This is a genomic window from Streptomyces sp. KR80, assembly GCF_052245555.1.
GTDB lineage: Bacteria > Actinomycetota > Actinomycetes > Streptomycetales > Streptomycetaceae > Streptomyces.
The window spans coordinates 1-57,121 of record NZ_JBQQCD010000027.1; the positions used below are offsets into that span (position 1 = coordinate 1).

Below are 57,121 nucleotides of genomic sequence, written 5' to 3' on the forward strand. Positions count from 1 at the left end.
CGCCGCCAGCGTTCGTCCTGAGCCAGGATCAAACTCTCCGTGAATGCTTTCCGGGTCACCCCGGCAACACCACGAGAGCGGAACAGCCGGAGGAATAATCCCGACCGTTCACAGCATCCTCGCTGTGCATTTCAAAGGAACCTCATCTCCCGAAAGAGACGGGGTATCAACATATCTGGCGTTGACTTTTGGCACGCTGTTGAGTTCTCAAGGAACGGACGCTTCCTTCAGACCCGCCACCGGGCCCTCCAGGCGCTTCCCTTCGGTGATTCCAACCGTACCAGATCAGATTTCCGTTCCGTGCCCGGTACGGATTTCCTTTTCCGGCCCCCTGGCTGGAGAGGGGTGTCACCGCGCGGCGCGGCAGGTGCTTTCCCCTGCCCGCCCTTCCGGCGTGGCCACCACGGTAGCCGATTCCCCCGCCGGCTCATAATCGAGCCTTTCGGACCGAATTTCGGCACGCCGAAATCGTCCCCGCAAGGAGATCGTGCAAAGTAGTTTGCCGCCGGTGCGGCTCGAGTGGCTGCCCACAGAGTCGGCTGACTCCGCGACAACCTGGAGAACACTACACGACCCCCGCGCCCCCCTTCAAACCACGGTGGCCGGTCCCCAACCGCGCTACAGTCGACTGCATGACGAAGCATGCGCGCACGCAGCAGTGGTGGGCCGCCTGACGGCGGCCGGCACCAGCGCATGCAAGGGACACGGCCGCCGCCTCCGGCGGCCGTTCGCGTGTCTGCATTCCGCATCTCGCTCCGGCCGGTGGACGCGGCGGCTCCGAGACTGCGGGAGACGAGACGAGATGGCGCGAACAGGGACCCGAATCTTCAGCGGGGTCAAGCCCACCGGGCATCTGACGCTGGGCAACTACCTGGGTGCCATGCGGCGCTGGGTCGACGAGGATCAGCATCGAGCCGATGCGCTGTTCTGCGTCGTCGATCTACATGCGCTCACCGTGGACCACGACCCCGCCCGCGTACGACGGCTCACCCGGCAGGCCGCAACACTGCTGCTCGCTGCGGGTCTCTCCCAGGATCGCTGCACCGTCTTCGTCCAAAGCCATGTGGACGAGCACACGCGGCTCGCCTATCTCCTCGAGTGCACAGCCACGGACGCCGAGATGCGGCGGATGATCCAGTACAAGGAGAAGGCCGTACGGGAGCGGGCGGGCAGCCGCAGCGTCCGGCTGTCGCTGCTCACCTACCCGGCCCTGATGGCGGCGGACATCCTGGCGTACGGGACGGACGAGGTTCCGGTGGGCGACGACCAGGCGCAGCACGTCGAGTTGACCCGCACCCTGGCCAGACGGTTCAACGACCGCTACGGGCTGGTCTTCACGGTGCCCGACGCCACCCACCCACCCGTCGGCGCGCGCGTCATGAACCTGCAGGACCCGAGGTCGAAGATGGGGAAGTCGCACGCGGAGTCGTCAGGCATCGTGTATCTGCTCGACGAGCCCGATGTGATGCGGCGGAAGATCATGCGGGCAGTGACGGACAGCGGGAGCGAGGTCGCGTACGACCGCACAGCACAGCCCGGGGTGGCCAACCTGCTGGAGATCCTGGCGGCGTGCTCGGGCGAGCGCCCCGAAGATCTGGCCGAGGGCTTCGGGTCGTACGGCGCGCTGAAGAAGCAGACCGCCGATGCGGTCGTCGAGCTGCTGCGGCCGGTACGTGACCGGCACGCCGAGATCAGCGCGGACCCGGGATATGTGGAAGAGGTGCTGCGGTCCGGGGCCGAGCGCGCGCGGGCCCTGGCGCGCCCGACGGTGGATGCGGCCTATCGCGCGATCGGGCTCCTGCCTCCGTCCTGACACGACGCCCCGACGCCGCTGCCGCTGCCATTGCCCTGACGGGCCGCGGAGGCGGAGAAGGCCGCTCGATAGTCGCGCGGGCTGGTGGCCAGCCGTGCGCTGAAGTGCTGACGCATGGTGACTTCGCTGCCGAAGCTCGCGCGGCGGGCGACCTCGGGCATGGCGAGGTCGGTGCGCTCGAGCAGCTTCTGCGCCGCGGCCAGCCTCTGTTCGAGGAGCCACCGGAGCGGGGTGGTGCCGGTGGTGGACACGGAATGACGGGCGAAGGAGCGCGGGGACATGCCCGCCCAGCGGGCGAGCAGCGCGACGGTGAGCGGCTCGTGCAGGTGGACGAGGGCCCGTTCACGAACCTCTGCCAGCGCATCGGCAGCGATATCGGCATCGGTTTCCGAGCCGGGCGTGGGGCGCTCGATGAACTGCGCCTGACCGCCGGCGCGAAAGGGAGCCGTCACCATGGAGCGGGCGACGGTCGCCGCCGCTTCGGCACCGTGGGCCATACGAACACGATGGAGACCAGGTCGATGCCGGCCGCGACACCGGCGGAGGTCCAGATGCCACCGTCCTCGACGAAGAGGGCATCGGGTTCGACGGTGATACGGGGATACAGCTCGCGCAGGAGTCCGGTGAGGTTCCAGCGAGTGATGGCACGGCGGCCGTCGAGCAGGCCCGCCTGGGCGAGGGTGAACGCCCCGCCGCACAGGGCCGCGATGATGGTTCCTGCGTCGTGGGCGCGGCGGAGCGCGGTGAGGACCGTCTCGGGCGTGGGCGCGGGATGGTCCTCCGGACCGGGGACGACGGCGCGAACCCGTCACCGCGAACCCGGTGGCGCGAGTTCGGCAGCGCGAACCCGGCGGCGCGGGGTCACAGCCGTGGCGGTGCCTGGCGGCGGGGTCAGCCCGTGCCGGAGGCCAGTTCGCGGCTGCGGTCGCGGGCAGCCTCAATCGCGGCGAGGAGCGCGGCCCGTACGCCGTGGCGCTCCAGCTCGCGAATGGCGTTGATGGTCGTACCGGCGGGGGACGTCACGGCTTCCCGGAGCTTGACCGGGTGCTCTCCGCTGTCGCGGAGCATGACGGCGGCGCCGATGGCGGCCTGGACGATCAGATCGTGGGCCTTGTCGCGGGGGAGACCGAGCAGGATGCCGGCGTCGGTCATGGCCTCCACGAGGAAGTAGAAGTACGCGGGGCCGGAACCGGAGAGCGCCGTGGCCGCGTCCTGCTGTGCTTCGGGAACCCGGAGGGTCTTGCCGACGCCGCCGAAGATCTCCTCGGCGTGGGCGAGGTGCTCGGCCGTGGCGTGGCTGCCCGCCGAGATGACGGACATGGCCTCGTCGACGAGGGCGGGGGTATTCGTCATGACGCGAACGACCGGGGTACCGGCCGCGAGCCGCTGCTCGAGGTAGGCGGTGGGGATGCCTGCCGCGCCGCTGATGACCAGACGGTCGGAGGGGACGTGGGGTGCGAGCTCGTCGAGCAGCGCGCCCATGTCCTGAGGTTTCACCGTGAGGATGAGGGTGTCGGCGGTCTTGGCGGCCTCGGCGTTGGAGACCGCCTCGATGCCGTAGCGGCCGCGGATCTCGTCAGCGCGCTCGCGGCGGCGAGCGGTGAAGAGGAGGTCCGCCGGCGACCAGCCGCCGCGGATCATGCCGCTGAGAAGGGCTTCGCCGATCTTGCCGGTGCCGAGAACGGCGACCTTTTGCGTCATGGTGTCGCTCACCTCGTCGGGGTGGGGGCGGGTGTGCGCAGAAGCGCACGTGGTGCGGGTCCATCCTGGCACCCGCGCGATGCGCCTGCCCGGCCCGCCCGCGGCTGGGCGTTCCCCCGGCCCGTACACCATGGGAGCCCGAGACCCCGGGTGCGTGGGCGGGCCTCGCGCACGGCCGGGCCGAGTGCGCGGCGGTTATGCCGTGCGGCGGCGGAGGGTGGCGGCGCCCAGTGCGAGGACCAGTAGGGCGCAGCCCGCGACGATCAGTGCGTCGCGGACGAAATCCGATGTCATCGAGGCGTTGCGGAGCACCTCGTTCATGCCGTCGACGGCGTACGACATGGGCAGCACGTTCGACACCGTCTCCAGCACCGGCTGCATGGTGTCGCGGGGGGCGAACAGTCCGCACAGCAGGATCTGCGGGAAAATCACCGCCGGCATGAACTGGACGGCCTGGAACTCGGAGGCCGCGAAGGCCGAGACGAAGAGGCCGAGGGCCGTGCCCAGAAGGGCGTCCAGAAGCGCGACGAGCAGCAGCAGCCATGGGGAGCCCGCGATGTCGAGGTCGAGGGCCCAGACCGCGAGACCGGTGGCCAGAGACGCCTGGACGACGGCCAGGAGACCGAAGGCGAGCGCGTATCCCAGGATCAGGTCGCCCTTGCCGAGCGGCATGGAGAGCAGCCGCTCCAGCGTGCCGGAGGTGCGCTCGCGCAGGGTGGCGATCGAGGTGACCAGAAACATCGTCACCATCGGGAAGATGCCGAGCAGTGAGGCGCCGATGCCGTCGAAAGACTGCGGGCTGGCGTCGAAGACGAAGTAGAGCAGTACGAGCAGCACACAGGGGACGATCAGCAACAAGGCGATGGTGCGGGGGTCGTGGCCGAGCTGACGGAGTACGCGGCGGGCGGTGGCGAGCGTGCGGGCGGCGTTCATCGGGCAGCTTCTTCCTTATGCTTTTCGGTGTCGACGAGGTGGAGGAAGGCGTCCTCGACGGTGACGGAGTGCGTACGGTCGCGGAGCGCGGCCGGGGTGCCCCAGGCGAGGAACCGGCCCGCCCGCATCAGCAGCAGCTGCTCGCACCGCTCCGCCTCGTCCATGACGTGGGACGAGATGAGAAGGGTCGTGCCGCGCTCGTCGGCGAGGCGGTGGAAGAGGTTCCACAGATCGCGCCGGAGCACGGGATCCAGGCCGACTGTCGGCTCGTCCAGCACCAGGAGTTCGGGGGTGCCGAGCAGCGCCACGGCGAGGGAGACCCGGGAGCGCTGACCGTCGGAGAGCTTGCCGGTGAGCGCGTCGGCATGGTCGGAGAGGTCGACTTCGTCGAGGGCACGATCGACCTGTGCCCGACGGTCCGCGCGACCGAGGCGCGGGTCGAGGACCGCGGCGTAGTAGTCGAGGTTCTGGCGCGCGGTGAGGTCGGCGTAGATGGAAGGGGCCTGGGTGACGTAACCGACCCGGGATCGCAGTGCGGCGGTGCCTGCCGGCCGGCCGAGCACGTCGAGGGTGCCGGTGACCTTGGCCTGGGTGCCGGCGATGGCACGCATCAGGGTGGTCTTTCCGCAGCCGCTCGGGCCGAGCAGGCCGGTGACCTGGCCGCGGGGGATCTCGAAGTCCAGGCTGTGGAGCACGGTGCGGCCGCCGCGGACGACGCTGAGACCGCGGGCGCGGACGGCGGGGTCGGCAGGCTCCCCTGATTTATTCATCATGCGTTGAATAATGCTCACGGCAACCGGCGACGTCAAGACCGGGACGGTCGCCTCGCCGGCGGGGCTGCTGCCGCGGAGCGCACGGCTACGGCGCGAATCCCACCCGCCCGGCGTCGAACCCGGCCGACGGGCACGGGGCGAGACATCGCCGGCGCGGACGGCGTGGGGTCCACGGCGACGATGTGGCAGCAGCAGGGGGGCCTGTCCGTTTCCACGCCGACGTCGATCGGCTCGACACCGGCGACCGGCCGCCGCTCCGCCCGGCTCCTCGACAGTCGCTAGCAGCTGGGGGCAGCCAGTTGGGTGGGCGCGTGCTGGGTGGTGATGGCGTCGGGGGACAGCGGGCCGACGACGTAGCAGCGTGCGGTGTTCCGCGCCGCTTCCGGGCAGGTCGCGGCAGCGGCGATGGACTCATGCGGTCATACCGCGGGGGCTGCGGAAGGCGTCAGGGCGTGTTCTGGGCTGACGTCGGGGCCAGGGCGCTCGCCCAGGCGGTCAGCGGCGCTTGCGCTTCTTGGCACCCGTGGCCGCCCGGCCCGGCGCCCGGCCGTCGGGCCCAGTGCGGGAGGACGGGTTGCCTGTGCGAGTCGCACGGCGGCGTTCGTACAGCTCACGCTCGCGCTCGTACTCGCTGCGGAGCAGCTTCTCGCCCGGGGCCTCCATCAGGCTGCGGAAGAACCAGGCGAGGAGCACGCCGATGAACCCGATCATGCGGATGCTCTGCAGGGACCGCTCGGCCGACTCGTCCCGGGCCGGTTCCGGGCGTCGGGTGAACCCCTGCCACGCGCGGCGGAAGGCGATGGCGCTGCACGCCGCGAACATCACGATCACCAGCATGCTCACGAAGCCGCTGACGGCGGCGATGCTCAGGCCCTGGAACGCGAACCGCAACAGGAAGGCGCCCGCCGCGGCGGCCAGCAGGGAGCCCGCGGCGACGCCGACGCGACGCAGCGCGTAGCCCCCGTCGTGCCGCACCCAGGTCGTACCGAAGAACCGGATCGGTTCAGGGCGGGGCCCGGCGGGCTGTTGCGCGTCAGTCATGCCGTCGATTATGACCCGGGCGCGCCGAATGGGATCCGGCCCGCCCGGGCGTACGGCCCCACGAGCAGCGGCGCACCACGTAACCGCTTCGAGCCCGTCGGCCAGACCCGACGCCCGGCGGCCGCGATCCGCAGCCGCCGTACACCACCGCGACAGCGGCCCCGCCGGCGAGGCGACCCGCTCAGGAGCAGCGGGGCGCCACGTAGCCGTCGCTGCCCGTCTTCACATAGGTGTCGGAGACGTACTCCCCCGGGCCGATCTTGTCCCAGATGCTCGACCTGCCGTACGGGCCGCGCACCGACTCCCCGGGTGTCTGGCAGTGGATCGTCACGCGCGAGCCCTCGGGCAGCACCCGGACCCGGCGGCTGTCGGTGCGCGGCGCGCTGCGTACGTTCAGGCGGTAGCCCGGCGCGATCGGATACGTGGCCAGGTCGGGTGCGGCGACCGTCAGGACGGTGTCGAGGACGGACTCGGTCCCCGCCCCCGTCTCCGCCGCGTCCGCCGCTCCTGTCGACTCTGTCGCCTTCGGTCTCGCGGCAAGCTCATCCATGGCCATCCGGCCCCTCCCCCGTTGAGCTATCGATATGCCAGCAGACATATCGGATGACATGCGCAGGCTAGCAAGCCGCCAATGTCTCGTACGTGCCATCGACTAGGCTCATCTGAGCCGCCAACTGCGGCCGAATACACGGGGGTGGGGCATGCCGCCGCTGCGCAGTCCCGGGACGGGCCCGGAAGCGGAGGATCCGGAGTACGCCGGCCGGTACCGGCTCGAGGCACGCCTCGGCTCCGGCGGCATGGGTGTCGTTCACCTCGCCCGCTCCGCGTCCGGCCTGCGGCTCGCGGTGAAGGTCGTGCACGCGGACTTCGCCGCGGACGACGAGTTCCGGGCCCGGTTCCGGCAGGAGGTGACGGCGGCCCGGCGGGTGAGCGGAGCCTTCACCGCACCGGTCGTGGACGCCGACCTCGACGCCGCACAGCCCTGGATGGCCACCCTCTATATTCCCGGTCCTACGCTCGCCGAGCATGTGAAGGGCAACGGTCCACTGGCCCCGGACGAGGTGAAGCGGCTCGCGGCTGGGCTGGCGGAGGCACTGCGGGACATCCATCGGGCCGGGGTCGTGCACCGGGATCTGAAGCCGGGCAACGTGCTGCTGGCGGAAGACGGGCCGAAGGTCATCGACTTCGGGATCTCGCGACCGTCGGACAGCGATCTGCGGACCGAGACGGGAAAGCTGATCGGCACACCGCCGTTCATGGCCCCGGAGCAGTTCCAGCGACCGCGCTCGGTAGGTCCGGCGGCGGACGTGTTCGCGCTGGGGTCGGTGCTGGTGCACGCGGCGACGGGCAGCGGGCCGTTCGACTCGGAGAGCCCGTACCTGGTGGCCTATCAAGTCGTCCATGACGAGGCGGACCTGACGGGCGTGCCGGGAGATCTGGTTCCGTTGATCCGTGCCTGCCTGGCGAAGGACCCTGCGGACCGGCCCACGCCGGACGCGCTGATGGAACTGCTGCGCGGCGAGGGACCGGCGGCGCCCCTGGACGCCCGTGTGCCCCGGCCCCGGCGGCCCAGCACGATCGAGAGCGGCCCCTCCTCCGCCGCCGTCGAGGAAGTCGCCTGGGCGAACACCGTATGGGAGCCGGGAGTTGGCCCTGATCGAGCGGAGCGGCAGCCGCGGCCTGCGGAGACGGCCGGGGACTCCCAGGGCCGGGAATACGAGGGCCGCGGCGCCGAAGTCTGGGGCTCCGAGACCTGGGACTCCAAGGCCGGTGCTTCCGGGGCCGAGGGGCCGTCGTCGCCCGCAGCGCCGGATGGTGACCGCCCGTCGGCCGCCCGTCCGCGCAGGAAGCGCGTGCGGTGGCCGGCCGTGGCAGCGGTCGTCGCAGCCGTGGCTCTCGGCGCGGGGGTCGCCGTCGCCGTACAGGACTCCGACCGGCCGTCCCCCGCCGGTCACGTCGAACGGAAGAGCCGCGCCACCGCCTTCCACCCCTGGGCGACCGCCCTCGCCGACATCGGCGGTCCCTCGTCGCGGTCGTCGAAGTCGCCGCGGCCGTCACGGTCCAGGACACCCTTCTGCACGTACACGGCCGACGCCCTGCACTGCGCCGCGGTCGGGGTGAAGGCCGCCCGGCTCGACCCCGACACGGGCAAGGGGATCTGGTCGCGCCGTGGCGCGGTGGCACCCGCCGACGGGACCGTGCCCGCCGCGCCCGTGCCCTGCGGCGGACTGCTCCATATCGTCTCCCCCGACGGCACCCGGCTGGAGGCGCTGGACCCGGCGACCGGCAGGACACGCTGGAGCAAGGACGTCTCCGCGTACGCGGGCGGGCTCTACCACGCCGGCGACACGGTGCTGCTGGTGTCGGACGACGGTGGGGTCCGTGCCCTGGAGGGAGCGACGGGCGAGGAGCTCTGGCGTCGGCCACTCGCCGGGCACGCGCGGCCGGTGTTCCCGCCGTACGGGGACTCCCGTACCGCGTACGCCGTGTCCCTGTCCACGGACGGGTCGCACACGCTGGTGACCGCCATCGACCCGGCGACCGGAGACCTGCGCTGGAAACACCGGCTGAGTGGCAATCTCACCCCGCTGGGCCGGGCCGGCGACGGATCGCTCCTGCTGAGCTCCATGGACCTCGAGCAGCGCACCGACGCGATCGTGCGCTACGACCCGGACCGGCGCCGGGAGCGCCGGATCCCGTTGGTCTTCCCGCTCACCTCGGCGACCGCGGCGGTACATGGCGACACGGTCCATCTCCTCGCCTACGGCGGCACGTTGCTGGCCGTCGACACTCGGCGGACCTCCGCGCGCGCCGCCGAGCTGTGGCGGATGGAGACCTCCGTGAGCAACACCTCGCCGGTGACCGTCGCGGGCGACCGGCTCTACTTCACGGGCGCAGACGGCCGCCTGCTCGCCGTCGACCGGCACCAGGGCACGCTCCTCGGCCAGACGCGGCCCCGGATGAGCGCGGCGAACCGCGGCTTCGTGGCCGAGGTGCCCGCGCCGCTGGTCGCAGACGGAAAGGTCTTCGCGGGCGTACCGGACGGCACCGTATTGGCTGTGGGGGTCGGTAGTCCGTCGCGTTGGTGACACCGTCGCCGGCTCGAACGACATCGCCCCACCCGCAACGGCTTGGCGACGGGAACCCAGCTGGTCGGCTTCAGCTCGTGGCGATTCCGCCAGGAGCGTGCAGCGGTTCCTGCGGCGGGGGAGTGCGGGCAGAGTCGGCGGCATGAGACTTCTGATGTTGGGTGGTACGGAGTTCGTGGGGCGTGCCGTCACAGAGGAGGCGCTGGCCCGCGACTGGCAGGTGACGGTGTTCCATCGCGGACGCCATGAGCCGCCGCCGGGTGTCGTCGACCTGCGGGGCGACCGTAACGCCGCGGATGGCCTGGCGGCTCTGGGCGAGGGGGAGTGGGATGTCGTCGTCGACACCTGGTCCGACGCCCCGTCGGCCGTGCGGGACACCGCTCGTCTGCTCGCCGACCGGGCCGAACGCTACGTCTATGTCTCCAGCCGGTCCGTCTACGCCTACCCGATGCCGGCCGGGCTGTCCGAGGACGGCCCACTGGTGGACGCCTCACCCGATGACGGCGACGTCGCGTACGCGCGGGCCAAGCGCGGCGGCGAACTGGCCGCGTCGGCGGCCTTCGGCGAACGGGCGCTGCTGGTGCGGGCGGGACTGATCCTCGGCCCGTACGAGAATGTCGGACGGCTGCCGTGGTGGCTGTCGCGCATCGCCCGCGGCGGGCCGGTGCCGACCCCGGGGCCGCGCGACCTAGGCTTGCAGTACATCGATGCCCGCGACCTGGCCATCTGGATCCTGGACGCCGCCGAACGCGGCCTCGGCGGCCCGTTCAATCTGGTGAGTCCACCCGGGCACACCACGATGGGCGAGCTGCTCGAGACCTGCGTACGGGTCACCGGTGCCGACGTCGATGCCGATGCCGAGCTGCGCTGGACCGATCCCGAACCGATTCTCGCCGCCGGTGTCGAGCCGTGGAGCGACCTGCCGATCTGGGTGCCGCCGGGCGAGCTCTACGACGCCCTGCACCAGGGGGATGTGTCCAAAGCTGTTGCAGCCGGCCTGCGCTGTCGCCCCGTCGCGGAGACGGTGGCCGACACCTGGGCCTGGCTCCAGACCCTGGGCGGCCAGGCACCCCAGCGACCCGACCGCCTACGGGTCGGACTGGATCCGGAGACGGAGGCGAAGCTGTTGCGCAGCTGACGGGTCCCCGGTCCGGTGGTCCTCCCGGGACGTCCCCCAGCTACCGCTGGGAGGTGCCCCCAGTCCGTCAGCTCCGGAGACCGGGGCCGCCGTGCCGCAGAACGATCCCACCGGCAGCGGCCAGAACCCGGGCCGTCAACCTTCCGGCCCGGAGGGCCCGTTCGGTCCGCGCGGGTCGGCAACGGCCCTGCTCGGGGTCGTACTCGGTCATGACGACCTCGGCGTGATCGGCATCCGGTTCTGCCATGGTCACCGGCCAGCCCTGGTGTTCAAGTGCGGCGCAGAACTCACGCGAGTGCCGGATGTCCACAGCGGTGTCGGCGGTCCCATGAACCAGCCGGACCGGGACGGGATAAACGGTCCCTGTGGCCAGGTCGTCCAAGGGGCCGGACCCCGTCCACCGCGGCCCGGACTCGTAAGCGGCCGCAATGCCGACGACCGCCATCGGGGTCCACCCGCCGACGGCTTCGGGCCGCATCACCCACCTCATCGCGACCCGGCCGCCCAACGACCAGCCGGCGAGCACGATCTTGTCGGCATCCGCGCCGAACGCTGTCGCGTTCTTGCGGACGAACTCCACCGATTCCAGCAGGTGCTCGTGCCCACCGTCGTGAGCGTCCGGGCGCCAGTCCGGGACGAAAACGCTCGCGCCGAGGCCTGCCACCGTTCGGGCGAGCGGCTCGAGGACGTCCCGTTCGTCCGGACCACTGCCGTGCCAGAGCAGCACCGCGGGCGCTGCCGCCTGTACCTCCGCGGCCCGATACACGTCCATCAGCTTGCCGCCGCCCCCATAGACGATCCCGCGGTCCCCACCACGGTCTGCGGTCACAGCTCAGCTCCCCCTCGCGTCCACGCCCTCATCGGCCGGAGTCGGCTCCCCCCGTGGCCCGACACCTCGCCACGTTACTCAAACACCACAGCGCCCCCCGCCGGTCCGGCGACCGCCGGTCCCGGGGGCTGCGTCGCGGGAGTCAGCCGAGCTTGGTGACGTCCCGGATCGCGCCCTTGTCCGCGCTCAGGGCCATCGCCGCGTAGGCGCGCAGGGCCTGGGAGACCTTGCGGTCGCGGTTCGCCGGGCGGTAACCGCCCAGCTTCTCCAGCAGGGCGGTACGGCGGGTGGCCAGTTCGTCGTCGGAGACCTGGAGTTCGATCACCCGGCCGGGAATGTCGATCCGGATCAGGTCGCCGTCCTCGACAAGGGCGATCGTGCCGCCGGATGCCGCCTCCGGCGAGGCGTGGCCGATGGAGAGGCCCGATGTGCCGCCGGAGAAGCGGCCGTCGGTGATCAGGGCGCACTTGGCGCCCAGGCCGCGGCCCTTCAGGAAGGCGGTCGGGTACAGCATCTCCTGCATGCCCGGACCGCCCTTGGGGCCCTCGTAGCGGACGACGACCACGTCGCCTTCCTTGACCCGCTTGCTCAGGATCGCCTCGACCGCGTCCTCTTGGGACTCGACCACGACCGCCGGGCCTTCGAAGGTCCAGATCGACTCGTCGACGCCCGCGGTCTTCACGACGCAGCCGTCCTCGGCGAGGTTGCCGTAGAGCACGGCCAGGCCTCCGTCCGCCGAGTACGCGTGGGCGGTGTCGCGGATGCAGCCGCCCGCGGCGTCCGTGTCGAGCGACTGCCAGCGCTCGGACTGGGAGAACGCGGTGGCGGAGCGACGGCACCCCGGGGCGGCGTGGAAGAGCTCCACGGCCTCCGGGGACGGCGAGCCGCCGCGGATGTCCCAGGTCTTCAGCCACTCGGCGAGGGAGTTCGCGTGCACGGCGTGGACGTCCTCGTGCAGGTGCCCGGCGCGCTGCAGTTCGCCGAGGATGGCGGGGATTCCGCCGGCCCGGTGGACGTCCTCCATGTGGTAGTTGCCGTTGGGGGCGACCTTGCAGACACAGGGGACGCGGCGCGAGACGGCGTCGATGTCCGCCATGCCGAAGTCCAGTTCGGCCTCCTGGGCGGCGGCCAGCAGGTGCAGGACGGTGTTGGTGGAGCCGCCCATGGCGACGTCCAGGGCCATCGCGTTCTCGAAGGCGGGGCGGGTGGCGATGGAGCGCGGCAGGACGGAGGTGTCGTTCTGCTCGTAGTAGCGCTTGGTGATCTCGACGACCGTACGGCCCGCCGCCTCGTACAGCTCCTTGCGGGCGGTGTGGGTGGCGAGGACCGAGCCATTGCCCGGGAGGCCCAGGCCCAGCGCCTCGACCAGGCAGTTCATGGAGTTCGCGGTGAACATGCCGGAACAGGAGCCGCAGGTCGGGCAGGCCGCCTCCTCGATGCGCTCCAGGTCCTCGTCGGAGACGGTGTCCGAGACCGCCTCGGACATGGCGTGGACGAGGTCGAGGTTGGAACGGACGGTGCCGTCGACGAGGACCGTCTTCCCGGCCTCCATCGGGCCGCCGGAGACGAAGACCACGGGGATGTTCAGGCGGAGGGCGGCCATCAGCATGCCCGGCGTGATCTTGTCGCAGTTGGAGATGCAGATCAGCGCGTCGGCGCAGTGCGCCTCCGTCATGTACTCGACGGAGTCCGCGATCAGGTCGCGGGACGGCAGGGAGTAGAGCATCCCGCCGTGGCCCATGGCGATGCCGTCGTCGACCGCGATGGTGTTGAACTCGCGCGGGATGCCGCCCGCGGCCTTGATCGCCTCGGAGACGATCCGGCCGACCGGCTGGAGATGGGTGTGGCCCGGCACGAACTCGGTGAAGCTGTTGGCCACCGCGATGATGGGCTTGCCGAAGTCCTCGCGCTCTACGCCCGCCGCACGGAGGAGCGCGCGAGCGCCCGCCATGTTGCGGCCATGGGTGACGGTGCGGGACCTCAGCTCGGGCACGGTGGTCCACTCCCTCGTGTGCGTACGTTCCGATGTGATCCCTCGAGCGTACGCCCACGCTCCAAGATCTGGACAGCAGGTCCGGATGACGGGACGCCTGGATCAGTGTTCGGTCAGGTACCGCTGAAGGGTGGGCGCGACCATCGCGATGATCTCCTCCACATCCACCGTGGCCAGCGGCTCCACCTTGATCCCGTACCGGAGGATCGCCACACCGACCATCTGGGACGCCGCGAGCTCGGCCCGAAACTTCGGTTCGGGGACCTCCAGCTCCCCCGCGACCCGCTCCAGCAGCCGGCGCAGCACGACGCCCCGCAGCACGGCGGCGGCCGCCTCGTACGTCAGCGCGGAGCGGATCACCGCGAGGAGCGGCGCCCGGGTGGCGGGGTTCTCCCAGACCCCGAAGAAGTGCCGGGCCAGCCGCTCGCCGACCCCCTCCGGTCCCTGGGCCAGGACATCCGGCACGGCCAGCGCCGGCTCGAAGGACACCTCGATGGCTGCCTCGAAGACCTGTTCCTTCGTGCCGAAGTAGTGGTGGACCAGGGCCGGGTCCACGGATGCGGCCTTCGCGATGCCCCGGATCGAGGTCTTGTCGTAGCCACGGGCGGCGAATTCCGCGCGGGCGGCGGAGAGGATCCGGTCACGCGCTCCGGGGCCGGGCCCCGCGTCCGTGCGGGCCGGACGGCCCCGCTTGCGCGGAGGGAGGGTGGTCACGGCCGTCCCGCCCTGGTCGGCGAGGCGAGATAGAGCCGGGTGAAGGCCAGCGCCTCCGCGAGGTCCGCTTCCCGCTCGGCGGCGGACATGGCCCGCCGGGTGTTGACCTCCACGACCACATGACCCGTGAAGCCGGTGGTCGCCAGCCGCTCCAGCAGTTCGGCGCAGGGCTGATCGCCGCGCCCCGGGACCAGGTGCTCGTCCTTGCCGGAGCCGCTGCCGTCCGCGAGATGGACGTGGGCGAGCCGGTCGCCCATGCTGTCGACCATGGCCAGCGGGTCCGTACGGGCCGTCGCCGTGTGCGAGAGATCGACGGTGAAGTGCCGGTAGTCGCCCTTGGTGACGTCCCAGTCCGGCGCGTAGGCCAGCATCTCGCGATCGCGATAGCGCCACGGATACATGTTCTCGACCGCGAACCGTACGTCGGTCTCATCGGCCATCCGCCAGATCCCGGAGACGAAGTCCCGGGCGTAGTTGCGCTGCCACCTGAAGGGCGGGTGGACCACCACGGTGGACGCGCCCAGCTTCTCCGCCGCGGCCTTCGCCCGCTGGAGCTTCGTCCACGGGTCGGTGGACCACACCCGCTGGGTGACCAGCAGGCACGGCGCGTGCACGGCCAGGACCGGCACCTGGTGGTAGTCGGAGAGCCGCCGCAGCGCCGTGATGTCCTGGCTCACCGGGTCGGTCCAGACCATGACCTCGACGCCGTCGTACCCCAGCCGTCCGGCGATCTCGAAGGCCGCCGCCGTCGACTCGGGATACACGGAGGCAGTGGACAGCGCGACCTTCGCGTCCGGGATGCGCACGACAGGATCAGCCACGGGAGACAGCGTACGGCGTGCCGTGTTCGGCAAAAGAGGGGTCCCACCCCCGGGCGACCGGGGGCGAGCCCGCGCACCGGACCGGGGATCCACCCGTCAGGACGCCGGGAGATGGTCCAGTCGGCGCAGAATCACGCCCTCCCGCAGGGCCCATGGGCAGATCTCCACCTCGTCCACTCCGAACAGGTCCATAGCGGCCTCGGCGACCAGCGCTCCGGCGAGCAGCTGCCCGGCCCTCCCCTCGGACACTCCCGGCAGCTCGGCCCGGGCCGCGGCCGGCATCCCCGCGAGCCGGGGCACCCACTCCTCCAGCGCCTTCCGGGTCAGCACCCGCTGGACGTACAGGCCCTCCGCCGACCGGGCCGCGCCGGCGATCCTGGCCAGCTGCCGGAAGGTCTTCGACGTCGCGACCACGTGGTCCGGCGGGCCGAAGCGGGCGAATTCGCCCACGATCCGTGCGATCTCGGTCCGTACGTGGCGGCGCAGCGCCTTCACGTCCGCCGCGTCGGGCGGGTCGCCCGGCAGCCAGCGGCTGGTCAGCCGTCCCGCACCCAGGGGCAGCGAGACGGCCTTGTCCGGCTCCTCGTCGAGCCCGTACGCGATCTCCAGCGAGCCGCCGCCGATGTCGAGGACGAGCAGCCGCCCGGCGGACCAGCCGAACCAGCGACGGGCGGCGAGAAACGTGAGCCGGGCCTCCTCGTCGCCGGCCAGCACGGCGAGGTCGACCCCGGTCTCCTCGGCGACGCGGGCCAGCACGGCATCGGCGTTGGAGGCCTCGCGCACCGCGGAGGTCGCGAACGGCAGCACCTCCTCGACGCCCTTGTCCTCCGCCGCGTCGAGCGCGTCGAGGATGGTGGCGACCAGCTTCTCCACACCATGGGGCCCTATGGCGTCGTCCCCTTCGAGGAGTTCGGCCAGCCGGAGCTCCGCCTTGTGGGAGTGGGCGGGGAGCGGACGCGCGCCGGGGTGCGCGTCCACGACCAGCAGATGAACCGTATTCGAACCCACGTCGAGGACACCGAGTCTCATGGGGTGAACGCTACTGCGGCGGGTGATGGGTCACGTACGGGCCCGGGCCCGCATACGCTGGAGGCGTGGCGAAGACGAAAAAGGCCAAGCAGGACAAAGCTCAACAGGACCTCCCCCAGCCCCTGCCCGACGAGGTGGGGCTGGACTTCGCTCGTGCCTGGGTCGAGTTTCCCGACCCCGCCGACGAGGAGCAGGTCTTCCGCTGTGACCTGACCTGGCTGACGTCCCGCTGGAACTGCATCTTCGGCAGCGGCTGCCAGGGCATCCAGGCCGGAAGGCCCGACGACGGCTGCTGCACACTCGGCGCGCACTTCTCGGACGAGGACGACGAGCAACGGGTCGCCGCACACGCGGCGCGGCTGACGCCGGACATCTGGCAGTTCCACGACGTGGGGTCCCAGGGAGGCTGGGTCGAGATCGACGAGGACGGCGAGCGGCAGACGCGCCGCTGGCGAGGCTCGTGCATCTTCCAGAACCGGCCGGGTTTCACCGGCGGCGCCGGGTGCGCCCTGCACATCCTGGCGCTGCGGGAGGGCCGCGAACCACTGGAGACGAAGCCGGATGTGTGCTGGCAGCTGCCGATCCGGCGGACGTACGACTGGGTGGACCGGCCGGACCAGACGCGGGTGCTGGTCGTCTCGATCGGCGAGTACGACCGCCGGGGCTGGGGGCCGGGCGGGCACGACCTCCACTGGTGGTGCACGGCGGCGCGCTCCGCGCACGGGGCGGGAGAGCCGGTGTACGTCTCGTACCGGCCGGAGCTCACGGAGCTGATGGGCAAGGTCGCGTACGACCGCCTGGTGGAGCTCTGCGAGGACCGCATGGCCTCGCTCCTCCCGATCGCTCCCCACCCGGCGGACCCGGCGTAGCCAGGCGCCGGTGACGCGGCGTCAGCGGGTCCGGCCGGGGGGCTCCGAGCCGCCGGGAGACGGGGAAGCGGTGCCGTCCGAAGGGGTCGGGGTCGGGCTGGGCTCGGGATCCGAAGGGCCCGGGGTGGGCTCGGGGCTCGCTCCACGGCCATGGATGGTGATCACCGCACCTGCCGGATCCACGGCCACCCGCGCCGTCCACTCCCCTTCCGGCTCCTGCGCCTCGTCGACCGAGACGGTGATCGTCACCGACTCCCCGGGCCTGAGCACGCCCGAGGTGAGATTCAGCTGCAGCCAGGGGGCGTCCGCGTGCGCCGTCCACCGCACCGGAGAGCCCCCGGACGCGGTCAGCGTGATGAGCGTCGCGTCGTCGCGCGACTGTGCGTCGACCGTCAGCCGTCCCGGCGCAGGGCTGGTGGCGGGCCTGCTGGGCCTGGCGGTCTTCGTCGGTCCGGCCGGGGTGGGCGACGTCGTGTCCCCCCGCCCGTCCCGGGGCCACATCCGGTCGAGGGACACATCGACGACCTCCACCGACACGTCCGGCGAGTGGTCGCCCGCGCGGAAGCGGGGGCCGTGCCCGGGCTGCGCGTTTCCCGCCTTCTCGTACGGGTTGCCACCGAGGTCGTCGGCCTCTTCCGTCTCGGCGGCTGACACCGAGTCCACGCTCTGTCCCTCACCGGTCACCGGCGCTCCCCGGTACGCGGCCCACAGCGCGAGCACCGGCGCCGCCAGCACCGTCGCGACCACGGTCGTCGTCACGGCGCGGCTGCGCATCCGGCGTCGCCGCTCCACCCGATCCTTGGGGGCCAGCGGGAAGCCGCCGCGGTCGTAGCGCGGGGCGGGCCGAGCGCTTCCGGAGCGACTGCGCTGGACGCGCTCCATCGCGGCGTACGCGGCGGGGCGCGGCGCCTCGAGCACGCGGAGGGTGCCGGGCTCGACGGTGGTGCTGCCCGGCCAGGGGCCGGCCGCGGTGGCGCGCTCGGCCGTACGACGGCAGGCGGGACAGTCGTCGACGTGCCGGACGAGCTCCCGGCGGAGGGCGGTGCCCATGAGCACCTGGTTGTCGCCGGTGAGCCGGGCGACGACCGGACATCTGCCGCGCTCGACGACGAGGAGCGCGGCACGGGTCCGCTCCACCTCGCAGGCGGCGCTGCACAGCAGGGCGCGCGCGGCGTCGGGCGCCATGCCCAGCACGGCGGCGATCTCATCGGCGGACAGCTGGTGCCGTACGGCGAGCTCGAGGGCCTCACGCTGCTCCGGGGTGGTGCCCGCGGCCTCCGGCCAGGCGAGAGCGGCGAGATCGCGGCGGCGCTGGATGGCGGCCGCCTCCGAGAGCGGCGGGTCCACGGGCCCCGTGCCCGTGCCACGGGCCCGGCGCGCCTCGGCCAGCTGCTGGAGGCAGGCCCAGCGGGCGAGGGCGTAGAGCCAGGGCCGGCGCAAGGGGTCGTCTGCGGGGCGGCGGGCACGGCGGCGCTCGGCGAGTGCCAGGGCGTTGCCGAGCGCGGCGGTCGCGGCGTCGTGCTCGCAGAGGACGGAGAGGCAGTAGGTGAACAGACCGTCCAGATACGGCTCGTAGCAGGCGGTGGGCGACTGCGGGTCCGTACGGCCGGCGGGGCCCTGCGTAGCGCTCCGCCCGGGGCTCGGCATGGCGCGCGGCGCACGGTGGTGCGCCTTGTGTGCGCCGGTGGTGTGCGTGGAGTGCTCGCGCCTTCTGCTCATCACCCCGGCGACGGTAGGCGGATGATGCCGGGTCCCTCGCCCTACTTGAGCAGGTTTAACCCCTACGGGTGACCTTCGCACCCGAAAGGGGACACGCGTTCCACTTCCCATGACGCCGGTCTGATATAGGGCCCAGCCCCGACCGTGACAGTCGGCGACTGTCCTGGCGAATCCCATGGCCAATCCCATGGCCAATCCCATGGCGAACTCCCTTGTCGGAGCCTGCCGATACGGTGAGGCGCATGGCTGCCCGATCGTCCCGCTCGTCCGCCAAGGACCGCCCCTCGTACCGCTGCACCGAGTGCGGCTGGACCACGACCAAGTGGCTCGGCCGCTGCCCCGAGTGCCAGGCCTGGGGGACCGTCGAGGAGTTCGGCACGCCCGCGGTCCGTACCACCGCGCCGGGCCGGGTCACCTCCGCCGCCCTCCCCATCGGCCAAGTGGACGGCCGGCAGGCCACCGCGCGCTCCACCGGCGTGGCGGAGCTGGACCGGGTGCTGGGCGGCGGCCTCGTCCCCGGCGCCGTGGTGCTGCTCGCCGGGGAGCCCGGCGTCGGCAAGTCCACCCTGCTGCTGGACGTCGCGGCGAAGGCGTCGTCCGAGCAGCAGCGCACGCTTTACGTCACCGGGGAGGAGTCCGCGGGCCAGGTCCGGCTCCGCGCCGACCGTATCGGCGCGGTCGACGACCACCTCTACCTCGCGGCCGAAACCGACCTGTCCGCCGTCCTCGGCCACCTGGACTCGGTCAAGCCGTCGCTGTTGATCCTGGACTCCGTACAGACCGTCGCCTCCCCGGAGATCGACGGCGCACCGGGCGGCATGGCCCAGGTCCGCGAGGTCGCCGCCGCTCTCATCCGCGCCTCCAAGGAGCGCGGCATGTCCACGCTTCTGGTGGGCCACGTCACCAAGGACGGCGCCATCGCGGGTCCCCGCCTCCTCGAGCACCTCGTGGACGTCGTGCTGCACTTCGAAGGCGACCGCCACGCCCGCCTGCGCCTCGTCCGCGGCGTGAAGAACCGCTACGGGGCCACGGACGAGGTCGGCTGTTTCGAGCTGCACGACGAGGGCATCACCGGCCTCGCCGACCCCTCCGGCCTGTTCCTCACCCGCCGTGACGAGCCCGTGCCGGGCACCTGCCTGACCGTCACCCTGGAGGGCCGCCGCCCCCTCGTCGCCGAGGTGCAGGCGCTGACCGTCGACTCCCAGATCCCCTCGCCCCGCCGCACCACCTCCGGCCTGGAGACCTCCCGGGTCTCGATGATGCTCGCCGTCCTCGAGCAGCGCGGGAAGATCTCCCAGCTCGGCAAGCGGGACATCTACAGCGCCACGGTCGGCGGTGTGAAGCTCACCGAACCGGCGGCCGACCTGGCGGTCGCGCTCGCCCTGGCCAGCGCCGCGAGCGACACACCGCTGCCGAAGAACCTGGTCGCGATCGGCGAGGTCGGCCTGGCGGGGGAGGTGCGGCGGGTCACAGGCGTGCAGCGCAGGCTGGCCGAGGCGGCCCGGCTCGGCTTCATCCACGCGCTGGTCCCGACGGACCCCGGCAGGGTTCCCTCCGGGATGAAGGTCACCGAGGTGGCCGATATGGGGGACGCATTGCGCGTACTGCCCCGGGGCAGGCGTCGTGAGGCACCGCTCGAGGAGGCCCCACATAAGTAGTCCGGCCGCCGGTAGACTTTGCCCTGGTCTCGCCCGTACGGCGGCACACCGGGCCCCCACATCAGCGACCGGAGGAGTGCAGTGGCAGCCAGCGACCGGACGGCATCTCCCGGCAAGTCCGGGAGTTCCGATGGCCTGATGCGTGCCTCGCTGAGCGCGGTCGCGCCCGGTACGGCCTTGCGCGACGGGCTCGAGCGCGTGCTGCGCGGCAACACCGGCGGCCTGATCGTGCTCGGCATGGACAAAACGGTCGAATCAATGTGTACGGGCGGATTCGTCCTCGATGTCGAGTTCACCGCGACCAGACTGCGGGAGCTGTGCAAGCTCGACGGCGCGCTGATCCTCGACAAGGACATCACCAAGATCGTTCGGGCGGGTGTGCAGCTGGTCCCGGACGCCTCGATCCCCACCGAGGAGACCGGCACCCGGCACCGCACCGCCCAGCGCGTCTCCATCCAGGCCGGATTCCCGGTCGTCTCCGTCAGCCAGTCGATGCGGCTCATCGCGCTGTACGTGGACGGGCAGCGGCGCGTCCTGGAGGACTCCGCGGCGATCCTCTCCCGCGCCAACCAGGCACTCGCGACGCTGGAGCGGTACAAGCTCCGCCTGGACGAGGTTGCGGGCACGCTATCCGCCCTGGAGATCGAGGACCTGGTGACCGTCCGCGACGTGTCGGCCGTCGCTCAGCGCCTGGAGATGGTCCGGCGGATCGCCACCGAGATCGCCGAGTACGTCGTGGAGCTCGGTACCGACGGCCGCCTGCTCTCGCTCCAACTGGACGAGCTGATCGCGGGAGTCGAGCCGGAGCGCGAGCTGGTGGCCCGGGACTACGTGCCGGAACCGACCGCCAAGCGGTCCCGTACGGTGGCCGAGGCGATGGTCGAGCTGAACACGCTGTCCCACGCCGAGCTGCTCGAACTGCCCACCGTGGCACGGGCGCTGGGCTACAGCGGCTCCCCCGAGGCCCTGGACTCGGCGGTCTCCCCGCGCGGTTACCGGCTGCTCGCGAAGGTGCCGCGGCTGCCGAACACCGTCATCGAGCGGCTCGTCGAGTACTTCGGCGGTCTGCAGAAGCTGCTCGCGGCGAGCGTGGACGATCTGCAGACGGTCGAAGGCGTGGGCGAGGCCCGGGCCCGGTCCGTGCGCGAAGGCCTCTCGCGGCTCGCCGAGTCCTCGATCCTCGAACGCTACGTCTGAACCACGTCCGGGTGCTCAGTCCCGGCGGAGCGCGAAGGAGACGCGGGCCGTCGGCAGGCCCGCCGCCTCGACCTCGACCAGATACGTGCCTGGCTTCGCCGAACTCGCCGACGGTGTCGCGCACTCCGGCTCGCTCGGCTTGCGGTCCCACACCACGGTCCGCGAGGTCTGGCCGTGAGCCGGCACCTGAAGCAGCAACTCGGCCTGCTCGGGGCAGTCGTCCGAGGCCCACAGCGGGTCGTCGTCCCCCGCGAGCGTGATCGTCATGACCGCGGCCTTGTCGCCGAAGTCCACCTTGCATGTCGTGCCCGCGGAGTTCTCGGCGACGATCCGGAACTTCGGCTTCTCGCCCGGGCCGTAGGAGTTCTTGACGCTGCGCACGGTCAACTTCACTGCGGCAGAGGTGCAGTCGGGCAGGCTCGTACCGGCCGGGACACCGCTCCCGGACCCGCCGGCTCCAGCGGACGCCCCGCTGTCACCACCGTCCTCGCCGTCACCGCCGCCGGAGTCACCGCCGTTGCTGCCGCCGGTGTTTCCGCCGGAGCTCGTGTCCCCCGACTCCTCGCGACCACCGGGCCGTTCACTGATCGCAGGTCCGGACGAGGAGGGGCCGGGCGTGATGGACTCCACGGGCCCGTTGCCGTCGGACCCCTTGCCATCGCTGTCCCGGCCGCCCGAGCCGGCGAAACTGACGGCCCATACGATCAGCAGGGCGAGCAGCGCGACCACCGACAGCGCAACTGCCCTCCGACGCCAGTAAATGGAGGAGGGAAGCGGCCCGATCGGATTGCGCAGAGATCCCACGCGGAAACTCTACGAGAGATCCGCCCGCGGACTACCACTACCACCCCCATCCAATACATCTTTTCCGGATCATCATCCCGGCAACCCTCCTGAACCGAAGCCACGCATCACCCCCTACGGGACAATCCGCCGGGCGATGCCCCGTAACAGCACGCGGACCCGCAGCCAGTCACCGGCCCACCCCACGCACGGCGCCAGCCCTCGCACCGGCGCCCGGGGCCCAACACACCCCGCGCAGAGCGCCCACCGCAACGAGCAGACCCGCACCCAACCCGCCCCCCACCGCGCAGCGCCCCCCAGCGAGCGGCCCGATGCCCAACACACCCCGCGCAGAGCGCCCACCGCGACGAGCAGACCCGCACCCAACCCGCCCCCCACCGCGCAGCGGCCCCCGCAGCGAGCGGCCCGGTGCCCAACACACCCCGCGCGGAGCGGCCGCCGCGGCGAGCGGACCCGTGTCAGGATCAGTTCTGCCATGACTACGACGACGACCCACTCCACCCGCACCGACCTCCACGCTCCCGTCATCGACTGGTTCGGCGCGCACGCCCGCGACCTCCCCTGGCGTCGCTCCGAGGCAGGCGCCTGGGGCGTACTGGTCAGCGAGTTCATGCTCCAGCAGACGCCGGTCAGCCGGGTACTCCCCGTGTACGAGCAGTGGCTCGCCCGCTGGCCCCGCCCCGCCGATCTCGCCGCCGAGCCCCCGGGCGAGGCGGTCCGGGCCTGGGGACGGCTCGGTTACCCGCGCCGCGCCCTGCGCCTGCACGCGGCCGCCGCCGCGATAACTGAACGGCACGACGGCGACGTACCGCGCGACCACGCGAAACTCATCGCACTGCCGGGCATCGGCGAGTACACGGCCGCGGCCGTCGCCTCCTTCGCGTACGGCCAGCGGCACGCCGTGCTCGACACCAACGTCCGCCGGGTCTTCGCACGCGCGGTCTCCGGCGCCCAGTACCCACCGACCGCGACGACCGCCGCGGAGCGCCGCCTCGCCCGCGGTCTCCTCCCGGAGGACGAGCCGACCGCCGCCGCGTGGGCAGCGGCCACGATGGAGCTGGGGGCCCTGGTCTGCACCGCACGCACCCCCGACTGCCACCGGTGCCCGATCGCCGCGCAGTGCGCCTGGCGGCTGGCCGGCTCGCCCGTGCACGACGGTCCGCCGCGCCGCGGCCAGACGTACGCGGGCACGGACCGCCAGGTCCGAGGCAAGCTGCTGGCCGTGCTGCGGGAGGCCACGGCGCCCGTACCGCAGGAGGTGCTCGACGCGGTGTGGAGCGAGCCGGTTCAGCGGGCCCGTGCCCTGGACGGTCTGGTCGCCGACGGTCTGGTCGAACCGCTGGAAGGAAGGCGGTACCGGCTTCCCCTCGGGTGACGCGCCTCGCCACCCTCCCGACCCACTGGCTGCTCAGTCGGGGCGAGTGACTGAGTGCTGGCCCCGTATGCCCGGTGTGGCCGCAATCGCCGGTGTCACACCCCAGGTCACTGACAGCTGTTACACAACCGACGGATAGCCGTGCGCCTCCCGAGGGGCTGCGACGACAGCCCCGTTACAGCTCCTCCGTAGCTTCATGCCGTGCCGGAGAGACCGGTGTGACACGGGGCAACAAGAGCGGAACGGAGGCGTTCGAGATGGCGAGCAGCGAGGTCGGCGAGGTCCTGGATTTCGAGGAGTACGTCCGGACGCGACAGGAGGCACTGCTGCGCAGCGCCCGGCGCCTGGTTCCCGACCCGGTCGACGCCCAGGACCTGCTGCAGACCGCGCTCGCCCGTACCTACGGCCGCTGGGACGGCATCGCCGACAAGTCGCTCGCGGACGCCTACCTCCGGCGCGTGATGATCAACACCCGCACCGAGTGGTGGCGGGCCCGGAAGCTGGAGGAGGTCCCGACCGAGCAGCTCCCGGACGCCAGCGTGGACGACGGCACCGAGCAGCGCGCCGACCGCGCTCTCCTCATCGAGATACTGGGGGTGCTCGCACCGAAGCAGCGCAGTGTGGTGGTGCTGCGACACTGGGAGCAGATGAGCACCGAGGAAACGGCAGCTGCCCTGGGGATGTCGACCGGTACCGTGAAGAGCACGCTGCACCGGGCGCTGGCCCGGCTGCGCCAGGAGTTGGAGAGCCGCGAACTTCAGGCTCGGCAGCTGGAACATGACGAGCGGGGGCGGGAGCGGTGCGCGGCCTGACGAGAACACGTGGTACGGCGGCCGTCCTCGCGGCCGCCGTCGGCCTGTTGCTCGCCGGATGCGGTACGGGCGCCGAGGGCGTACGCACCGAGGGCCCCGCGCTCCCTGCCTCACCGACCCAGCCGTCACCCACCACGACCCCGACCCGCCCGAACAAGGTCGAGGCGTTGGGCATCCTGAAGCAGGACCCGACGATCAGCGACGAGGTCCGCCGGGACATCCAGCCGTGCGACTCCGGCACGGACCCGGACACGTACCCGGTCGACATCTCGTACGGCAACCTCACCGGCGGCGCTGCCCCCGATGTCGTGATCAATGTTCTGACCTGCGGCGACGCGATCGGTATCGGGAGTTATGTGTACCGGCCCAAGGACGCGGAAGGCGACGCGTACGAAAATGTCTTCATGAACGAGCAGCCGCCCGTCTACGCAGAGATCTCGAAGGGAGACCTGGAGGTCACCCGGCAGGTGTACGCCCCGGGCGACCCGGTGAGTTACCCCTCGGGCGAGGAGGTCACCACGTACCGCTGGGACGGCGGCAGGTTCGCCGTGCACGACAAGACCCGCAACGACTACGGCAGGGTGAACGGCGGCGAGCCGTCCCCCGAGCCTGAGCGCTGAGGGCAGCAGATGGCCGACACCCACGTGCTCTTCGTCGAGGACGACGACGTCATTCGTGAGGCGACTCAGCTCGCGCTCGAGCGGGACGGGTTCGAGGTCACAGCCGTGCCGGACGGGCTGACGGGGCTGGAGAAGTTCCGCGCGAACCGGCCGGACATCGCCCTGCTGGACGTGATGGTGCCGGGTCTGGACGGGGTGAGCCTCTGCCGCCGGATCCGCGACGAGTCGACCGTCCCCGTGATCATGCTCTCGGCGCGCGCGGACTCGATCGACGTCGTGCTGGGCCTGGAGGCCGGTGCCGACGACTACGTGACCAAGCCCTTCGACGGCGCGGTGCTGATGGCCCGGATCCGCGCCGTACTGCGCCGCTTCGAGCAGGCGGGCGGAGCAGGCGGCTCGTACGGCGGCGAGGGCGACGGACGTGCGGACGGCGAGCCGCTGCGCTTCGGGGACCTGGAGGTCGACACGGAGGGCATGGAGGTCCGCAAGGGCGGCGAGCCGGTCGGCCTGACGCCGACGGAGATGCGGCTGCTGCTGGAGTTCTCGGCCACGCCCGGCACCGTGCTGTCGCGCGACCGGCTGCTGGAGCGGGTCTGGGACTACGGGTGGGGCGGCGACACCCGGGTCGTGGACGTGCATGTGCAGCGGCTGCGCGCCAAGGTCGGGCAGGACCGGATCGAGACGGTCCGCGGCTTCGGCTACAAGCTCAAGGGCTGATGCGGTGCGTATCGACCTGCCGACCCGCCCGCTCCGCCGGTCCCGCCCGCAGGGGGACCGCCGGTGAGAAGGCCCGCCCTGCGCACCGGCATCCGGTGGAAACTCAGCATCGCCATCGCGACCGTCAGCACGCTCGTCGCGGTGATTCTCAGCCTCGTCGTACACAACGCCGCTCGCGTCTCGATGCTCGACAGCAGCCGGGACGTACAGGATGAACGGATCAAGTACGCCCAGCGGATCTACGAGTCCACGAGACGGCCGCCGTTCGACTCGAAGATCGACGACCCTGCGCTGCCGCCGGCGCTCAAGGCCGCCGCGCTCGACGGCCAGCGCGCCACGTACCTGGAGGACGACGAAGAAGGTGCTCCGGAGGTCTGGGCCGCGGTGCCGCTGTCGGACGGAAGGGTGCTGTCCATCCACTCCCGCTTCGAGGACCGGTACGCCGTCCTCGCCGGTCTCGAGCGGACGCTGCTGTTCGGCTCCGCGTCCGTCGTGCTCGGCGGCTGTGCGCTGGGCGTGCTCATCGGGGTGCAGCTCTCCCGGCGGCTGCGGAAGGCCGCGACCGCCGCCGGCAAGATCACCGAAGGCGACACGGACGTCCGCGTCAGGGACGCGATCGGCGGCCGGGTGCGGGACGAGACCGACGAGCTGGCCCGGGCCGTGGACGCCATGGCCGACGCGCTGCAGCAGCGGCTGGAGGCCGAGCGCCGGGTGACGGCCGATATCGCCCACGAGCTGCGCACGCCGGTGACCGGACTGCTCACGGCGGCCGAGCTGCTGCCGCCGGGCCGCCCCACCGAGCTCGTACGAGACCGGGCGCAGGCGATGCGCACCTTGGTGGAGGACGTGCTGGAGGTGGCCCGGCTGGACAGCGCCGCGGAGCGGGCCGAGCTGCAGGAGGTGGCGCTCGGTGAGTTCGTCACCCGGCGGGTGCGGGTCCTCGCCCCGGACGCCACCGTACGGATCGCCCGGGACGCGTACGCGACCACCGACCCACGGCGGCTCGAGCGCATCCTCGGCAACCTGCTCGCCAATGCCGCCAAACACGGCCGCGCGCCCATCGAGGTCACGGTCGACGGACGGGTGCTGCGGGTACGCGACCACGGGCCCGGTTTCCCGACGAAGCTGCTGGCCGACGGGCCGAGCCGGTTCCGTACGGGCAGCGACGACCGGGCCGGCAAGGGCCACGGGCTGGGGCTGACGATCGCCGCGGGTCAGGCGCGCGTGCTCGGCGCCCGGCTGACCTTCCGGAACGTGGGTCCCGACGGCGCAGGAGCCCACGCGGGCACGGCCTGCCCGGACGGCGCACCGGGCGCCTCGGCGGACAGCGGGTGCGGGCAGGACGGCGCCGTGTCTCAGGACAGCGGGTCCCAGGACGCCGTGTCCCAGGACTCGGGAACCACGGACGGCTGGCGCGGCTCGGAAGCCACGGACAGCACGGGAGCCACTGGTGCCGTCGCCGTGCTCTGGCTGCCGGAGTCCGCACCGACGGACACCGGCAACATCCCCGTACTCACGCTCCCGGAGTAGGGCCCTCGGTGGTGTCCGCGGGCGCGCTCTCGTCGACGCAGTCGCCCCAGCCCTTGCCGAAGTCGAGCTGCTCACGGCGCTGGGTGAAGGAGAACCAGTTGCCCGAGTCGTCGCGGAAGATCGCCTCGATGCCGTACGGGCGCTCTTGGGGCTCCTGCAGGAACTCCACCCCGCGAGCCTTGAGCACCTCGTAATCGGCGCGTACATCGTCGGTGGCCAGGACGCCCGCACCGAGCACGCCCTTGCTGATCAGCTTCTTCATCGCCTCGGCGGACTCGGGGTCGAGTCCGGGCGGGCCGGGGACCATGAGGGTCAGCTCGACGTCCGGCTGGTCCTTGGCACCGACGGTGAGCCAGCGCATGCCGCCCTCGCCCATGGTCATGTCGGTCCGGACCTCGAGGCCCAGCTTCTCGGTGTAGAACTCCTTGGCCCGGTCCTGGTCCAGCACCCAGACGGTGGCGATGGCAAGTCCCTTGATCATCATGATCTCCTCGGGGGATTCCGGCGTTGCCCTGCCACCGTAGACAGCGCCGCGTTCACGGGGCTTCTCCAGAATTGCGGTCCTGTCGGCGACCTTCCGGGTCCGGTCCGCCGCCCCGACCGCGATCGCGCGCACGCTGCTCCAGCCCTTTGAAGCCGCCGGACCACAGCAGCGCATAGCAACCCGGTATGAGTGTTGCTCCCCGCCCCACGTGCCGACTGCGGTAGTCACTCGGGGGCATACCCGTCTGCTTCTTGAAGCTCGTGGAGAACGTGCCCAGGCTGGTGAAACCGACGAGCGTGCAGATCTCGGTGACGGTCAGATCCGCCGTACGCAGCAGCTCCTCGGCTCGCTCTATCCGGCGCCGGCTGAGGTACTGCCCCGGCGTCTGCCCGTAGACGGCCTTGAACGCGCGGACGAAGTGATAGCGGGAGTACCCGGCATGCGCGGCGACCGCGTCCAGGTCGAGCGGTTCGGCCCAGTCGCGGTCCATCGCGTCCTTGGCACGGCGCAGCTGCCGCAGCTGGGCGAAATGCGCCGTGCCCGGAGGTGTGGTCATGTGTCGATGCTGGCACGCCCCACTGACATCGGCTCCTGGCTCGGGAGAGCCGTTCTCGATGTCACAGGGGAGCCCCATGACGTCAGCGCCTCACCCGGGGCGGTGAGCTGACGTCAGCGGGTCTCACATGAGGACGCCCTTGTCGCGCAGGAACTTCAGCGGCTCGATCGCGTAGCCGTAGTCCGGCGCGGTGCGGGTCTCGAAGTGCAGATGGGGGCCCGAGGAGTTACCGGTGCTCCCGGACTTGCCGATCTCCTGGCCGGTCGTCACGGTCTGGCCGGCCTGCACGCCGAGCACCGAGAGGTGGGCGTACTGGGTGTAGGTGCGGTCGGCGTGCTTGATCACGATGTTGTTGCCGTACGCGCCGCCCCAGCCCGCGTCGACGACGGTACCTGCGTGCACGGCCTTGACCGACGTGCCGCTCGGCACCACGAGGTCCTGGCCGGAGTGCTTGTTGGACCACATCTTGCCGCCCAGACCGAAGGTCGAGCCCTTGATGTAGTTGTCCACCGGCTTGACCCAGGCCGCCGGAGCCGGCGCCGCGGGCTTCAGAGCCGCTCGCTTCTTGCGGTCGGCGGCGGCCACGGCGGCCGCTCGCTTCTCTGCGGCGGCCTGGGCGGCGGCGGCCTTCTTCTGACCCTCGGCCTGCTTCCGCACAGCCTGGGAGAGCGAGTCGGCCGATTGCACCGCGGCGATGTCGCTCTGGGGAGCGGGGTCACCCGCCGTGGCGAGCGCGACCCCGGTTCCCAGCACGAGCGCGCCCCCCAGCCCCGCGGCCACAACGGCGGCGCGGCGGCGAAGGATGTGCGTGCTCGGGGTGCTGATCTTCTGGGCGAGCTTCGTCATACGGCGTTTCCTCCAAGACATGAATGAATCCCGGAGAGCCCCTCCGGGATCGCTCATCCTTGGTAACCCGCGTTCGCCGAGGCACAAAACGGGCTTTCTACTAGCCCGTGCCGTAGCAGCGCTCTCGGAAATGTCCGGCTTCGCCCCGCGTCGAACGCCCCCGCTCCGGCTGTCGAACCCGTACATCGCCGGTGGCTGAGGTCCGCGAGCCCGGAGCCCATGGCATCCAGGCCGTGGGCTCCTTGCATTCTCAGGCGCCGTCTCCATGACCGCCGACGACGAAATGCGCCGCCGGCTTCAACTGCCCCGAAGACGGAGTGCGAGTGCTCCTACGGTGCCTAGTAAGTGAGCCAGGCCACGTGCCGCACGTCACCTCTTTACAAGATCCAAATGCTTCGGCCGCATTGCCACCGACCGCGGTTTCACGACCCGGCACCCACGAGCGGTCACTACCCCTACGCTGGCGCCCAGCAGTAGCTGCACGCCGTGTTCTGTACGCACCGCCGCCGGGGGCCTGGGACGTGGATCCCGCAGTCATCGGCGCTCGTCTCGCTTCGAGCGCCGTCGCACCGCTGATCAAGAAGCTGTTCGTCACCGACGGCCCGGGCGCCGGTCTGGTCGACAAGCCGGTGCGGATCTCCGGCCTCGTCTCCTTCAGGGGAGAGAAGCGCACGCTCACGGAGAAGGACTTATCCAAGCTGGCAGCCGATCTGGTCGAACGAGGCGTACAGGCCGCCGGCCCTCATGATCGCCTGCCGGAGAGCGAGCGCGAGGCAGTCGTCCAGGCCCTGGCCCGTACGCTCCACGGGCTCGGCGACCTCGACATGGACGACGTCCAGGCCGTACAGCTGGGCCCGCGAGACCTCTCCGCTCGCCTTCAGTCGTCCAACACCCGCGGAATAGCGGACCTGTCAGCGGACGCAACCTCTTTCCACCGCACCCTGGTCGACACCGCCTGCCTGCACATCCTGCACTTCTTCACCCAGCGATCGACGTTCGTGGCCCGCACGCTGGTGGACCAGAGCCGCGAGTTGACCGCGCTGACGGCCCGCGTCGACGAGCTCATCGCGCGTACGCGCCGGGCCGACGCCGACGACGCCGCCTTCGAGACGCGCTATCTCGGCTACATCGCGAAGAAGCACGGGCAAGTCACGATCTACGGAATCGACCTGGCCAACTCGCCCGAGCGGTGGCCGCTTGACGCGGCCTATCTGAGCCTGGAGGCGACGTTCGCCTCCGAGCCACCGCAGTGGGCACACGACGAGGTGGCCCGGTACGACACCACCACGCCCGTCGCATCCTGGGGCGCGCCCGTCCCCGCCGATCAAGCTCTGAGCGGGCACGACCGGGTACTGCTCCGCGGCGTCGCGGGTTCCGGGAAGACCACCCTCATCCAGTGGCTCGCCGTGACGACCGCCCAGCAGTCGTACGACGACCACCTCGCTCACCTCCGCAACCGAATCCCCTTCGTCCTTCCCCTGCGCACCCTGATCCGCGGCAGCACCGGCCTGCCCACACCCGACCGCTTCCTCGCGGCCGTGAACTGCCCGGTCGCGGGGGCTCAACCAAGGGGCTGGGCCGACCGAGTGCTCACCGCAGGCCGCGGGCTCCTCCTCGTCGACGGCATCGACGAGATTCCGGAGCGCGAACGGGAACGCACCCGCCACTGGCTGCGCGATCTGCTGGGCGCCTTCCCCGGCAATCTGTGGCTGGTCACCTCCCGCCCCTCCGCCGTGCGCGAGGAGTGGCTCGCCTCCGACGGCTTCACCGAGCTGACGCTCTCCCCCATGAGCCGCGACGACGTGGCTGCCTTCATCCGGCGCTGGCACGCGGCCGCCCGATTCGACACCGCCGATACGGACCGCCTCGACGGGTACGAGCAGTCGCTGCTGGAGGCCGTCCGGACCAAGCAGGACCTCGGCCGCCTTGCCACTAACCCCTTGATGTGCGGGCTGATCTGCGCCCTGCACCGCGATCGCCGCGGTTATCTCCCACACGGCCGCAAGGAACTGTACGACGCGGCGCTGTCCATGCTGCTCTCCCGCCGCGACCGGGAGCGCGACATGTGCGGTCCGGGCGGCATCGAGCTGAGCGAGGAACCTCAGATCCAGCTCCTCCAGCGGCTCGCGTACTGGCTCATCCGCAACGGCCGCACCGAACTGGACCGTGCCCATGCCGAGCGCATCATCGCCGAGGCGCTGCCGTACGTCCCCTCGGCCGGGTCCCAGGGGGACGCGGACCAGATCTTCCGGCATCTGCTGGTCCGCAGCGGCCTGCTCCGCGAACCCACCTCCGGCGCGGTGGACTTCGTCCACCGGACCTTCCAGGACTACCTCGGCGCCAAGGCTGCCGTGGAGAACTGGGACATCGGCCTGCTCGTCAACAACGCGGCCGACAGCCAGTGGGAGGACGTCATCCGCATGTCCGTCGCCCACGCCCGCCCGCGAGAACGGGCCGACATCCTCCGGGAGCTGGTCGCCCACGGCGACAGGACCGAGGACCGGGCCGTGCGCACGCGCGTCCGCCTTCTGGCCATGGCCTGCCTGGAGCACGCCACAGAGCTCGATCCGGCGGTCCGGAGAGCCGTCGAGGAGAGAGCGGCGAACCTCATTCCGCCTCGCAGTCCACAGGAAGCGCGCGCGCTCGCCGCGATCGGTCCGATCGTTCTGGAACTGCTGCCCGGCCCCGAGGGTCTACTCGAAGACGAAGCACTGAACGTGGTCAACGCGGCCTCTCAAGTCGGCACGGACGCGGCGATCCCCCTTCTGAAACGATTCCGGAATCACCCTTCGCTGGGCGTGCGATCCGAACTCGCCTGGACCTGGCACCGTTTCGAAACGGCGCGCTACGCGGACGAAGTCATCCGCCATCTCCCCGACGACGAGCTGTACTTCGTGGCCACGACGTCAGCAGAACTGCGAATCCTCAAGGAGTTGGGTGGGCGACCCCGCATGCACGTACGGGGAGCATTCAGCCCACAGCAACTCCTCGAGCACCTCGACCCGAATCTCACCCACCTCTGGATCTGGGACAATCCTCAGATTCACAGCCTCCGCTTCCTGAGAGGCTTCACCGAGCTGGAGTCGCTTGATCTCTACGGTTGCCGAGGCGTCTCGGATCTGTCGCCCTTGGCGCATCTTCCCCTCCGGGCATTGGCGACCGGCGAATTCTCTGACTCACTGTCGCCGCTGCCGACCGGCCTGTCGGTGCTTTCCGGGCTGCGGCATCTCCACCTCTACCACCGGCTGCCGAGAACAGGGCTGGGTGCTCTTCGCCTTGAGGCGCCACTGGAGTCACTGACCCTGGCTGACCCAGTGGGCGACGACATCTTCGGAGTAACCGCCTGGCCCACCCTCAAGCACCTCGGTCTTGTGAAGCTGACGGACCACCTGACACCTGCGCATTGGGAAGAAATCTCAGCCCTTCCTGCCTTGGAGAGCCTTGGAGTCGCGTGCCAGCGCGTGGGCTCCCCGATCGGCATTCCGCCGAGCGTTCACATGCCGACACTGCGCACGCTATTGGTCACCGCGCTGGATGCCGGCGATGACCTCACAGGGCTTCTGCAGACCATCGCGGTCGCCTTCCCTGACTTGCGCCACCTCGTCGTGAACGGCTCAGCGGACCGACTACCTGCGATCGACCTTTCGCCCTTGGCCGCACTGCCCAGACTCGATGAGGTTCATCTGGCCAACACGGCCCCGCCGAAGGGCACCAGCAGCCTCCCCGCGGCCACCATCCGCATCACCCCCCGCCCTCGGTCCTGAGACCACACGGCTTAGCCCTGAGTCGTTCCGGCCTCGGAGATCCGTGACCGACGGCTCCCAGCCAACCCTCGGCGGTCCGCGATCGTTTCCCGAGGGGCGATTTTCAGCCAGATGTGGCCCGTTAACACCGTGTCACGCACCCAGCGAGCGCGACCCAACCGCACGCGGACGAATGCGTACATACCACTCACATCGGCCGTGGCGCTCGTTACCGACACATCTCAAAGTCCGGACTTGACCGAAACATTTCCGCTCGGTGTCCGGATTGTTCGCTGGATCGATTGGGCTTGTTCATCGCTCATCAAACTCTGGCATGGGCACGTAATCTCCCCGCGGTGGCGAGGACTTGCCTCCCGCCTTCCTTCATGAGGAGCCCCCCATGCCCCAGTCCGTCCGGATATCCGCGCATCTCCGCAAGCGACTCATAGGCGCTGTCGCCTTGGCCGGATCTCTCGCTCTCAGCCCGTTCTCCGCGCCCGCCGGTGCCGCGTCCGCGGCGGCTCCCGCGCAGACCTCCGTGGAGAAGTGCGTCGAGGACTCCACGGCCCACGGCTCCGCCCATGCCCGCGTCGCCAACCCTCATGGCGATCACCACTCCGCCGATGAACCGAACGCCATCAGCCAGACCCAGGCCAAGGCCATGGACGCGGCTCTGCAGCGCAGACTCGAGAGACTCAAGAGCTCGGGGGACAGCAGAGTTTCGCCGTCCGCCATGGCCGCCACGACGACCATCCCGGTGTACTTCCACGTCATTCACAGCGGCACCACCGGCAAGCTCACCGCCACCGATATCGACAAGCAAATCGCCGTCCTCAACGCCGCGTTCGGCGGTCAGGGTGACGGCAACACTGCTTCCCCATACCAGTTCTCGCTCGCCGGCACGACCTACACGGACAACGCCGCCTGGTACAACGGGCTCGCCCCGGGATCAACCGCGGAGAAGGCCATGAAGAGCTCCCTGCGGCAGGGCGGAGCGGGAACGCTCAACATCTACACCGCGAGCCTCGGCCAGGACCTGCTCGGCTGGGCTACTTTCCCGAGCTCGTACAAGTCGAACCCGTCGGACGACGGTGTGGTCCTCCTCGACACCTCCCTGCCCGGCGGCTCGGCCCCCAACTACAACGAGGGCGACACCGGCACCCACGAAGTCGGCCACTGGATGGGGCTCTACCACACCTTCCAGGGCGGCTGCGGCGGCAAGGGCGACTACGTGGACGACACCCCCGCGGAGAAAAGCCCGGCGTACGAATGCCCCGTGGGCCGCGACACCTGCCGCTCAGCCGGTGTCGACCCGATCAAGAACTTCATGGACTACACGTATGACTCCTGCATGACCCAGTTCACCGCAGGCCAGGTCACCCGCATGAACCAGAACTGGGCGGCCTACCGGGCAGGCTGACCGCGTTCGACCCTCGCCCCAGGCCCCGTGCGTACTCCGCGACCGGATGCGCATGGGGCCTGGTGGTGCTTGTACACCAAATGCCCGGTATAGATGCGGATGCATGCTGCCGCGCTTAGCGTCACTCCCGGGTTGATTTTCCCCTTGGGAGCACCGCACTCGAGTTCACACCGAGCCCGCTCCCCTCGTAACGACAGGAGCATCTCGCATGCGTGTCTTCACCGCCGCCGCGGCAACGGCACTCGGTACCACGGCCATGCTGGCCTCGCTGGCCACCCCGGTCGGGGCCTCGACCACTTCTGCCACCCCGTTGGGGGGAGGCGGGGACAAACACCGCCAACACTCCGGGAGTGCGCGCCTCGACGGACGTCAGGAAGTGCCCCCCAACCGTTCCAAAGGCAGCGGCCACTTCCGGTACCGCATCAAGGGCCACACGCTCTGCTACAAACTCAGCGTCCGCAAGATCGCCAAGCCCATCGGCGCTCACATCCACGTCGGCCCACGCGGCGAGAACGGGCCGATCATCGTCACGCTGAAGACGCCGCCCAAGAACGGCAAGGTCCACGACTGCATCCGGGCGCGGCGTGACCAGAACCCCCGCAACGCCGCCACGGTCCTGACGAAGTGGGAGCTCGAGGGGATCAAGAAGGACGCCTTCTTCTTCTACGTCAACGTGCACACCGTGCGGTTCCCCGACGGAGAGATCCGCGGACAGCTCATGGCTCACCACAAGGCCTGGAAACTCGGCTAATCCCCCAAATGAAAGGGGTCTGGCCCGGAACCGCACGTACGGTTCCGGGCCAGACCCTTGGTTCTCCGACCGCTCAGTGAAGCGCGCTGAGGGTGATCACACGTCCTTGCTCAGGTTCGGGCCCGAGCCGCCGGCTGCCGACTCGATCGGCGGGACGTCCGGCAGTGCGGACTTCTCCTCGCCGCGGAAGGTGAACGTCTTCTCCTCACCCTCGCCCTCGGTGTCGACGACCACGATGTGACCGGGGCGCAGCTCGCCGAAGAGGATCTTCTCCGAGAGCAGGTCCTCGATCTCCCGCTGGATCGTCCGACGCAGCGGCCGGGCGCCCAGGATCGGGTCGTAGCCCTTCTTGGCGAGCAGCTGCTTGGCCTCGCCGCTGAGCTCGATGCCCATGTCGCGGTCCTTGAGCCGCTCGTCCACCTTGCCAAGCATCAGGTCGACGATCTGGATGATGTCGTCCTGCGACAGCTGGTGGAACACGACGGTGTCGTCGACACGGTTCAGGAACTCGGGCCGGAAGTGCTGCTTGAGCTCTTCGTTGACCTTGGCCTTCATCCGCTCATAGCCGGTCCGGACGTCGCCTCCTGCGGCGAAGCCCAGGCCGAAGCCCTTGGAGATGTCCCGGGTGCCGAGGTTGGTGGTCATGATGATGACCGTGTTCTTGAAGTCCACGACCCGGCCCTGGGAGTCGGTCAGGCGACCGTCCTCCAGGATCTGCAGCAGCGAGTTGAAGATGTCCGGGTGGGCCTTCTCGACCTCGTCGAAGAGGACCACGGAGAACGGCTTGCGGCGCACCTTCTCGGTGAGCTGGCCGCCCTCCTCGTAGCCGACGTAGCCGGGAGGCGAGCCGAAGAGCCGCGAGACAGTGTGCTTCTCGCTGAACTCCGACATGTCGAGCTGGATCAGCGCGTCCTCGTCACCGAAGAGGAACTCGGCGAGCGTCTTGGACAGCTCGGTCTTACCGACGCCGGACGGGCCGGCGAAGATGAACGAGCCACCCGGGCGCTTCGGGTCCTTCAGGCCGGCACGCGTACGGCGGATCGCCTGCGACAGGGCCTTGATGGCGTCCTTCTGGCCGATGACGCGCTTGTGGAGCTCGTCCTCCATGCGCAGCAGCCGGGAGGACTCCTCCTCGGTGAGCTTGAAGACCGGGATGCCGGTGGCCGTGGCCAGGACCTCGGCGATCAGCTCCTCGTCGACCTCGGCGACGACGTCCATGTCGCCGGCCTTCCACTCCTTCTCCCGCTTGGTCTTCGCCGCCAGCAGCTGCTTCTCCTTGTCACGGAGAGAAGCCGCCTTCTCGAAGTCCTGCGAGTCGATGGCCGACTCCTTGTCCCGGCGCACGCCCGCGATCTTCTCGTCGAACTCGCGCAGGTCCGGCGGAGCGGTCATCCGGCGGATACGCATCCGGGAGCCGGCCTCGTCGATCAGGTCGATCGCCTTGTCCGGCAGGAAGCGGTCGGAGATGTAGCGGTCGGCCAGGGTGGCGGCCGCCACGAGGGCCGAGTCCGTGATCGAGACGCGGTGGTGCGCCTCGTACCGGTCCCGCAGGCCCTTGAGGATCTCGATGGTGTGCGGCAGCGAGGGCTCCGCGACCTGGATCGGCTGGAAGCGCCGCTCCAGAGCCGCGTCCTTCTCCAGGTGCTTGCGGTACTCGTCGAGCGTCGTCGCACCGATGGTCTGCAGCTCACCGCGGGCCAGCATCGGCTTGAGGATGCTGGCGGCGTCGATCGCGCCTTCGGCGGCACCCGCACCCACCAGAGTGTGGAGCTCGTCGATGAACAGGATGATGTCGCCGCGGGTGCGGATCTCCTTGAGCACCTTCTTCAGGCGCTCCTCGAAGTCACCGCGGTAGCGGGAGCCCGCGACCAGGGCGCCCAGGTCCAGGGTGTAGAGGTGCTTGTCCTTCAGGGTCTCGGGCACCTCGCCCTTGACGATGGCCTGGGCCAGGCCCTCGACGACCGCCGTCTTGCCGACGCCGGGCTCGCCGATGAGGACCGGGTTGTTCTTGGTGCGGCGCGAGAGCACCTGCATGACCCGCTCGATCTCCTTCTCGCGCCCGATAACCGGGTCGAGCTTGGATTCGCGGGCGGCCTGAGTCAGGTTGCGGCCGAACTGGTCCAGGACGAGGGAGGTCGAGGGGGTGCCCTCGGCCGGGCCACCTGCCGTGGCGGCCTCCTTGCCCTGGTAGCCGGAGAGCAGCTGGATGACCTGCTGCCGCACCCGGTTCAGATCGGCGCCCAGCTTCACGAGGACCTGGGCGGCGACGCCCTCGCCCTCGCGGATCAGGCCGAGCAGGATGTGCTCCGTGCCGATGTAGTTGTGGCCGAGCTGAAGGGCCTCGCGGAGCGACAGCTCCAGGACCTTCTTGGCACGGGGAGTGAAGGGAATGTGCCCGGACGGGGCCTGCTGACCCTGCCCGATGATCTCCTCCACCTGCTGGCGGACCGCCTCGAGCGAAATCCCGAGGCTCTCCAGGGCCTTAGCGGCGACACCCTCACCCTCGTGGATCAGGCCCAGGAGGATGTGCTCGGTGCCGATGTAGTTGTGGTTGAGCATCCGGGCTTCTTCCTGAGCCAGGACGACAACCCGCCGCGCACGGTCGGTGAACCTCTCGAACATCGTTAATCGCTCCTCAGAGCGGTCAGAAAGATCGGGGACGATCCCCTCCCTGTCCTTCCGCATGCTAGTCCCGCAACAGGGGACAGCTCATTCCAACTGCCGACACCCGCCATGGGCCTCCTTGCCCCGAACGGCCGACAACAGCTCCAACCCGATGGTGCGAGACGATGTTCCCGCAGGCCAGGCGTACACCCTCGATACCACTACGCCGATGGCGAACGCCATCTGGGTCCGGGCCCGCGCGTCGCCCCTCCCCACTAGGGAAACACTTACCCGCAAGCACTGACACTCCATGCGGCGCGGGCCGGTTCCCTCAGCTACGGGCGAACACCCTTGCGCTCCCGTAACACTTCCGTGCGCCCCGGGCTCCTACCACTGTCCGTACCCTTGTGCCAACTGTGCGTAACTCTTAAGGGATTCGGCAGTTGCTCCGGTCATGGCTCTCGCCTTCCCGCGCCCCCGACCGCCGCTCGACCCGGACGCCGTACGGCGCTGGTACGAGCAGGACCTCGGCTGGCCCGTCACAGGTGGGGGAGGTGGCCCGGTGGAGCTCGTCACAGGCCTGCAGTTCGATGTCCTGGAGCTCCCTGCCGCGGCCGGCTTCGCCGTCTTGCGCCGAGGGGTACGCACCGGCCCGGTGGCCCTGGACGGTCGGCGGATGGGACTGCTGGTGTCCGCGGGCAGCGCTGAGCAGCTACCGGAGCTGCTCGACTGGCTGGAGTGGGGCGGAGTCGCCCTCGATCTGTTCGCGCTCGGGGCGGGCTGCCGGATGCCGGCCCCGCGACCCACAGGCACGCGGGAGGCCGCTGACGGCCGGACGCAGCCGGTGTGGCTGCGGCCTCCCGAGCCGGGGCGCGAGCTGGAGCCGACACTGCCCTCGGCATGCCTCGGGGGCGACAGGAACTGCGCCCCCGATCTCGTGCGGCTCGTGGGCGCGGCGGCGACGGAGTGCCACCGAGCCCGGCTGTTGCGTGCTGCGGGCGCTCAGCCCTTGGCCTTCTCGTACGCCTCGCGGATGTTCGCCGGAACGCGGCCGCGGTCGTTGACCTCGTAGCCGTTCTCCTTCGCCCACTTGCGGATCGCCGCGGTGTCCTGGCTGCCGCCGGCGGCCGCCCGCGCCTTGCCACGGCCGGCCGCGGCGCGACCGCCGGTACGACGACCGCTCTTCGTGTACGGCTCGAGCAGGCCACGGAGCTTGTCCGCATTGGAGGTGGTGAGGTCGATCTCGTAGGTCTTGCCGTCCAACGCGAACGTCACGGTCTCGTCCGCCTCGACACCGTCGAGGTCGTCGACAAGAAGGACCTGAACCTTCTGTGCCACCGGATTCCCTTTCATCGAAAAAGCAGTACGACGGAAAGGAAACCGCCTTTCTCGGAAAAACACAAACCCCCGGGTGAGGTTCCGGAGCTCGCCATCGCGGGAAACATGCGCGTTTCGGACATAGGGCTCTCTTGGACTGACGTGGATCACAGGTGCAGAAGCATCCGGCTGTTGCCAAGGGTGTTCGGCTTCACCCGTTCGAGACCCAGGAACTCGGCCACACCCTCGTCATAGGAACGCAGCAGCTCGCTGTAGACATCCCCGGCCACCGGGGTCTCCCCGATCTCCACGAAGCCGTGCTTCGCGAAGAAGTCGAGTTCAAAGGTCAGGCAGAAAATACGGCGGACCCCGAGCCAGCGCGCCGTCTGCAGCAGCTTGGCGAGCACCTGATGACCCACCCCGACGCCCTTAAGCTGCGGGTCCACGGCCAGCGTGCGCACCTCGGCGAGGTCTTCCCACATCACGTGCAGAGCACCGCAGCCGATGACTTCACCGTCCTCGTCCCGCTCGGCGACCCAGAACTCCTGGATGTCCTCGTAAAGGGTCACCATGGCTTTGTCGAGCAGGATGCCGTCTCGTACGTACACGTCGATGAGACGGCGTACGGCGGGCACATCGCTCGTCCTCGCCCGCCGGACAGTGACCTCTTTTGATACCGGAGACATGTGCGGACGCTATCGTCCCGGCTCTCCCCGGCTCTCATCGGGATCGTCGAGTTGTACGACGCGCATGGCGTCCCGGAGGGCTTCCCGCTGTTCCGCCGACATCATCCCGAAGAAGGCGACGAGAGCGGCGGCAAGGTTGTCACTGGTCTGCCAAGCCTCGTTCATGAGTGCGGCGGAGTACGCGGCACGAGTGGAGACCGCCTCATATCGATAGGCCCGGCCTTCCGCTTCCCGGCGTACCCACCCCTTCTGATGGAGGTTGTCCATTACCGTCATGACCGTCGTGTAGGCGATCGAGCGTTCCTGCTGAAGGTCTTCCAGGACTTCTCGTACGGTGACCGGGCGGTTCCACTGCCACACCCGCGTCATCACGGCGTCCTCGAGGTCACCCAATCGTCGAACCACATTGGAATAATAGTGGCAGTTGTCCTGAATGCCGGTTGCTTGAGTGCCACGAAAAGGGCGTACGACCGGGACGGATGTTCCCGGTCGTACACCCTGTGTGGGTCCGGAGCGCGGTCCGGGACGCCCGTGGCGCCTCCCGCACTGCCCGGTTGCTCAGGCCTGCGCGTCCCCGTCCGCCGCATGCCGCGGCTGTGACTCCGGTCGGCCCGCGGCTTCCATGCGGTTCAGCGCCGCGTCGACCGCCGCGTCTTCCTTCGCCTTGTTCGCACCGCCCTGACTCTTCACGATTGTGACGACCAGGGCGGTGAAGGCGACGGCCATCACCACCGGGGGCAGCAGCGCGGAGACGTAATCCATGCCCCCAGAGTAGCCAGTCAGACGGCGGCCATTTTCTCCGGGCTCTCCGGGCCTTTCGGCGTCGGTGGCGAGGGGCGACGGCGCGGCGGGAAGACCTCGGCCGGTGTCGGCACGTGGCGGCCGGGCTTCTCGGACGGCTCCGGTGGGCCGCGGTCCGGCTCGGGCTTGGGCTTCGGCTGCACCTTCGGTTTGGGCTTGGGCTCCGGGCTGGGCCCGGGCTTGCGTGGCTTGGGCTGGGGCTCCTCGTCGGCGCATCGGCCGCCGGGCAGGGCGACCAGCCGTACGGGATGGGGGCTCGCGGCGGCCGTACGCGCACGGTGCGCGAGCCGGTCGCGCAGCGCGCGCTCGGCGAGCACTTCGCATCGGTGGAGAAGGGCCCGCCGACGCTCGGCCTCGGCCTCGCCGAGGGGGGCGCCGCAGAGCGCGCGGAGCGCGGCGAGGTCGTCGGCGCACGGCACGTGACCGGCGTCGAGTGCCTCCGGGAGGCGCTCCAGAAAACCGACGGCGGCTCCGGGCAGAGCGGCGCGGTAGCGGGCGAGGTCGGCCAGCAGGAAGGCGCGCAGCCTCCCGCCTTCACGGGCCGCCTCGTCCACTGCCTCGGCGAGGCGGACCAGCTCTCGGACGTCACCCTCCCGGTCGGATCCGGGGGGGCTGGGGGCAGGCTGCAGGGCGATGGCAAGGGCGCGGCGCAGGACGCGCAGCTCATCGGCGCTGAACGCCATGGCGCCGCGGGAACCGTAGGGCGTGGGCATGGGGCCGACTTTAAGTGCTAAACGGACAAATTTCGCTTAGCGGGATCCATCCGGGGGTGTCGCCCTCGATCCCCGGCCCTCCGGCTGTGGGTGGCGCCTGGGTGCGCCGGACCGGCCGGGGGCATCCGCGACGCCCGGGGTGCGGCTGAGGTCCCGGAACCGGCCGCGGTCCCGTCCCGGCCGGGACGGGCCTCAGCCCCGGGAGACGTTGCGCTCGTAGACCATCCGCAGACCGATCAGCGTCAGCCACGGCTCGTGCTCGTCGATGACCGAGGACTCGCCGAGCACCATCGGTGCGAGACCCCCGGTGGCGATCACCGTCACCTCGTCCGGATCGTCGGCGAGTTCCCGCGCCATCCGCTCGACGACACCGTCGACCTGGCCCGCGAAGCCGTAGAGAATGCCGGACTGCATGGCCTCGACCGTGTTCTTGCCGATCACGCTGCGCGGACGGGCCAGTTCGACCTTGCGGAGCTGCGCGCCGCGCACGCCGAGGGCGTCGACGGAGATCTCGATGCCGGGTGCGATCACACCGCCGACGTACTCCCCGCGCACCGAGACCGCATCGAACGTCGTGGCCGTGCCGAAGTCGACCACGATGCACGGACCGCCGTAGAGCTCGACGGCCGCCAGGGCGTTGATGATCCGGTCGGCGCCGACCTCCTTCGGGTTGTCCATGAGGATCGGCACACCCGTCTTGACCCCCGGCTCGACCAGGACGGCCGGCACGTCGCCGTAGTAGCGGCGGGTCACCTCACGCAGTTCGTGCAGAACGGACGGGACGGTGGAGCAGATGGAGATGCCGTCGATGCCGTCGCCGAGCTCCTCACCGAGCAGCGGGTGCATGCCCATCAGGCCCTGCAGCAGCACCGCGAGCTCGTCGGCGGTGCGGCGGGCGTCGGTGGAGATCCGCCAGTGCTCGACGATCTCCTCACCGTCGAACAGGCCGAGGACGGTGTGGGTGTTGCCGACGTCGATCGTGAGCAGCATGGTCAGCCGTCCTCGCGGAGGTCGAGGCCGATGTCCAGGATCGGGGAGGAGTGGGTGAGCGCGCCGACGGCGAGGTAGTCGACGCCGGTCTCCGCATACGCCCGCGCGTTGTCGAGGGTGAGGCGGCCGGAGGACTCCAGACGGGCCCGGCCCGCGACCCGGGTGACCGCCTCCCGCGTCTGCTCGGGCGTGAAGTTGTCCAGCAGGATCAGGTCCGCGCCCTCGGCGAGCACCGGCTCGATCTGGTCGAGGCGGTCGACCTCGACCTCGATGGGTACATCGGGGAACTCCGCCCGTACGGCCTTGAAGGCGGCCGCTGCGCCGCCTGCCGCCACGACGTGGTTGTCCTTGATCAGCGCGGCGTCGGACAGCGACATCCGGTGATTGACGCCACCGCCGCAGCGCACCGCGTACTTCTCCAGCGCGCGCAGGCCAACCGTGGTCTTGCGGGTGTCGCGGACCGCGGCGCCCGTGCCCTCCAGAACGTCGGCCCACGCGCGCGTGGCCGTGGCGATGCCGGACAGCCGGCAGAGGAGGTTGAGGGCGCTGCGCTCGCCCGTGAGGAGGTCGCGGGTGCGGGTGCGGACCGAGAGCAGCCGCTGACCGGGGACGACCCGGTCGCCGTCCTCGACGTGCCGCTCCACCTCGAAGTCGTCGGTGCAGACGACGGAGAGGATCGCCTCGGCGATCCGCAGCCCCGCGACGACGCCGGCTTCGCGCGCGGTGAAGTCACCGGTGGCGACCGCGTCCTCAGGGATGGTCGCGACGGTCGTGACGTCCACGCCGTGGTCGAGGTCCTCCTCGATGGCCAGATGGGCGATGTCCTCGACCTGGACCGGGTCGAGACCGGCGGCCGCGAGCAGCCCGGCGAGATCCGGGTCGAGGCCGCACTCCATCGGGTCGAGGTCGTGCGCGATCTCCAGCGAGCCGCCGCCCCCGCAGCCGCACGCGTCGCCGCAGCCGCCCCCCGCACCCGGGAGGCCGGCCCCCGCGGCGGGTCCGCCGGTCTGGAGCAGAGGCAGGTCCACAGGCTGTGGACGGTCGTCGGCGGTGGTCACGATTACGACTCCCTAGCGGGGTTGATGGCGGATCGGTCTGACGGCATGGGGGGCTGGGGTCCCGCCGTCCGTGGGAGGGGTGGGGTCGGTGCCGCCGGGCCGGGGCCCGCCCGGGATGCCGCTGCCGGCGCCCAGGAAGGCGCGCACCGGCGGGAAGTCTGCCGTGTCCGTGGCGCTGATCACCAGCTCCGCGTCCGGCTGCAGCCGGGCCACGAGGTGGCGGCGCCAGCGTGCGTCGTCCCGCGCGGGGCGGTCCTCGCGCCAGTGGCAGCCGCGGGTCTCCTCGCGCTGACGGGCCATGGCGACCAGGACGCGGGAGACGAGCAGGAGGTTGCTGGCCTCCCAGGTCTCCACGCAGGGCTCGGCCGTCTTCTGGTCCCGGTCCAGGGCGGCGTCCGCCTCGGTGTGCAGGGCCTCCAGGGCCAGCGCCGCAGCCGCGAGGCTCTCGGCGCTGCGGAGGACGCCCGCGCCCCGGGTCATGATCCGCTGGATCGTGAAGCGGGCCTCGGGGGCGAGCAGGGGCGCGGCGCCCCCGTGACGAACGTATCCGTCGAGGCCCGGCTTCCCGGCTATGCCGACTGCCCCTGCAGCATCGGCATGCTGCCCGTCGCCCGCTGCCGCTCCGGAGGCGATGTCGGCCGCGATGCGCTCGGCGAAGACCAGGCCTTCGAGGAGGGAGTTCGACGCCAGCCGGTTCGCGCCGTGGACACCGGTGCAAGCGACCTCGCCGCAGGCGTACAGCCCCGGCACGGTCGTCCGGCCGGACAGATCGGTCCGTACACCGCCGGACGCGTAGTGCGCGGCGGGTGACACCGGGATCGGCTCGGTCACCGGGTCAATGCCGTTCGCGCGGCAGGCGGCGAGGATGGTGGGAAAGCGCGCGGCCCACATCTCGGCGCCGAAGTGGCGGGCGTCCAGGTACATGTGCTCGGCGCCCTGCTCCTGCATCCGCCGCATGATGCCTTTGGCGACGATGTCGCGCGGGGCGAGCTCGGCCAGCTCGTGCTGCCCCTGCATGAAGCGGACGCCGTCGGCGTCGACGAGATACGCGCCCTCGCCGCGCACCGCCTCGGACACCAACGGCTGCTGGCCTTCCGCGTCCGGTCCGAGGAAGAGGACCGTCGGATGGAACTGGACGAACTCGAGGTCGCTCACCTCGGCCCCGGCGCGCAGCGCGAGCGCGACGCCGTCGCCCGTGGAGACGGCGGGGTTGGTGGTCGCGGAGAAGATCTGCCCCATGCCCCCGGTGGCGAGGACGACGGCCGGTGCGTGCACGGCGCCCACGCCGTCGCGCTGCCCCTCGCCCATCACATGCAGGGTGACACCCGCGGCCCGGCCCTCGGCGTCGGTGAGCAGATCGAGGACGAGGGCGTTCTCGATGGTCTCGATGCCCACCTCACGTACCGCCTCGACCAGCGCGCGGGAGATCTCCGCGCCGGTCGCGTCCCCACCCGCGTGGGCGATGCGACGGCGGTGGTGGCCGCCCTCCCGGGTCAGCAGGATGTCGCCGCTGCCGGCGTCGGTGTCGAACTGCGCGCCGGTCTCGATCAAGCGCCGTACGGCGTCGGGCCCTTCGGTGACCAGGGTGCGCACGGCCGGCTCGTCGCAGAGCCCGGCGCCCGCGACCAGGGTGTCGTCGAGGTGCTGCTCGGGGGTGTCCCCCTCGCCGAGGGCGGCGGCGATGCCGCCCTGCGCCCAGCGGGTGGAGCCGTCGTCGAGCCGGGCCTTGGTCACCACCACGGTCTTCCGCCCGGCGGCGGCGCAGCGCAGCGCGACGGTGAGCCCGGCGACGCCGGATCCGACGACGACCACGTCGGCCTCGACGGCCCAGCCGGGCGCGGGAGCGTGCAGGGTGACCGCCTGCCGGTGAGCCACGCCGGTCTCCTGGGCTATGTGGGCGGCGGTCATCGGGCGGCTCCGAACTGCAGGCGTACGTTGTCGATCAGGCGCGTCGTACCGATCCTGGCCGCAGCGGCGAGGACGGCCTCGCCGCGGAAGTCCTCGGGGACGTCGGTGAAGTCGGCCGGGTCGACGAGCGCGAGGTAGTCGAGCACGACGGGGGGTTCCATCTGCGCCGCGTTGTCCAGGATCGCCCGGGCCGACCGGAGGACGGTACCGGGGCCCCGGTGCACCGCGGCCTGCCCGGTGATCAGGGCCCTGGAGAGCTCGAGCGCCGAGGCACGGTCCGCTTCCGACAGATAGCGGTTACGGCTGGAGAGCGCGAGGCCGTCCCCCTCACGGACGGTGGGGACACCGACGATCTCCACGGGGAAGTTCAGGTCCCGCACCATCCTGGTGATCAGGGCCAGTTGCTGCGCGTCCTTCTCCCCGTAGAAGGCCAGATCCGGGCCGGTGAGGTGGAGGAGCTTGGCGACGACGGTCAGCACCCCGTCGAAGTGGCCCGGGCGGAACTCTCCTTCGAGGCGCTCGCCCATCGGGCCCGCGCTGATCCGCACCTCGGGCTCGCCACCGGGGTAGACCTCCGCCGCGGAGGGCGCGAACACGGCGTCCGCGCCCGCCTTCTCCGCGACCACGACATCGGCGTCGAGTGTGCGCGGATAGCGGTCGAGGTCCTCACCCGCCCCGAACTGGAGCGGGTTGACGAAGACCGTGACCACGACCTGGCCCTCCGAGCCCACGCGCGCACGGGCCGCACGGATCAGGGCCGCGTGACCCTCGTGCAGGGCGCCCATCGTCATCACGACGGCCCGCTCGCCCACGCGCGGAAGTGCGTGCAGTTCGTCGGCGGTACGCGGCAGTTGGGCCGTCATCCATTCCCTCCGTCCGAGAGGACATCGAGCAGGTCCTCCGCCAGCTCCGGCTTCAGCAGCCCGTGCGCGAGCGCGCGGTCGGCGGTCGTCCGGGCCATGGCCAGGTATCCGGCGACGGCCTGCGGGGCGTGCGCGCGCAGCTCGGCGACATGGGCCGCGACGGTCCCCGCGTCGCCGCGCGCGACCGGGCCGGTGAGCGCCGCATCGCCGGACCGCAGGGCGTTGTCGAGCGCGGCGCCGAGCAGCGGGCCGAGCATCCGGTCCGGGGCCGCCACGCCCGCCGCGCGCAGCAGCTCCATGGCCTGCGCGACCAGCGTGACCAGGTGGTTCGCGCCGAGTGCCAGGGCCGCGTGATAGAGCGGGCGGGCCGCCTCCTCGATCCACTCGGGCTCACCGCCCATCTCGATGACCAGGGCCTCCGCGGCCAGCCGGAGCTCCTCGGGCGCGGTGACCCCGAACGAGCAGCCCGCCAGCCGCTGCACGTCAACGGCCGTGCCGGTGAAGGTCATGGCGGGATGCAGGGCGAGCGGCAGGGCACCGGCGCGGCGGGCCGGGTCGAGGACCTGGGTGCCGTAACGGCCGGAGGTGTGCACCATCAGCTGTCCGGGGCGTACGGCGCCGGTCTCCGCGAGCCCCTCGACCAGACCGGGCAGGACGTCGTCGGGCACGGTCAGCAGGACGAGCTCGGCGCTCTGCAGGACCTGGGTGGGGGACACGATCGGCACGTCGGGGAGCAGAGCCGCCGCCCGCCGGACGGAGACGTCGGACACCGCGGACACGGCGACCGGACGGTGCCCGGCGAGCTTCAGCGACGCGGCCAGGGCCGGGCCCACGCGACCTGCGCCGACGACGCCGACGGTGAGCCGTGCGGGGCGGTCCTTGGGCTCTGGGTGATGGGGTGCGTTCACGCGGGACGGCCTTCCGTTCCAGTCCGCGAGGGGTACCGGACGTGTCCCCGCCATGCTACGCGAGCGTTTCCGGGGTCCTTCCGTGCCGTCCACAGCTGTGAACGGCACGCCGCACGCGCCTCGAACGCGCGGACGTCAGGACGTGCCCGCGCCGCCCGCCCGTACCAGCCCCGTCTCGTACGCGAGCACCACCGCCTGCACCCGGTCCCGCAGGTCCAGCTTCGTGAGGATGCGCCCCACATGCGTCTTGACCGTGGCCTCGGACAGGACGAGCTTCGCCGCGATCTCACCGTTGGACAGTCCCTGCGCGACCAGCAGCAGCACCTCGCGCTCGCGCTCGGTCAGCCGCTTCAGCTCGGCCTGCGCCGGTTCGTTGCCCGCACTCGGCAGCATGGGGGAGAAGCGGTCCAGGAGCCGGCGCGTGGTACTCGGTGCGACGACCGCGTCGCCGCTGTGCACGGCCCGGATGGCGGCCAGCAGTTCGCCCGGCGGCACGTCCTTGAGCATGAAGCCGCTGGCTCCTGCCTTCAGCGCGGAGAAGGCGTACTCGTCGAGGTCGAAGGTGGTGAGGATCAGCACACGCGGAGCGCCTTCCTCCGCGCAGATCCGGCGGGTCGCCTCCACTCCGTCCATGCGAGGCATCCGGACGTCCATGAGCACGACATCGACGTCCGCGGCCCGCAGCGTCTCCAGGGCCTCCGCGCCGTCCCCGGCCTCCGCCACGACCTCCATGTCGGGCTGCGCCTGCAGCACCATCCGGAACCCGGTGCGCAGCAGCACCTGGTCGTCGACGAGCATCACGCGGATCGACATCTGCGGTGTTCCCTTTCGTAGGTGTGGGCGTGGGCGTACGGCGTCAGCCGACGGGTTTCAGCGGCAGCACAGCACTGACCCGGAAGCCGCCGCCCGGGCGCGGCCCCGCGTCCAGTCGGCCACCGACCATACCGACGCGCTCCCGCATGCCGATCAGGCCGTGTCCGAGGCCGTCGGCCCCGCCCTCCTCGTACAACTCCTGCCGAGCGCCGCGCCCGTCGTCCTCGACGAGCAGGTCCAGCTCGCCGTCGCCATAGGTGAGGCGGACCCGCGCTCCCACGTCGGGGCCACCGTGCTTACGGGTGTTGGTGAGCGCCTCCTGCACGATGCGGTACGCGGTCAGCTCGACGCCGCTGGGCAGCGGGCGAGGGGTGCCCTGGACCGCGAAGTCCACCGGCAGACCCGCCCCCCGCACCTGCTCGACGAGCTCGTCGAGCTGGCCGACGTCGGGCTGCGGCACGTAGTCGCTGTCCTCCCCGGACTCCCCGGTGCGCAGCACGCCGAGCAGCCGACGCATCTCGGCGAGTGCCTGGCGGCCGGTGCCGGAGATCGCCTCCAGTGCCCGCTTGGCCTGGTCGGGGGCGGCGTCGAGGACGTACGCGGCGCCGTCCGCCTGCACCACCATCACCGACACATTGTGCGCTACCACGTCGTGCAGCTCACGGGCTATCCGCGCCCGCTCGGCGGCGACCGCCATCTTCGCCTGCGCCTCCCGCTCCTTCTCCAGGCGGGCCGCGCGCTCCTCGAGCTGGGCGTAGTACGCGCGGCGGGTGCGCAGTGAGTCCCCGAGCACCCAGGCGAGGGCGAAGGGGACGGTCATGAAGACCGTGGCGACGACGCTCTGCCAGCCGGTCATGTAGTCGTCCGGCCAACGAGCGTTGGCAAGTGCGGGCGCGGCCAGACCGCCGACCAGACCGAGCCAGGACGCCCACCGGGCACCGTTCGCGGCGTTGGTGTAGACGATCACCAGCATCGCGAAGTCGGCCGGGTTCACCTCGACGTCCGCGATCAGCTGGACCACTCCCGCCGCGATCGCGAGCAGCAGCATCCTCTCCGGTACCCGGCGGCGCAGCGCGATCACGGTGCCGAGTGCGAGCGCGACGGGCACGGCGGTGAGCTGCTCCGCGTGGCCCATGGTGTCCGTGACGATCCACAGGCCGCTGAACCCGAGCAGGAGGACACCCCAGAAGGTGTCGACCGCTGTCGGGTGCCTGCGGAGGAAGTCATAGAGGCGCTGCACGTAACCCAGCGTAGGCATGTCGGGTAGGTGCGGGGGTCAACCGGAGGGGCGATCCCTGCCACGCTCGCGTACTCCGCAAGGTTGACGGGGACCGGGCCCTTACCGTGGGGGCGTGGTGAGCGATACGGGTCAGTGGCGCGGGTGGCGGGAGGCGGCGGAAGCAGCGCTGTACGGACCGGACGGCTTCTTCGTACGAGAGCGGCCCGCCGGGCACTTCCGCACCTCCGTGCACGCTTCACCGCTCTTCGCCGGCGCCGTCGCGGAGCTGCTGCGGCGGGTGGACGAGGCACTGGGGCACCCGGCCGAGCTGACGCTGGTCGACGTGGGCGCGGGGCGCGGGGAGCTGCTCGCGGGCGTGCTCGCCACACTGGCTCCAGGTCCGATCGCCGACCGGCTCCACCTCCGCGCCGTCGAACGCGCGGCCCGCCCCGACGGCCTCGACGAGCGCATCTCCTGGCTGCCCGACCTGCCGGAACCGGGATCCGTCAGCGGGCTGGTCTTCGCCAACGAATGGCTCGACAACATCCCCGTCGACGTGGCGGAGACGGACGCCGACGGCGCACCCCGGACGGTCCTGGTCGCACCGGACGGGGCGGAGCGGCTGGGCGGCCGGGTGACCGGCGCCGACGCGGACTGGATCGCCCGGTGGTGGCCGCTGGTGGACGAGCCGGGCCTGCGCGCGGAGATCGGCCACCCACGGGATGCGGCCTGGACCCGGGCCGTACGGTCCCTGGACCGCGGTCTCGCGGTCGCCGTCGACTACGCCCACGACCGCACGTCGCGCCCGCACTTCGGCACCCTGACCGCGTTCCGGGACGGCCGCGAGATCCTCCGGCCGGTCCCGGACGGGTCCTGTGACATCACGGCCCATGTCGCCCTGGACGCGTGCGCCAGCGCGGCCCGGGCCGCGCTGGCGTCGGCCTCCGCTCCCGCCCTGCTGCCTCAGCGAGAGGCGTTGCGCGCGCTGGGCCTCACAGGCAACAGACCACCCCTCGCGCTCGCCTCGACCGACCCCGGCGCGTACGTGCGGGCGCTTAGCTCCGCGGGGGAGGCTGCCGAACTCATCGACCCATCAGGCCTCGGTTCATTCACCTGGCTCCTCCAGCCGGTCGGCCTGTCGCTCGCTGCGACAGGCCTGTCGCCGAGGCCCCACTCGAGCTGACCCCGGCCTCCGGCCCGGGCTCGCTCCCACCCCACCCGTTTCTGTGGGTGCCCAAGCCGAGGCACCCGGGCTCTGGCCCTCAGCGGGCCACCGGACGCACAAGAGCGTCAGGTACGGAAGGCCCACCGGCGGGAGGGGACGGGGGCGCAGGGACGGGGGTTCCGGGAAGCTGCCGTGTATTTGTGGGCCCCAGGGCCCGTAAATATACGTTCCTGGAACCCCCATCCCGGAGGCCCCGGCCCCGGCACGTACAGCGCCACCCGCACCCGACGGAATCCCGGCCAACGCGGAGGCTGACGCGCGTCAGCGCGTCAGCCAGCGCTCCGGGAGCGCCTCGCGCCGCCCCGTTCGGGAGCGCTCAGCCTGAGACGCGACGATCTCGTCGGCGTCGCCAGCCGCACGCAGCCGAGCCGTGACCGTCTTGTTCGCCCCCGTGTCCACATGCACGTCCGCGAGCCCGAGACGGCGCCGCCACGGCCCGTCGCTGCGTCGCACGCTCTGCACCTTCGCGTGCGGAACCACGGCCACCGTCCGGGCGAGCAGCCCGCGCCCGGCGGCGAAGACCTCGCCGTCCGCCGCGAATCCGTGGCCCCGCCACCAGACCGGCACGCACCGGCCGGCCCGCGCCGGCGGCGGCTCCAGCGCCGCCACCACGGCCTGCAGGTCGACGCCCGGCAGGACCCGCCCGATGACCTGCTTCGCGACGGCCCGTTCGGCGACCGGCAGCAGGACGCCCTGAGCGGAGCCTGCGACGTCCAGCTCGACCCGGACCCAGCCGCGCCGCCGCCACAGCAGCGGCTCGACGATCCGTACGGTCTGCACCCGGCCCGGCGGCACCGTCTCGTGCTCGCGGTCGAGCAGGCCGTGATCGAGGCGCAGCCCGTCCGGGGACTCCCCGACCGTCCAGTCGTACTCGGAGATGAACCGGCCCCCGCTGGCCGCCCACACACCGCCCAGCAAGGGCAGCGCGGTCGCGAGCGCCGCCCACAGGCTGTCGCTCAGCAGCCACACCACCGGTGGGCCGAGGACCGCTGCGACCAGGGCGAGCCAGGTGCTCGTCATCAGCAGCAGCGACACAGCCAGGGTCTTCGGATCGACCCGGACGAGCCGCCGTACAGGGGCGTCCCCCACGCTCGCCGCCGCCTCCGGTGCGATGCCCGCGGCACGCGCCAGCAGCTCCGCACGCAGCGCCCGCGCCTCCTTCTCGCTCAGGTAGGCGAGCTCGTCCTTCTCGTCCGTGCCGATCACGTCGAGCTTGAGCTTGGCGACCCCGAGGAAGCGGGCCAGCAGGGGCTGTGTGACGTCCACCGCCTGCAACCGGTCGAGCCGGATGTGCGCGGTGCGCCGGAAGAGCAGGCCGGTGCGGATGCGCAGCTCGGTGTCGGTGACCGCGAAGCGGGTGAACCACCAGGACAGGAACCCGTACGCGCCCGCGGCCGGGATCAGGACGGCGAGACCCAGCAGTGCGAGCCCCACGGTCAGTTCGCTGAACCATTGCTGCGCCTGGTCGAGATCGTGCACCACGAAGCCCGCCGCGACCGCGATCGGCGCCCATGCGCGGCGCAGTGGGGTGACGGGGTGCAGCCGCCGCGGGGCCGCTTCCCGGGCCCCGCTCAGTGCCGCTTCACCCGGCTCCACGCTCTGCCCGCTCACCGGCCCACTCACCGGCCCGTTCACAGGCCTGCCGATCGGGCCTGGCCGAGTTCGGTGAGGCGTTCTCGCAGCCGCGCCGCCTCCTCGGGCAGCAGGCCGGGGATCCGTGCATCGCTCGCGGCCGCCGCCGTGTGCAGTTGCACGCTCGCGAGCCCGAAGCGCCGCTCCAGCGGCCCGGAGGTGACTTCGACGAGCTGCATCCGCCCGTACGGCACCACCGTCAGCTCGCGCCACAGCACGCCCCGGCTGAGCAGCAGGTCGTCGGCGCGCTCGGCGTATCGCCAGGACCGCCAGTTGCGTTCGAGCAGCACCCAGCCCCAGCCGGTCAGCGCCAGCAGCGGCACCGTCAGGACCAGTGCCCACCCCGGGCCCGCCAGCGGCCAGAGCACCGCCGCACCCGCCGCCGCGAGCGGCAGCAGCGTCCCGGCGAGCAGCAGGCGCCGCATCCTCAGCAGTCCCCCGGGTAGTCCCTTCCAGGCCGTACCCGCACCCGTACCAGCACCACCCGAATCCGTCCCCGCGTCCATCTCCGTGTCCATCTCCGCGCCCGCCCCCGTCCCCTTCCCCGACGCCATGTCCATGCCCCCAGCGTAGGCGGGCGGCGCAGCTGCGAGACTGTTCTCATGACGGAGACGACAGTCGGCATCGGCGGTGCGGCGGAGAGCACGGACATGGTGCTCAACATCGGGCCGCAGCACCCGTCCACGCACGGCGTGCTGCGGCTGCGGCTCGTCCTCGACGGCGAGCGGGTCCAGCAGGCCGAACCCGTGATCGGCTATATGCACCGGGGCGCGGAGAAGCTCTTCGAGGCGCGCGACTACCGGCAGATCATCATGCTCGCCAACCGCCACGACTGGCTGTCGGCCTTCTCCAACGAGCTGGGCGTCGTACTGGCCGTCGAGCGGATGCTCGGCATGGAGGTGCCGGAGCGCGCCGTCTGGACGCGGACGCTGCTCGCGGAGCTGAACCGGGTACTCAATCACCTGATGTTCCTCGGCTCGTACCCCCTCGAACTGGGCGGTATCACCCCGATCTTCTACTCGTTTCGGGAGCGCGAGGATCTGCAGCATGTGATGGAGGAGATCTCCGGTGGTCGGATGCACTACATGTTCAACCGGGTCGGCGGGCTGAAGGAGGACCTCCCGGCGGGGTGGCTCGGCCGGGTGCGCGCCGTGGTGGCCGAGGTCCGGTCGCGGATGGACGTGTACGACCGGCTGGTCCTCGGCAACGAGATCTTCCGGGGCCGGACGCGCGGCGTTGGCGTGCTGTCGCCGGAGGCGGTGCACGCGTTCGGCGTGAGCGGACCGATCGCCCGCGCCTCGGGTGTCGACTTCGACCTGCGCCGCGACGAGCCGTATCTCGCGTACGGGGAACTGCAGGATGTACTGGAGGTGGTCACCCGCTCCGAGGGCGACTGCCTGGCCCGCTTCGAGTGCCTGCTGGACCAGACGCACAACTCGCTGGACCTCGCGGACGCCTGCCTGGACCGGCTCCAGGAGCTGCCGCAGGGCCCGATCAACCAGCGGCTGCCGAAGGTGCTGAAGGCGCCGGAGGGGCACACGTACGCCTGGACCGAGAACCCGCTGGGTCTCAACGGCTACTACCTGGTCTCCAAGGGCGAGAAGACGCCGTACCGGCTGAAGCTGCGCTCGGCGTCCTACAACAACATCCAGGCGCTGACGGTGCTGCTGCCGGGGACGCTGGTCGCGGACATGGTCGCGATCCTCGGCTCGCTCTTCTTCGTCGTGGGCGACATCGACAAGTAACTCGCCACGTAGCTGCCGAGACGCAGCTCTGCGGCCGACTCAGGCGCGGAGCGCCGCGACGGACCGTACGCCGATACGGCCGCCCGGAGCGCGGCTCGTCATGAGGACCGGGCGCGCAGCTGCCGTACGTCGATCTGCTCGGTCTCGTCGTGCTCGGTGAGGTCGATGACCTCACCGGCACCGGCACCACCATGGGCGTCGTCGGCCGCGTCGACGGCATCGGCCGGGTGCACCTCTGCCTCGGCCTCGTCGGCCTCCGCTTCTGCTTCCGCCTGCTTTCCGGCGAGTTCTGCCTCGTGCTCGGCGAGGGCCTCGGCGCCGACCACATCGGCCAGGTCCTCGTCCGGCGCGGGTACGGCGTCGGCGTCGGGCTCCGGGCACTCACCGTCGGCGTCCGCGTCCACGCCCGCCGCCTGCGTACCGAAGAAGTCGAAGCCGCCTTCGGCGGAGGGGCGGCGCAGCGGCGTGTACGGCACGACGGCGGCGGCTACGGGCACCCGGCGGCGCCCCCGCATGTGCGGGATGTCGTGCGTGGCGGCCGTACGGGGCTCGGCGTCCTTCCCGGCGGCCGCCGGGCGCTTCCCCTCGTGTTCCTCCTCCGCCTGCTGCTTCTCGAGGCCGTGGCGGCGCGCAGCCTTGACCGCGTTCCGCCGGCTCCCCCGGCTCCTGCTGTCTGCTCCCTCACCGGACCGCTGGGAGTCGGACCCCTGCGCTTCCCCTGGGTCCACTCCGTCGGCCACCGCGCGGTGGCTGTGGGAGGTGTCCGACGGACCCCCCTCATCGGCAGGGGAGTTGCCGGCCTGCTGGCGGGCGGCGTTCCGCATCAGCTCGGTGAGCGCCTTGTCGGCCTTGGCGTACGCCTCCGGCGTGGGTGCGCCCTTGCCGTCGCGCAGGGCGTCCGCGGTCGGCGACTTCCCGGCAGGTGCGGCCTCCAGGGCGAGGAGTCGTCGGCCCTCGAGCGCGCTGGCCCGCTCCGTCTCGGCAGTGGCGTACCGGCGCAGCAGTTCGGCGTGCTCGTTGCGGAGCCGCGAGAGCTCGGTGCGCTTGGCGCGCAGCTTGGCCTCGAGGGCGGTGCGCAGTTCACGGGACTCGTCCAGGTCCATCTCGAGCTCGGCGATCCGCTCGTCGGCGCGCCACTCGTCCCGTAGCCGCGCGGTCTTGAGCTCGGCGACCCGCTTGCCCGCGGCTCGGTCCCAGGAACGCATCAGGACCGCGCCGGTGACGGCGGCCGCAGCAGCGGCCACCACCAGGACGCGGATCACCACGGGATCCTCCACCAGCAAGGCACCGGCGGCGCAGGCCGCTGACGCGCCGGCGACCGCAACGGGGGGAAGAATCCTGTGCAGGGGCGGCGAATGGCGGTGGCGTCCACGTGGCATGGCCAGAAACTTACCGTGCGTGCGGCGTGCGTGGGGACCCGGCCGACAATCTGTTTTCCCGCGGTTACTCGCCCATCAACCCCTTTGACTTCAGATACTCACCGGCGACGTCCACGGGCTTCTGGCGCTCCGCGTCGACCTTGCGGTTCAGCTCGATCAGGTCCTCGGTGGTGAGAACCTTGGTGAGCTTGTCCAGGGCCGCCTCGACGTCTGCGCCGCCCGCCTCCTTCGCGTTCACCACGGGCAGCACGTTGTCCGCGTTCTGCAGGCCCTTGTCGTCCTCGAGCAGGACCAGGCCGAAGTCCTCCAGCGTGGCGTCGGTCGTGGTGGTCAGCACGAGTTGGTCGGTGCCGTCCTTGACGGCCTGCTTGGCGGGCGTGGTGCCGACGCCCTTGGGGTCGACGGCGGTGATGTCGATGCCGTACGTCTTCTCGAGGCCGGGGCGGCAGAACGGCCGGATGTCGCACTCGTCCCCCGCTGCCAGCCTGATCTTCTGCTGTGACTTCCCCAGGTCGGAAAGGGTCTTGAGGTCGTGCTTCGCAGCGAACGCCTTGGTCACCGCGAAGGCGTTCTGATCGACGGCATCGCCGGCCGGGAGGACCTTCAGACCCTGCGGCTCCGCGAGCTTCTTCAAGGCCTCGACGGTCTTGGCCAGGTCGCTGGACGCGACGGGCTTCGCCTTCGGCCCGTTCCTCTTGCCGTTGAGGAACTCGGCGAGCGTCGCCGCGTATTCGGGTACGACGTCGATCTGGCCCTTCTCCAGCGCCGGTTCGTACAGCTCGCGGTTCTTCAGTGTCTTGATGCTGGTGCTGTATCCGGCGTCTGCGAGCAGCTGGGAGTAGAGCTGGGCCAGGAGCGCCGACTCGGTGAAGCCGGCCGAACCGATCACCAGTGAGCCCTTCTTGCCCCCGTCCCCGCTCCCGCCCGAGCCGGCTTCCTTGCTCTCCAGGCTTTCGCCGCCGCAGCCGCCCAGGGCCGCCGTCAGCGCCGCGACGGTCAGCGCCGCACCCGCCACCCGTGTCCCACGACTCGTACGCACGGTCCTGCTCATGAGGTCACCTTCCAACTCCTTGTGGGTGTGCAGCCTTGGCCGGGACGGCCGCCGACTGCTGTCTCCGTCGGCGCATCGGGTCGAGGAGCCGTCCGGCGGCCGCGAGAACGGCCTCCACGAGCAGCGCCAGTGCGGCGACCAGCACCGCTCCGGCCACCACCTGCGGGGTGTCGTACGTGTTGAAACCGGCCGTGATGATCCGGCCGAGGCCGCCTTCCCCCGCCATCGCGGCGAGCGTGGCGGTGGCGACGACCTGGACCGCCGCGGACCTCAGACCCGTCATGATCAGTGGGTGGGCGAGGGGCAGTTCGACCCGCAGGAACACCTGCCGGGCGGACATGCCCATCCCGCGAGCCGCCTCCACCACGGCCCGGTCCACCTCACGCATCCCGACGTAGGCGTTGGTCAGCAGCGGCGGCACCGCGAACAGCACCAGAGCGATGATCGTGGGCAGATCGCCGTGCCTGCCGAGCGGGGTGAGCGTCAGCAGCACCAGCACGGCGAGGGTCGGAATCGCCCGCCCGGCGTTGGAGAGGTTGACCGCCAGCGCACCCCCCTTGCCGACATGCCCCAGATACATCGCGACCGGCAGGGCGATGACGCAGGCCAGCGCCAGGCACACCGAGCTGAACCAGAGGTGCTCGGCGAGCCGGTGCCAGACCCCGTCCTCCCCTGCCCAGTTGGCGCCCGTGCTCAGCCAGGTCCAGGCATCCGCTATCGCGCCCATCGGTCAGCCCGCCTTCCCCGTCCGCACGGTGGCCCGGGTCCAGGGCGTCAGCCACCGCTGTACGGCGAGCAGCAGCACGTCGGCAACCACCGCGAGCAGCACGCAGATGACGGAGGCGGTCAGCACCTGCGCCTTGAAGTAGCTGTCCAGACCTTCGAGGATGAGCGTGCCGAGGCCGCCGTAGCCGACGATCGCGCCGACCGTCGTCAAGGCGATCGTCGACACCGCGGCTATCCGGACGCCGGCCAGCACCGCGGGCAGCGCGAGCGGCAGCTCGATCTCGAGCAGCAGCCGCCCCGAGCCGTATCCCATTCCCAGGGCCGCTTCTCGCGCCTCCTCGGGCACCGCGTCGAGCCCCGCCAGGACGTTCCGCACGAGAACCGTCAGCGAATAGAGCACCAGCCCTGTGATCACCACGGCGACGGAGACGCCGAACACCGGCATCAGCAACGAGAACATGGCCAGCGAGGGAATGGTGTAGAGCACCGAGGTCAGACCGAGGATCGG

The 57,121-nt window shown here is 71.1% G+C and carries 50 protein-coding genes and 2 pseudogenes (1 of these 52 cut by a window edge); 17 read left to right on the forward strand and 35 right to left on the reverse strand.

Annotation, left to right across the window (positions count from 1 at the left end; translation table 11 throughout):
- Nucleotides 1-802 precede the first annotated feature (802 nt).
- Nucleotides 803-1,813, forward strand: a complete 1,011-nt coding sequence (gene trpS / locus ACTWQI_RS26945) for a tryptophan--tRNA ligase (RefSeq protein WP_443274355.1) — start codon at nt 803-805, stop codon at nt 1,811-1,813.
- Here trpS and ACTWQI_RS26950 read toward each other — a convergent pair.
- The 6 genes and pseudogenes from ACTWQI_RS26950 to ACTWQI_RS26975 all read right to left on the reverse strand — a co-directional run.
- Nucleotides 1,780-2,609 (reverse strand): annotated as a pseudogene (locus ACTWQI_RS26950) (GlxA family transcriptional regulator); the annotation flags it as partial. The gene trpS and the pseudogene ACTWQI_RS26950 overlap by 34 nt on opposite strands.
- 95 nt (nt 2,610-2,704) lie before the next feature.
- A complete protein-coding gene (gene proC, locus ACTWQI_RS26955) occupies nt 2,705-3,514 on the reverse strand; it encodes a pyrroline-5-carboxylate reductase (RefSeq protein WP_443274356.1) in 810 nt (269 codons plus the stop codon).
- A gap of 195 nt (nt 3,515-3,709) precedes the next feature.
- Nucleotides 3,710-4,447: an ABC transporter permease gene (locus ACTWQI_RS26960; RefSeq protein WP_443274357.1), complete on the reverse strand. Its 738-nt coding sequence runs from the start codon at nt 4,445-4,447 to the stop codon at nt 3,710-3,712.
- Entirely contained in the window at nt 4,444-5,220 is a 777-nt protein-coding gene (locus ACTWQI_RS26965) for an ABC transporter ATP-binding protein (RefSeq protein ID WP_443274358.1), read from the reverse strand. The genes ACTWQI_RS26960 and ACTWQI_RS26965 overlap by 4 nt, the downstream gene beginning before the upstream one ends.
- 495 nt (nt 5,221-5,715) lie before the next feature.
- Nucleotides 5,716-6,261 (reverse strand): hypothetical protein, encoded by a 546-nt coding sequence (locus ACTWQI_RS26970; protein WP_443274359.1) that lies wholly within the window; start codon nt 6,259-6,261, stop codon nt 5,716-5,718.
- 181 nt (nt 6,262-6,442) lie between these two features.
- Nucleotides 6,443-6,817, reverse strand: coding sequence for an SH3 domain-containing protein (locus ACTWQI_RS26975; protein WP_443274360.1), 375 nt, complete (start codon nt 6,815-6,817; stop codon nt 6,443-6,445).
- Nucleotides 6,818-6,962: 145 nt separating this feature from the next.
- On the opposite strand from ACTWQI_RS26975, the gene ACTWQI_RS26980 reads away from it, so the two are divergent.
- Together ACTWQI_RS26980 and ACTWQI_RS26985 are read left to right on the forward strand one after the other, a co-directional pair.
- On the forward strand, nt 6,963-9,350 hold the full coding sequence (locus tag ACTWQI_RS26980; protein WP_443274361.1) for a protein kinase domain-containing protein: 2,388 nt from the start codon (nt 6,963-6,965) through the stop codon (nt 9,348-9,350).
- Nucleotides 9,351-9,492: 142 nt separating this feature from the next.
- A complete protein-coding gene (locus ACTWQI_RS26985) occupies nt 9,493-10,488 on the forward strand; it encodes an NAD-dependent epimerase/dehydratase family protein (RefSeq protein ID WP_443274362.1) in 996 nt (331 codons plus the stop codon).
- Nucleotides 10,489-10,555: 67 nt separating this feature from the next.
- Here the strand turns inward: ACTWQI_RS26985 and ACTWQI_RS26990 are convergent, their stop codons facing one another.
- From ACTWQI_RS26990 to ACTWQI_RS27010, 5 genes are all read right to left on the reverse strand, one after another.
- Nucleotides 10,556-11,317 carry an alpha/beta hydrolase gene (locus ACTWQI_RS26990; protein WP_443274363.1) on the reverse strand — a complete coding sequence of 254 codons (762 nt, stop codon included), beginning with the start codon at nt 11,315-11,317 and terminating at the stop codon, nt 10,556-10,558.
- A 142-nt stretch (nt 11,318-11,459) separates the two neighbouring features.
- The gene (ilvD, locus tag ACTWQI_RS26995) at nt 11,460-13,310 is read right to left on the reverse strand and encodes a dihydroxy-acid dehydratase (protein ID WP_443274364.1); all 1,851 of its coding nucleotides are present in this window, start codon (nt 13,308-13,310) and stop codon (nt 11,460-11,462) included.
- Nucleotides 13,311-13,412: 102 nt separating this feature from the next.
- The gene (locus ACTWQI_RS27000; RefSeq protein ID WP_443274365.1) at nt 13,413-14,024 is read right to left on the reverse strand and encodes a TetR/AcrR family transcriptional regulator; all 612 of its coding nucleotides are present in this window, start codon (nt 14,022-14,024) and stop codon (nt 13,413-13,415) included.
- Nucleotides 14,021-14,845 (reverse strand): sugar phosphate isomerase/epimerase family protein, encoded by an 825-nt coding sequence (locus ACTWQI_RS27005; protein ID WP_443274366.1) that lies wholly within the window; start codon nt 14,843-14,845, stop codon nt 14,021-14,023. The genes ACTWQI_RS27000 and ACTWQI_RS27005 overlap by 4 nt, the downstream gene beginning before the upstream one ends.
- Before the next feature lie 96 nt (nt 14,846-14,941).
- Nucleotides 14,942-15,874 carry a Ppx/GppA phosphatase family protein gene (locus ACTWQI_RS27010; RefSeq protein WP_443274367.1) on the reverse strand — a complete coding sequence of 311 codons (933 nt, stop codon included), beginning with the start codon at nt 15,872-15,874 and terminating at the stop codon, nt 14,942-14,944.
- Between the two features lie 65 nt (nt 15,875-15,939).
- On the opposite strand from ACTWQI_RS27010, the gene ACTWQI_RS27015 reads away from it, so the two are divergent.
- The gene (locus ACTWQI_RS27015; protein WP_443274368.1) at nt 15,940-16,743 is read left to right on the forward strand and encodes a hypothetical protein; all 804 of its coding nucleotides are present in this window, start codon (nt 15,940-15,942) and stop codon (nt 16,741-16,743) included.
- A gap of 21 nt (nt 16,744-16,764) precedes the next feature.
- On the opposite strand, the gene ACTWQI_RS27020 is transcribed toward ACTWQI_RS27015, so the two are convergent.
- A complete protein-coding gene (locus ACTWQI_RS27020) occupies nt 16,765-18,462 on the reverse strand; it encodes a BACON domain-containing protein (protein WP_443274369.1) in 1,698 nt (565 codons plus the stop codon).
- 242 nt (nt 18,463-18,704) lie between these two features.
- Here ACTWQI_RS27020 and radA point away from each other — a divergent pair, with 242 nt between their 5' ends.
- Both radA and disA read left to right on the forward strand, forming a co-directional pair.
- Entirely contained in the window at nt 18,705-20,120 is a 1,416-nt protein-coding gene (gene radA, locus ACTWQI_RS27025) for a DNA repair protein RadA (RefSeq protein ID WP_443274370.1), read from the forward strand.
- 138 nt (nt 20,121-20,258) lie between these two features.
- Complete coding sequence (gene disA / locus ACTWQI_RS27030; RefSeq protein WP_443274413.1) at nt 20,259-21,317, forward strand: DNA integrity scanning diadenylate cyclase DisA; 1,059 nt, start codon at nt 20,259-20,261, stop codon at nt 21,315-21,317.
- Nucleotides 21,318-21,332: 15 nt separating this feature from the next.
- Here the strand turns inward: disA and ACTWQI_RS27035 are convergent, their stop codons facing one another.
- Nucleotides 21,333-22,121, reverse strand: a complete 789-nt coding sequence (locus tag ACTWQI_RS27035; protein WP_443274371.1) for a hypothetical protein — start codon at nt 22,119-22,121, stop codon at nt 21,333-21,335.
- A 475-nt stretch (nt 22,122-22,596) separates the two neighbouring features.
- Between ACTWQI_RS27035 and ACTWQI_RS27040 the strand changes: the two genes are divergently transcribed.
- From ACTWQI_RS27040 to cseC, 5 genes and pseudogenes are all read left to right on the forward strand, one after another.
- Nucleotides 22,597-23,496 (forward strand): A/G-specific adenine glycosylase, encoded by a 900-nt coding sequence (locus ACTWQI_RS27040; protein ID WP_443274372.1) that lies wholly within the window; start codon nt 22,597-22,599, stop codon nt 23,494-23,496.
- 257 nt (nt 23,497-23,753) lie between these two features.
- Entirely contained in the window at nt 23,754-24,308 is a 555-nt protein-coding gene (locus ACTWQI_RS27045; protein WP_443274414.1) for a SigE family RNA polymerase sigma factor, read from the forward strand.
- Nucleotides 24,296-24,928: a hypothetical protein gene (locus ACTWQI_RS27050; protein WP_443274373.1), complete on the forward strand. Its 633-nt coding sequence runs from the start codon at nt 24,296-24,298 to the stop codon at nt 24,926-24,928. The genes ACTWQI_RS27045 and ACTWQI_RS27050 overlap by 13 nt, the downstream gene beginning before the upstream one ends.
- Before the next feature lie 9 nt (nt 24,929-24,937).
- Nucleotides 24,938-25,645, forward strand: coding sequence for a two-component system response regulator CseB (gene cseB / locus ACTWQI_RS27055; RefSeq protein WP_443274374.1), 708 nt, complete (start codon nt 24,938-24,940; stop codon nt 25,643-25,645).
- A gap of 63 nt (nt 25,646-25,708) precedes the next feature.
- Nucleotides 25,709-27,175, forward strand: a pseudogene (gene cseC, locus ACTWQI_RS27060) (two-component system sensor histidine kinase CseC); the annotation flags it as partial.
- Here the strand turns inward: cseC and ACTWQI_RS27065 are convergent.
- From ACTWQI_RS27065 to ACTWQI_RS27075, 3 genes are all read right to left on the reverse strand, one after another.
- Entirely contained in the window at nt 27,159-27,656 is a 498-nt protein-coding gene (locus tag ACTWQI_RS27065) for a VOC family protein (protein ID WP_443274375.1), read from the reverse strand. The pseudogene cseC and the gene ACTWQI_RS27065 overlap by 17 nt on opposite strands.
- Before the next feature lie 55 nt (nt 27,657-27,711).
- Nucleotides 27,712-28,215: a helix-turn-helix transcriptional regulator gene (locus ACTWQI_RS27070; RefSeq protein ID WP_443274376.1), complete on the reverse strand. Its 504-nt coding sequence runs from the start codon at nt 28,213-28,215 to the stop codon at nt 27,712-27,714.
- A gap of 123 nt (nt 28,216-28,338) precedes the next feature.
- On the reverse strand, nt 28,339-29,061 hold the full coding sequence (locus tag ACTWQI_RS27075) for a M23 family metallopeptidase (protein ID WP_443274377.1): 723 nt from the start codon (nt 29,059-29,061) through the stop codon (nt 28,339-28,341).
- 521 nt (nt 29,062-29,582) lie between these two features.
- On the opposite strand from ACTWQI_RS27075, the gene ACTWQI_RS27080 reads away from it, so the two are divergent.
- The 3 genes from ACTWQI_RS27080 to ACTWQI_RS27090 all read left to right on the forward strand — a co-directional run bounded on the left by ACTWQI_RS27080 (nt 29,583) and on the right by ACTWQI_RS27090 (nt 34,975).
- The gene (locus ACTWQI_RS27080; protein ID WP_443274378.1) at nt 29,583-32,825 is read left to right on the forward strand and encodes an NACHT domain-containing protein; all 3,243 of its coding nucleotides are present in this window, start codon (nt 29,583-29,585) and stop codon (nt 32,823-32,825) included.
- 379 nt (nt 32,826-33,204) lie between these two features.
- A complete protein-coding gene (locus ACTWQI_RS27085; protein WP_443274379.1) occupies nt 33,205-34,224 on the forward strand; it encodes a zinc metalloprotease in 1,020 nt (339 codons plus the stop codon).
- Nucleotides 34,225-34,432: 208 nt separating this feature from the next.
- A complete protein-coding gene (locus ACTWQI_RS27090) occupies nt 34,433-34,975 on the forward strand; it encodes a CHRD domain-containing protein (protein ID WP_443274380.1) in 543 nt (180 codons plus the stop codon).
- Nucleotides 34,976-35,071: 96 nt separating this feature from the next.
- Here ACTWQI_RS27090 and ACTWQI_RS27095 read toward each other — a convergent pair whose 3' ends face one another.
- Nucleotides 35,072-37,597 (reverse strand): ATP-dependent Clp protease ATP-binding subunit, encoded by a 2,526-nt coding sequence (locus ACTWQI_RS27095; RefSeq protein WP_443274381.1) that lies wholly within the window; start codon nt 37,595-37,597, stop codon nt 35,072-35,074.
- 436 nt (nt 37,598-38,033) lie between these two features.
- Here ACTWQI_RS27095 and ACTWQI_RS27100 point away from each other — a divergent pair, with 436 nt between their 5' ends.
- A complete protein-coding gene (locus tag ACTWQI_RS27100) occupies nt 38,034-38,651 on the forward strand; it encodes an SCO3374 family protein (protein WP_443274382.1) in 618 nt (205 codons plus the stop codon).
- On the opposite strand, the gene ACTWQI_RS27105 is transcribed toward ACTWQI_RS27100, so the two are convergent.
- From ACTWQI_RS27105 to ACTWQI_RS27160, 12 genes are all read right to left on the reverse strand, one after another.
- The gene (locus ACTWQI_RS27105; RefSeq protein WP_443274383.1) at nt 38,582-38,917 is read right to left on the reverse strand and encodes a histone-like nucleoid-structuring protein Lsr2; all 336 of its coding nucleotides are present in this window, start codon (nt 38,915-38,917) and stop codon (nt 38,582-38,584) included. The genes ACTWQI_RS27100 and ACTWQI_RS27105 overlap by 70 nt on opposite strands.
- A gap of 146 nt (nt 38,918-39,063) precedes the next feature.
- Nucleotides 39,064-39,582: an amino-acid N-acetyltransferase gene (locus ACTWQI_RS27110; RefSeq protein ID WP_443274384.1), complete on the reverse strand. Its 519-nt coding sequence runs from the start codon at nt 39,580-39,582 to the stop codon at nt 39,064-39,066.
- 9 nt (nt 39,583-39,591) lie between these two features.
- Nucleotides 39,592-39,987, reverse strand: a complete 396-nt coding sequence (locus tag ACTWQI_RS27115) for a BlaI/MecI/CopY family transcriptional regulator (RefSeq protein ID WP_443274385.1) — start codon at nt 39,985-39,987, stop codon at nt 39,592-39,594.
- 153 nt (nt 39,988-40,140) lie between these two features.
- Nucleotides 40,141-40,344 carry a hypothetical protein gene (locus ACTWQI_RS27120; protein WP_443274386.1) on the reverse strand — a complete coding sequence of 68 codons (204 nt, stop codon included), beginning with the start codon at nt 40,342-40,344 and terminating at the stop codon, nt 40,141-40,143.
- Between the two features lie 17 nt (nt 40,345-40,361).
- Nucleotides 40,362-41,096 (reverse strand): hypothetical protein, encoded by a 735-nt coding sequence (locus ACTWQI_RS27125; protein WP_443274387.1) that lies wholly within the window; start codon nt 41,094-41,096, stop codon nt 40,362-40,364.
- Nucleotides 41,097-41,288: 192 nt separating this feature from the next.
- Nucleotides 41,289-42,086: a type III pantothenate kinase gene (locus ACTWQI_RS27130; protein WP_443274388.1), complete on the reverse strand. Its 798-nt coding sequence runs from the start codon at nt 42,084-42,086 to the stop codon at nt 41,289-41,291.
- A gap of 2 nt (nt 42,087-42,088) precedes the next feature.
- A complete protein-coding gene (gene nadC / locus ACTWQI_RS27135) occupies nt 42,089-43,144 on the reverse strand; it encodes a carboxylating nicotinate-nucleotide diphosphorylase (protein ID WP_443274389.1) in 1,056 nt (351 codons plus the stop codon).
- A gap of 12 nt (nt 43,145-43,156) precedes the next feature.
- Nucleotides 43,157-45,052, reverse strand: a complete 1,896-nt coding sequence (locus ACTWQI_RS27140) for an L-aspartate oxidase (protein WP_443274390.1) — start codon at nt 45,050-45,052, stop codon at nt 43,157-43,159.
- Nucleotides 45,049-45,915 (reverse strand): pantoate--beta-alanine ligase, encoded by an 867-nt coding sequence (gene panC / locus ACTWQI_RS27145; RefSeq protein ID WP_443274391.1) that lies wholly within the window; start codon nt 45,913-45,915, stop codon nt 45,049-45,051. Before panC ends, ACTWQI_RS27140 begins: the two co-directional genes overlap by 4 nt.
- Nucleotides 45,912-46,823, reverse strand: coding sequence for a Rossmann-like and DUF2520 domain-containing protein (locus ACTWQI_RS27150; RefSeq protein WP_443274392.1), 912 nt, complete (start codon nt 46,821-46,823; stop codon nt 45,912-45,914). Before ACTWQI_RS27150 ends, panC begins: the two co-directional genes overlap by 4 nt.
- Before the next feature lie 135 nt (nt 46,824-46,958).
- A complete protein-coding gene (locus ACTWQI_RS27155) occupies nt 46,959-47,636 on the reverse strand; it encodes a response regulator (RefSeq protein ID WP_443274393.1) in 678 nt (225 codons plus the stop codon).
- Between the two features lie 43 nt (nt 47,637-47,679).
- Nucleotides 47,680-48,876: a sensor histidine kinase gene (locus ACTWQI_RS27160; protein WP_443274394.1), complete on the reverse strand. Its 1,197-nt coding sequence runs from the start codon at nt 48,874-48,876 to the stop codon at nt 47,680-47,682.
- A 112-nt stretch (nt 48,877-48,988) separates the two neighbouring features.
- On the opposite strand from ACTWQI_RS27160, the gene ACTWQI_RS27165 reads away from it, so the two are divergent.
- The gene (locus ACTWQI_RS27165) at nt 48,989-50,038 is read left to right on the forward strand and encodes an SAM-dependent methyltransferase (protein ID WP_443274395.1); all 1,050 of its coding nucleotides are present in this window, start codon (nt 48,989-48,991) and stop codon (nt 50,036-50,038) included.
- Between the two features lie 303 nt (nt 50,039-50,341).
- Here the strand turns inward: ACTWQI_RS27165 and ACTWQI_RS27170 are convergent, their stop codons facing one another.
- On the reverse strand, nt 50,342-51,691 hold the full coding sequence (locus ACTWQI_RS27170; RefSeq protein ID WP_443274396.1) for a PH domain-containing protein: 1,350 nt from the start codon (nt 51,689-51,691) through the stop codon (nt 50,342-50,344).
- Nucleotides 51,692-51,711: 20 nt separating this feature from the next.
- A complete protein-coding gene (locus ACTWQI_RS27175) occupies nt 51,712-52,218 on the reverse strand; it encodes a PH domain-containing protein (protein ID WP_443274415.1) in 507 nt (168 codons plus the stop codon).
- A gap of 96 nt (nt 52,219-52,314) precedes the next feature.
- Between ACTWQI_RS27175 and ACTWQI_RS27180 the strand changes: the two genes are divergently transcribed.
- Nucleotides 52,315-53,457: an NADH-quinone oxidoreductase subunit D gene (locus ACTWQI_RS27180; protein ID WP_443274397.1), complete on the forward strand. Its 1,143-nt coding sequence runs from the start codon at nt 52,315-52,317 to the stop codon at nt 53,455-53,457.
- A gap of 98 nt (nt 53,458-53,555) precedes the next feature.
- Here the strand turns inward: ACTWQI_RS27180 and ACTWQI_RS27185 are convergent, their stop codons facing one another.
- The 4 genes from ACTWQI_RS27185 to ACTWQI_RS27200 form a co-directional block, all read right to left on the reverse strand.
- Entirely contained in the window at nt 53,556-54,722 is a 1,167-nt protein-coding gene (locus ACTWQI_RS27185; RefSeq protein ID WP_443274398.1) for a hypothetical protein, read from the reverse strand.
- A gap of 178 nt (nt 54,723-54,900) precedes the next feature.
- Nucleotides 54,901-55,887 (reverse strand): ABC transporter substrate-binding protein, encoded by a 987-nt coding sequence (locus ACTWQI_RS27190; RefSeq protein WP_443274399.1) that lies wholly within the window; start codon nt 55,885-55,887, stop codon nt 54,901-54,903.
- 4 nt (nt 55,888-55,891) lie between these two features.
- On the reverse strand, nt 55,892-56,614 hold the full coding sequence (locus tag ACTWQI_RS27195; protein ID WP_443274400.1) for an ABC transporter permease: 723 nt from the start codon (nt 56,612-56,614) through the stop codon (nt 55,892-55,894).
- A gap of 3 nt (nt 56,615-56,617) precedes the next feature.
- A protein-coding gene (locus tag ACTWQI_RS27200) for an ABC transporter permease (protein WP_443274401.1) crosses the window boundary here: on the reverse strand, nt 56,618-57,121 show its 3' portion. 186 nt of this gene lie beyond the right edge of the window; the window shows 504 of its 690 coding nt (coding positions 187-690); the start codon falls outside the window, past its right edge — the gene reads right to left on this strand; its stop codon occupies nt 56,618-56,620.

Coding starts and splice junctions, on each gene's coding strand:
- ACTWQI_RS27020 (WP_443274369.1), bottom strand. CDS start 18,462: ATGAGCAGAAGGCGCGAGCACTCCACGCACACCACCGGCGCACACAAG.
- ACTWQI_RS27065 (WP_443274375.1), bottom strand. CDS start 27,656: ATGATCAAGGGACTTGCCATCGCCACCGTCTGGGTGCTGGACCAGGAC.
- ACTWQI_RS27085 (WP_443274379.1), top strand. CDS start 33,205: ATGCCCCAGTCCGTCCGGATATCCGCGCATCTCCGCAAGCGACTCATA.
- disA (WP_443274413.1), top strand. CDS start 20,259: ATGCGTGCCTCGCTGAGCGCGGTCGCGCCCGGTACGGCCTTGCGCGAC.
- ACTWQI_RS27045 (WP_443274414.1), top strand. CDS start 23,754: ATGGCGAGCAGCGAGGTCGGCGAGGTCCTGGATTTCGAGGAGTACGTC.
- ACTWQI_RS26975 (WP_443274360.1), bottom strand. CDS start 6,817: ATGGCCATGGATGAGCTTGCCGCGAGACCGAAGGCGACAGAGTCGACA.
- ACTWQI_RS27070 (WP_443274376.1), bottom strand. CDS start 28,215: ATGACCACACCTCCGGGCACGGCGCATTTCGCCCAGCTGCGGCAGCTG.
- ACTWQI_RS27190 (WP_443274399.1), bottom strand. CDS start 55,887: ATGAGCAGGACCGTGCGTACGAGTCGTGGGACACGGGTGGCGGGTGCG.
- ACTWQI_RS27120 (WP_443274386.1), bottom strand. CDS start 40,344: ATGGATTACGTCTCCGCGCTGCTGCCCCCGGTGGTGATGGCCGTCGCC.
- ACTWQI_RS26965 (WP_443274358.1), bottom strand. CDS start 5,220: ATGATGAATAAATCAGGGGAGCCTGCCGACCCCGCCGTCCGCGCCCGC.
- ACTWQI_RS27195 (WP_443274400.1), bottom strand. CDS start 56,614: ATGGGCGCGATAGCGGATGCCTGGACCTGGCTGAGCACGGGCGCCAAC.
- ACTWQI_RS27130 (WP_443274388.1), bottom strand. CDS start 42,086: ATGCTGCTCACGATCGACGTCGGCAACACCCACACCGTCCTCGGCCTG.
- ACTWQI_RS27140 (WP_443274390.1), bottom strand. CDS start 45,052: ATGACCGCCGCCCACATAGCCCAGGAGACCGGCGTGGCTCACCGGCAG.
- ACTWQI_RS27040 (WP_443274372.1), top strand. CDS start 22,597: ATGACTACGACGACGACCCACTCCACCCGCACCGACCTCCACGCTCCC.
- ACTWQI_RS27110 (WP_443274384.1), bottom strand. CDS start 39,582: ATGTCTCCGGTATCAAAAGAGGTCACTGTCCGGCGGGCGAGGACGAGC.
- ACTWQI_RS26980 (WP_443274361.1), top strand. CDS start 6,963: ATGCCGCCGCTGCGCAGTCCCGGGACGGGCCCGGAAGCGGAGGATCCG.
- ACTWQI_RS26970 (WP_443274359.1), bottom strand. CDS start 6,261: ATGACTGACGCGCAACAGCCCGCCGGGCCCCGCCCTGAACCGATCCGG.
- ACTWQI_RS27095 (WP_443274381.1), bottom strand. CDS start 37,597: ATGTTCGAGAGGTTCACCGACCGTGCGCGGCGGGTTGTCGTCCTGGCT.
- ACTWQI_RS27075 (WP_443274377.1), bottom strand. CDS start 29,061: ATGACGAAGCTCGCCCAGAAGATCAGCACCCCGAGCACGCACATCCTT.
- ACTWQI_RS26960 (WP_443274357.1), bottom strand. CDS start 4,447: ATGAACGCCGCCCGCACGCTCGCCACCGCCCGCCGCGTACTCCGTCAG.
- ACTWQI_RS27010 (WP_443274367.1), bottom strand. CDS start 15,874: ATGAGACTCGGTGTCCTCGACGTGGGTTCGAATACGGTTCATCTGCTG.
- proC (WP_443274356.1), bottom strand. CDS start 3,514: ATGACGCAAAAGGTCGCCGTTCTCGGCACCGGCAAGATCGGCGAAGCC.
- radA (WP_443274370.1), top strand. CDS start 18,705: ATGGCTGCCCGATCGTCCCGCTCGTCCGCCAAGGACCGCCCCTCGTAC.
- ACTWQI_RS27180 (WP_443274397.1), top strand. CDS start 52,315: ATGACGGAGACGACAGTCGGCATCGGCGGTGCGGCGGAGAGCACGGAC.
- ACTWQI_RS27125 (WP_443274387.1), bottom strand. CDS start 41,096: ATGCCCACGCCCTACGGTTCCCGCGGCGCCATGGCGTTCAGCGCCGAT.
- ACTWQI_RS27155 (WP_443274393.1), bottom strand. CDS start 47,636: ATGTCGATCCGCGTGATGCTCGTCGACGACCAGGTGCTGCTGCGCACC.
- ACTWQI_RS27100 (WP_443274382.1), top strand. CDS start 38,034: ATGGCTCTCGCCTTCCCGCGCCCCCGACCGCCGCTCGACCCGGACGCC.
- ACTWQI_RS27090 (WP_443274380.1), top strand. CDS start 34,433: ATGCGTGTCTTCACCGCCGCCGCGGCAACGGCACTCGGTACCACGGCC.
- ACTWQI_RS27175 (WP_443274415.1), bottom strand. CDS start 52,218: ATGGACGCGGGGACGGATTCGGGTGGTGCTGGTACGGGTGCGGGTACG.
- cseB (WP_443274374.1), top strand. CDS start 24,938: ATGGCCGACACCCACGTGCTCTTCGTCGAGGACGACGACGTCATTCGT.
- ACTWQI_RS26985 (WP_443274362.1), top strand. CDS start 9,493: ATGAGACTTCTGATGTTGGGTGGTACGGAGTTCGTGGGGCGTGCCGTC.
- panC (WP_443274391.1), bottom strand. CDS start 45,915: ATGACGGCCCAACTGCCGCGTACCGCCGACGAACTGCACGCACTTCCG.
- trpS (WP_443274355.1), top strand. CDS start 803: ATGGCGCGAACAGGGACCCGAATCTTCAGCGGGGTCAAGCCCACCGGG.